Source organism: Anabaenopsis sp. FSS-46 (genome assembly GCF_029891665.1).
GTDB classification, from domain to species: domain Bacteria; phylum Cyanobacteriota; class Cyanobacteriia; order Cyanobacteriales; family Nostocaceae; genus Anabaenopsis; species Anabaenopsis arnoldii.
This window is the reverse complement of sequence record NZ_JANQDG010000148.1, coordinates 1-55677: the sequence shown is the minus strand read 5'-3', so window position 1 is coordinate 55677 and position 55677 is coordinate 1. Positions and strand designations below refer to the sequence as shown.

At 41.4% G+C, this 55677-nt stretch carries 51 protein-coding genes, 1 tRNA gene and 2 pseudogenes; 23 read left to right on the top strand and 31 right to left on the bottom strand.

The features are described from left to right. The 5 genes and pseudogenes from NWP21_RS17935 to NWP21_RS17915 all read right to left on the bottom strand — a co-directional run. Positions 1-231, bottom strand: a pseudogene (locus NWP21_RS17935) (RNA-guided endonuclease TnpB family protein); the annotation flags it as partial. Next, positions 218-793, bottom strand: coding sequence for an IS607 family transposase (locus tag NWP21_RS17930; RefSeq protein WP_280793721.1), 576 nt, complete (start codon positions 791-793; stop codon positions 218-220). The pseudogene NWP21_RS17935 and the gene NWP21_RS17930, both read right to left, overlap by 14 nt. Positions 794-952: 159 nt before the next feature. Next, positions 953-1477 carry a DMT family transporter gene (locus NWP21_RS17925; RefSeq protein ID WP_280793719.1) on the bottom strand — a complete coding sequence of 175 codons (525 nt, stop codon included), beginning with the start codon at positions 1475-1477 and terminating at the stop codon, positions 953-955. Between the two features lie 13 nt (positions 1478-1490). After that, positions 1491-3269: a group II intron reverse transcriptase/maturase gene (gene ltrA, locus NWP21_RS17920; RefSeq protein WP_280793718.1), complete on the bottom strand. Its 1779-nt coding sequence runs from the start codon at positions 3267-3269 to the stop codon at positions 1491-1493. Between the two features lie 520 nt (positions 3270-3789). Then, on the bottom strand, positions 3790-4254 hold the full coding sequence (locus NWP21_RS17915; protein ID WP_280793717.1) for a DMT family transporter: 465 nt from the start codon (positions 4252-4254) through the stop codon (positions 3790-3792). Between the two features lie 237 nt (positions 4255-4491). On the opposite strand from NWP21_RS17915, the gene NWP21_RS17910 reads away from it, so the two are divergent. Next, the gene (locus NWP21_RS17910) at positions 4492-4836 is read left to right on the top strand and encodes a hypothetical protein (RefSeq protein WP_271731447.1); all 345 of its coding nucleotides are present in this window, start codon (positions 4492-4494) and stop codon (positions 4834-4836) included. A gap of 87 nt (positions 4837-4923) precedes the next feature. Here NWP21_RS17910 and NWP21_RS17905 read toward each other — a convergent pair whose 3' ends face one another. Then, positions 4924-5763, bottom strand: coding sequence for a tetratricopeptide repeat protein (locus NWP21_RS17905; RefSeq protein ID WP_280793716.1), 840 nt, complete (start codon positions 5761-5763; stop codon positions 4924-4926). 922 nt (positions 5764-6685) lie between these two features. Between NWP21_RS17905 and NWP21_RS17900 the strand changes: the two genes are divergently transcribed. Both NWP21_RS17900 and NWP21_RS17895 read left to right on the top strand, forming a co-directional pair. Further along, positions 6686-7009 (top strand): hypothetical protein, encoded by a 324-nt coding sequence (locus tag NWP21_RS17900; RefSeq protein WP_271731445.1) that lies wholly within the window; start codon positions 6686-6688, stop codon positions 7007-7009. 102 nt (positions 7010-7111) lie between these two features. Next, positions 7112-7609 carry a DUF427 domain-containing protein gene (locus NWP21_RS17895; RefSeq protein ID WP_280793715.1) on the top strand — a complete coding sequence of 166 codons (498 nt, stop codon included), beginning with the start codon at positions 7112-7114 and terminating at the stop codon, positions 7607-7609. A 44-nt stretch (positions 7610-7653) separates the two neighbouring features. Here NWP21_RS17895 and NWP21_RS17890 read toward each other — a convergent pair whose 3' ends face one another. Further along, entirely contained in the window at positions 7654-8043 is a 390-nt protein-coding gene (locus NWP21_RS17890; RefSeq protein ID WP_271731442.1) for a hypothetical protein, read from the bottom strand. Positions 8044-8246: 203 nt separating this feature from the next. Between NWP21_RS17890 and NWP21_RS17885 the strand changes: the two genes are divergently transcribed. From NWP21_RS17885 to NWP21_RS17875, 3 genes are all read left to right on the top strand, one after another. Continuing rightward, on the top strand, positions 8247-10139 hold the full coding sequence (locus NWP21_RS17885) for a serine/threonine-protein kinase (protein ID WP_280793714.1): 1893 nt from the start codon (positions 8247-8249) through the stop codon (positions 10137-10139). 200 nt (positions 10140-10339) lie between these two features. Further along, positions 10340-10630, top strand: a complete 291-nt coding sequence (locus tag NWP21_RS17880; RefSeq protein ID WP_280793713.1) for a type II toxin-antitoxin system RelE/ParE family toxin — start codon at positions 10340-10342, stop codon at positions 10628-10630. A 12-nt stretch (positions 10631-10642) separates the two neighbouring features. Further along, positions 10643-10933, top strand: a complete 291-nt coding sequence (locus tag NWP21_RS17875; RefSeq protein WP_280793712.1) for an addiction module antidote protein — start codon at positions 10643-10645, stop codon at positions 10931-10933. A 283-nt stretch (positions 10934-11216) separates the two neighbouring features. Here the strand turns inward: NWP21_RS17875 and NWP21_RS17870 are convergent, their stop codons facing one another. The 4 genes from NWP21_RS17870 to NWP21_RS17855 form a co-directional block, all read right to left on the bottom strand. Continuing rightward, positions 11217-11522: a helix-turn-helix transcriptional regulator gene (locus tag NWP21_RS17870; RefSeq protein WP_280793711.1), complete on the bottom strand. Its 306-nt coding sequence runs from the start codon at positions 11520-11522 to the stop codon at positions 11217-11219. Between the two features lie 89 nt (positions 11523-11611). Then, entirely contained in the window at positions 11612-13717 is a 2106-nt protein-coding gene (locus NWP21_RS17865; protein WP_280793710.1) for a TonB-dependent receptor, read from the bottom strand. 106 nt (positions 13718-13823) lie between these two features. Beyond that, positions 13824-14228 (bottom strand): biopolymer transporter ExbD, encoded by a 405-nt coding sequence (locus NWP21_RS17860; protein WP_280793708.1) that lies wholly within the window; start codon positions 14226-14228, stop codon positions 13824-13826. Then, positions 14212-14865 (bottom strand): MotA/TolQ/ExbB proton channel family protein, encoded by a 654-nt coding sequence (locus tag NWP21_RS17855; RefSeq protein WP_271731476.1) that lies wholly within the window; start codon positions 14863-14865, stop codon positions 14212-14214. Before NWP21_RS17855 ends, NWP21_RS17860 begins: the two co-directional genes overlap by 17 nt. A 129-nt stretch (positions 14866-14994) precedes the next feature. Here NWP21_RS17855 and NWP21_RS19085 point away from each other — a divergent pair, with 129 nt between their 5' ends. Beyond that, a complete protein-coding gene (locus tag NWP21_RS19085; RefSeq protein ID WP_348519785.1) occupies positions 14995-15288 on the top strand; it encodes a hypothetical protein in 294 nt (97 codons plus the stop codon). Between the two features lie 98 nt (positions 15289-15386). On the opposite strand, the gene NWP21_RS17845 is transcribed toward NWP21_RS19085, so the two are convergent. The 10 genes from NWP21_RS17845 to NWP21_RS17800 form a co-directional block, all read right to left on the bottom strand. After that, the gene (locus NWP21_RS17845; RefSeq protein ID WP_280793707.1) at positions 15387-15551 is read right to left on the bottom strand and encodes a hypothetical protein; all 165 of its coding nucleotides are present in this window, start codon (positions 15549-15551) and stop codon (positions 15387-15389) included. 237 nt (positions 15552-15788) lie between these two features. Next, positions 15789-16799 (bottom strand): zinc ABC transporter substrate-binding protein, encoded by a 1011-nt coding sequence (locus NWP21_RS17840; protein WP_280793706.1) that lies wholly within the window; start codon positions 16797-16799, stop codon positions 15789-15791. A 91-nt stretch (positions 16800-16890) separates the two neighbouring features. After that, on the bottom strand, positions 16891-17160 hold the full coding sequence (locus NWP21_RS17835; protein ID WP_280793705.1) for a hypothetical protein: 270 nt from the start codon (positions 17158-17160) through the stop codon (positions 16891-16893). Between the two features lie 185 nt (positions 17161-17345). Next, a complete protein-coding gene (locus NWP21_RS17830) occupies positions 17346-18407 on the bottom strand; it encodes a WD40 repeat domain-containing protein (RefSeq protein WP_280793704.1) in 1062 nt (353 codons plus the stop codon). Positions 18408-18479: 72 nt separating this feature from the next. After that, positions 18480-19451 (bottom strand): GTP-binding protein, encoded by a 972-nt coding sequence (locus tag NWP21_RS17825; RefSeq protein ID WP_280793703.1) that lies wholly within the window; start codon positions 19449-19451, stop codon positions 18480-18482. 246 nt (positions 19452-19697) lie between these two features. Beyond that, positions 19698-20606 carry an alpha/beta hydrolase gene (locus NWP21_RS17820; RefSeq protein ID WP_280793702.1) on the bottom strand — a complete coding sequence of 303 codons (909 nt, stop codon included), beginning with the start codon at positions 20604-20606 and terminating at the stop codon, positions 19698-19700. A gap of 40 nt (positions 20607-20646) precedes the next feature. After that, complete coding sequence (locus NWP21_RS17815; RefSeq protein WP_280793701.1) at positions 20647-21075, bottom strand: SufE family protein; 429 nt, start codon at positions 21073-21075, stop codon at positions 20647-20649. A gap of 74 nt (positions 21076-21149) precedes the next feature. Then, entirely contained in the window at positions 21150-22049 is a 900-nt protein-coding gene (locus tag NWP21_RS17810) for an ABC transporter substrate-binding protein (protein WP_280793700.1), read from the bottom strand. Positions 22050-22281: 232 nt separating this feature from the next. Further along, positions 22282-24642 (bottom strand): TonB-dependent hemoglobin/transferrin/lactoferrin family receptor, encoded by a 2361-nt coding sequence (locus tag NWP21_RS17805; protein WP_280793699.1) that lies wholly within the window; start codon positions 24640-24642, stop codon positions 22282-22284. A 34-nt stretch (positions 24643-24676) separates the two neighbouring features. Beyond that, a complete protein-coding gene (locus tag NWP21_RS17800; protein ID WP_280793698.1) occupies positions 24677-25714 on the bottom strand; it encodes an iron ABC transporter permease in 1038 nt (345 codons plus the stop codon). Between the two features lie 481 nt (positions 25715-26195). On the opposite strand from NWP21_RS17800, the gene psaK reads away from it, so the two are divergent. Continuing rightward, positions 26196-26456: a photosystem I reaction center subunit PsaK gene (psaK, locus tag NWP21_RS17795; protein WP_271760088.1), complete on the top strand. Its 261-nt coding sequence runs from the start codon at positions 26196-26198 to the stop codon at positions 26454-26456. A 102-nt stretch (positions 26457-26558) separates the two neighbouring features. Next, a complete protein-coding gene (recQ, locus tag NWP21_RS17790; RefSeq protein WP_280793697.1) occupies positions 26559-28724 on the top strand; it encodes a DNA helicase RecQ in 2166 nt (721 codons plus the stop codon). Positions 28725-29128: 404 nt separating this feature from the next. On the opposite strand, the gene NWP21_RS17785 is transcribed toward recQ, so the two are convergent. Next, positions 29129-29359 carry a hypothetical protein gene (locus NWP21_RS17785; protein ID WP_280793696.1) on the bottom strand — a complete coding sequence of 77 codons (231 nt, stop codon included), beginning with the start codon at positions 29357-29359 and terminating at the stop codon, positions 29129-29131. Between the two features lie 287 nt (positions 29360-29646). On the opposite strand from NWP21_RS17785, the gene NWP21_RS17780 reads away from it, so the two are divergent. Both NWP21_RS17780 and NWP21_RS17775 read left to right on the top strand, forming a co-directional pair. Further along, entirely contained in the window at positions 29647-31593 is a 1947-nt protein-coding gene (locus NWP21_RS17780; protein WP_280793695.1) for a long-chain fatty acid--CoA ligase, read from the top strand. A 41-nt stretch (positions 31594-31634) separates the two neighbouring features. Continuing rightward, positions 31635-32084 (top strand): YlqD family protein, encoded by a 450-nt coding sequence (locus NWP21_RS17775; RefSeq protein ID WP_280793694.1) that lies wholly within the window; start codon positions 31635-31637, stop codon positions 32082-32084. Positions 32085-32141: 57 nt separating this feature from the next. Here NWP21_RS17775 and NWP21_RS17770 read toward each other — a convergent pair whose 3' ends face one another. Then, a complete protein-coding gene (locus NWP21_RS17770; protein ID WP_280793693.1) occupies positions 32142-32672 on the bottom strand; it encodes a hypothetical protein in 531 nt (176 codons plus the stop codon). Between the two features lie 344 nt (positions 32673-33016). Between NWP21_RS17770 and NWP21_RS17765 the strand changes: the two genes are divergently transcribed. After that, complete coding sequence (locus tag NWP21_RS17765) at positions 33017-34303, top strand: dihydrolipoamide acetyltransferase family protein (RefSeq protein ID WP_280793692.1); 1287 nt, start codon at positions 33017-33019, stop codon at positions 34301-34303. 29 nt (positions 34304-34332) lie between these two features. Here the strand turns inward: NWP21_RS17765 and NWP21_RS17760 are convergent, their stop codons facing one another. After that, positions 34333-35631, bottom strand: coding sequence for a transposase (locus tag NWP21_RS17760; protein ID WP_280793691.1), 1299 nt, complete (start codon positions 35629-35631; stop codon positions 34333-34335). Positions 35632-35686: 55 nt separating this feature from the next. Between NWP21_RS17760 and NWP21_RS17755 the strand changes: the two genes are divergently transcribed. Continuing rightward, positions 35687-35833, top strand: a complete 147-nt coding sequence (locus tag NWP21_RS17755; protein WP_271730913.1) for a hypothetical protein — start codon at positions 35687-35689, stop codon at positions 35831-35833. Positions 35834-35907: 74 nt separating this feature from the next. Here the strand turns inward: NWP21_RS17755 and NWP21_RS17750 are convergent, their stop codons facing one another. Beyond that, the gene (locus NWP21_RS17750) at positions 35908-36027 is read right to left on the bottom strand and encodes a helix-turn-helix domain-containing protein (RefSeq protein ID WP_271730911.1); all 120 of its coding nucleotides are present in this window, start codon (positions 36025-36027) and stop codon (positions 35908-35910) included. A gap of 203 nt (positions 36028-36230) precedes the next feature. Between NWP21_RS17750 and NWP21_RS17745 the strand changes: the two genes are divergently transcribed. The 6 genes from NWP21_RS17745 to NWP21_RS17720 all read left to right on the top strand — a co-directional run bounded on the left by NWP21_RS17745 (position 36231) and on the right by NWP21_RS17720 (position 43942). Next, positions 36231-36983: an HAD family phosphatase gene (locus NWP21_RS17745; RefSeq protein ID WP_280793690.1), complete on the top strand. Its 753-nt coding sequence runs from the start codon at positions 36231-36233 to the stop codon at positions 36981-36983. A 42-nt stretch (positions 36984-37025) separates the two neighbouring features. Beyond that, positions 37026-37098 (top strand) — tRNA-Ala (locus NWP21_RS17740). Positions 37099-37552: 454 nt separating this feature from the next. Then, the gene (locus NWP21_RS17735; RefSeq protein WP_280793688.1) at positions 37553-39109 is read left to right on the top strand and encodes an N-6 DNA methylase; all 1557 of its coding nucleotides are present in this window, start codon (positions 37553-37555) and stop codon (positions 39107-39109) included. A gap of 29 nt (positions 39110-39138) precedes the next feature. Then, positions 39139-40419 carry a restriction endonuclease subunit S gene (locus NWP21_RS17730; RefSeq protein WP_280793687.1) on the top strand — a complete coding sequence of 427 codons (1281 nt, stop codon included), beginning with the start codon at positions 39139-39141 and terminating at the stop codon, positions 40417-40419. Next, positions 40416-41462 (top strand): PDDEXK nuclease domain-containing protein, encoded by a 1047-nt coding sequence (locus NWP21_RS17725; RefSeq protein ID WP_280793686.1) that lies wholly within the window; start codon positions 40416-40418, stop codon positions 41460-41462. The genes NWP21_RS17730 and NWP21_RS17725 overlap by 4 nt, the downstream gene beginning before the upstream one ends. Then, complete coding sequence (locus tag NWP21_RS17720) at positions 41459-43942, top strand: type I restriction endonuclease subunit R (protein WP_280793685.1); 2484 nt, start codon at positions 41459-41461, stop codon at positions 43940-43942. The genes NWP21_RS17725 and NWP21_RS17720 overlap by 4 nt, the downstream gene beginning before the upstream one ends. Positions 43943-44108: 166 nt before the next feature. Here NWP21_RS17720 and NWP21_RS17715 read toward each other — a convergent pair whose 3' ends face one another. The 3 genes and pseudogenes from NWP21_RS17715 to NWP21_RS17705 all read right to left on the bottom strand — a co-directional run. Further along, a complete protein-coding gene (locus NWP21_RS17715) occupies positions 44109-44264 on the bottom strand; it encodes a hypothetical protein (RefSeq protein WP_280793684.1) in 156 nt (51 codons plus the stop codon). A gap of 842 nt (positions 44265-45106) precedes the next feature. After that, the gene (locus tag NWP21_RS17710) at positions 45107-45442 is read right to left on the bottom strand and encodes a XisI protein (RefSeq protein ID WP_271733403.1); all 336 of its coding nucleotides are present in this window, start codon (positions 45440-45442) and stop codon (positions 45107-45109) included. 24 nt (positions 45443-45466) lie between these two features. Further along, positions 45467-45607: pseudogene (locus NWP21_RS17705) on the bottom strand (N-6 DNA methylase); the annotation flags it as partial. A 237-nt stretch (positions 45608-45844) separates the two neighbouring features. Between NWP21_RS17705 and NWP21_RS17700 the strand changes: the two are divergent. Beyond that, positions 45845-46753 (top strand): peptidoglycan recognition family protein, encoded by a 909-nt coding sequence (locus NWP21_RS17700; protein WP_280793683.1) that lies wholly within the window; start codon positions 45845-45847, stop codon positions 46751-46753. Positions 46754-47030: 277 nt separating this feature from the next. Here NWP21_RS17700 and NWP21_RS17695 read toward each other — a convergent pair whose 3' ends face one another. After that, the gene (locus NWP21_RS17695; protein WP_280793682.1) at positions 47031-47798 is read right to left on the bottom strand and encodes a lipase family protein; all 768 of its coding nucleotides are present in this window, start codon (positions 47796-47798) and stop codon (positions 47031-47033) included. A gap of 691 nt (positions 47799-48489) precedes the next feature. On the opposite strand from NWP21_RS17695, the gene NWP21_RS17690 reads away from it, so the two are divergent. Next, the gene (locus NWP21_RS17690; protein ID WP_280793681.1) at positions 48490-50499 is read left to right on the top strand and encodes a DUF262 domain-containing protein; all 2010 of its coding nucleotides are present in this window, start codon (positions 48490-48492) and stop codon (positions 50497-50499) included. Between the two features lie 193 nt (positions 50500-50692). On the opposite strand, the gene ribBA is transcribed toward NWP21_RS17690, so the two are convergent. Then, complete coding sequence (gene ribBA / locus NWP21_RS17685) at positions 50693-52468, bottom strand: bifunctional 3,4-dihydroxy-2-butanone-4-phosphate synthase/GTP cyclohydrolase II (RefSeq protein ID WP_280793680.1); 1776 nt, start codon at positions 52466-52468, stop codon at positions 50693-50695. 351 nt (positions 52469-52819) lie between these two features. Between ribBA and argC the strand changes: the two genes are divergently transcribed. Continuing rightward, positions 52820-53878, top strand: coding sequence for an N-acetyl-gamma-glutamyl-phosphate reductase (gene argC, locus NWP21_RS17680; RefSeq protein ID WP_280793679.1), 1059 nt, complete (start codon positions 52820-52822; stop codon positions 53876-53878). A 32-nt stretch (positions 53879-53910) separates the two neighbouring features. On the opposite strand, the gene eno is transcribed toward argC, so the two are convergent. Beyond that, positions 53911-55200, bottom strand: coding sequence for a phosphopyruvate hydratase (eno, locus tag NWP21_RS17675; protein ID WP_280793678.1), 1290 nt, complete (start codon positions 55198-55200; stop codon positions 53911-53913). A 226-nt stretch (positions 55201-55426) separates the two neighbouring features. On the opposite strand from eno, the gene NWP21_RS17670 reads away from it, so the two are divergent. Continuing rightward, positions 55427-55672 (top strand): hypothetical protein, encoded by a 246-nt coding sequence (locus NWP21_RS17670; protein ID WP_280793677.1) that lies wholly within the window; start codon positions 55427-55429, stop codon positions 55670-55672. Positions 55673-55677: the final 5 nt, after the last annotated feature.

The window sequence follows — 55677 nt, the reverse complement described above, 5'->3', positions numbered from 1 at the left end:
TAATTTAATGATTTGACAACTTACCTTTGCTGGTAGAGCTTTATAATCAACAGATTCTTTGATTAGGTGATAGGCTCCCGCATAATTAATATGCTTGTTGTTATGAATGTATTCCTGTCTAACTATGAAGTTAACAGCATTATATAGGTTCTTCGATTTAAAGCAAAGTTCATCTATTTCTTTGTATGCTGGGTGACTTGGTTTAATAACATGACGCTCAATCAGATTCATTTTGTAACTCCTGGGTGATACGTTCTGTTTTTGTCTTTGCTCTTCTTAACCCATACATCCTTGCACTAAACGAGTATATTATCGATACTAAATCTTGCATTAGTTCATCTCTACCTTCCGTAGCTTGATTAACAATTTCCAACTCTTTACATAGTTTATTAAGAAGAATCTTTAAATAGTTCAAACCAAAGCTTGCTACTCTATCAGGGTGTTCGGCCAGAAGAATATTATACTTATCGTCTTTTAGAAGCTTTGACAACTGTTTGCGGTTGTCATTTAACCCACTGCCGATTTCTTTAACAACTTTATATATTGTGTACCCCCTAGCTGTAGCATATTGGGTTAACCTTTCAGCTTGTCTTTCTAAGTTGTCTTTTGAACCATTATCAGAAACACGGCAGTAGATAGCTACAACTTTGTTAGGGTTTTGGTTGGTTTCAGGTAGATTAATAATTATGGTTCCTGTAGGTTGTTGATAACCTGTGATTACGCCGGATTTGTACCAACGCCACGCAGTTCTATAACTTATCCCTACCTTTTTTGCATAATCAGATAGTTTCATTCATTTAATGATTGTACATTCATAGTTATATTATACTACAAATGTACATAAATGACTATAAATTCATTAAATTATTGTAGACCTTCTGGCGGAACGTCTGTACAAAGCTACGACCAAAAAGATGATTTAGAACGGTACACACCGTCCCAAGGTGGTCTGCTAGTCAAAAAATAACAATCCAATGCCAATGATGGCAATCATCACCCCCGCCATCCCTCGCCAACTCACTTTTTCTCCAATGCATATAGCAATAGGGATAACAAATAGGGGACTGGTCTGTAATAAGGTGGAAGCAATTCCCGCAGCTGTGAATTTAATCGCTGTTTGTTGTAGCCAAATACCTAAATAAGTACCACAAAAAGCCCCAAAGCACGCGGCGAAAATGACCCGCCAGGATGGTTTAGAGGAGGTATGGGGTAAGGCTTGCGCCTGGCCTTTGGGGAACCACAGCCAGCCAAAGAGAATCAATTGGGCTGCACTTAAGCGGAATAAAGCCGCCCACAAAGATGATATACTACCAGTAGTAAAGGCTACGCGAGCGATAACTGTAGCTATGGCATTGGTGATGGCGGCTAATAAGCCCAAACCGATCCCCCGCCATAGATGGGTGGGGGGATGATTGTTGCTACTGGGAAGCGGTTCTGTGATTACCCAAGCAACTATTAAACTAAGCCGGTCAGTCACCCAACCGACTCGTCTACAAAACCGTACGTGAAACTTTCGCTTCATACGGCTCCTCAATGATATGGTTCTTGTCATGAGTACCTACAAGACTTCCATCACTGGCTGTCTTCTTGTCGTGGCAATGTCTGTGTAATAGTTGTAGATTTTTGGATTCATCTTTTCCACCTTTGGAAAGGGGTAAGATATGGTCTACTTCCATTACATCACCGTCCCTAAAGTAATGTCCACATTCTGGACATTTACCCTTTTGCTTTTTAAGTAGAGTCGATACTCTTTTGTTAGCTTCAGGATGGTTTGTCATTCTTGAACTCCAATACACCCAATCACCATCAAATGGCGAGGCATTGCCTTTAACCTTGACATGACGTACTATAGGAGTATCTGGGTGTTTGTACAGTTTGATGAATTTATCATCCGTCTTAACTGCAAACTCCCAGTTATTGCCTCCGATTGTATGCCAGTATTTCTTGGCTATCCATTTATCAGATTTATTGGGGTGTCGGCGCTTTGCCCATCTGTATAGTCGTTGATAAACCTGACTAAAAATCTTAGAGAAGATTTCTTTACTTACTACTGATGAGTAGTAATTGCACCATCCCCTTATGATGGGGTTTAATTTACTTATCAATCCCGATTGTGGTGTTGGTAAGTTTTTCTTTATGGTGTTAGAAACCTGTTCATAGTGATTCTTAGCCGCTTTCTTAGATGGGGTGATAATAGTTTTAAAGCCTAGTATTTCTTTGTTAGTATTCAACCCTGAGTTGTATTTACCAACCAGGGATTGCCTTACGTTGAATCCCAGAAAATCAAATCCAGGTTTTTCTGATTGATGTTCATACAAGGTATGATCCAATCTGGTCTTGCTAGGCTTTAATTCCAATCCCATTTCATTCAGCCATTTAACTAAGATTTCCCTGCATTGTTCAATAACTGTTAGATTTTCATGCAATATGACAAAATCATCCGCATATCTAATGATTGATATTGCTTTAGCCTTTTTCTCTCTAGAACCTTTACCTGGTATATTTGAGACATATTCTTTGAGAATTTCCTCCATACCGTGTAAGGCTATATTTGCCAAGATAGGGGATATGACACCACCTTGTGGTGTACCTTCTTCTGTGGGATATAGGACTTTGCTATCAACCACACCTGCTTTCAACCATGCCTTAATTTGTCGGCGTAGTTTAGGGTAGGTGTTCAGTTTCTTTAACAATGCTTGATGGTTAATCTTGTCAAAACACTTAGCAATATCAGCATCTAATACAAATTTGGGTTTGTATCTGATGGACTTGAATATTGCTTGTATAGCATCATGACATGAGCGTCCTGGTCTAAATCCATATGAGTTGGGTTCAAACTTAGCTTCCCATTCTGGCTCTAATGCCAGTTTGACAAGCGCCTGTAATGCCCTATCATACATTGTAGGTATTCCTAGTGGTCTTTTCTCATCCTTTCCGGGTTTGTCTATCCAAACTCTTCTGGTTGGTTTGGGTTTAGACCCTAGTTTTAACTCTTCTACCAATTCTAGTCTTTCATTAGGTGATAAAGATTTCACCCCGTCAACTCCGGCAGTTTTCTTTCCTTGGTTATCTTGAGTTACCCTACGTGTTGCCAAAACTTTGGCAGACCAGGACTTCATCAGCACCTTTTGGAGTCCACGAACAACCTTGACATCACCACGGGCTGAGGCTTGATAAATTCGTTTTTGGATTTTGTAAACACGACGTTCTAACTGTTTCCAGTTAATCATGTTCCATTCTACCGTAGTCTTTACACTCGTTTTAGACATAATTCCTACTTGAGACTTTATCATCCATATCACCGTGAATCTGTCAGCATATCTTAGGCATTACCCTAAGCGTTCGCTTTTGACTCAATCTTTCCCACTTGCAGCATCCGGTTAGCACCTACTTCTAGACTCGACCTTCTAAAAGAGCTAACAAGGGGTTACTTCGTTCCATGTGTCCATTCTGTGTACCTTTAGAGTGATGCTATACGCCGGGTTTATCGGAAGTGCATAACGGTCTATTTAGAATTAGCCGTTTCCTTATCCTTTACCTTTTTGGTTCCAGCCTATCAGCCTGATTTGGCTGGTTTTACTTAACGGCGCTTCAAATACATCTTCAACTTTCGTTTTACTCATGGGTACTTTGCTTGACGTGTACCAGGTTAGGCTCCCAGTAAGAACGCCTTTTCCTCCTGCTTTACGGATTGATGGCTAGTCGCTACCGTAAGGAGGATGCTGTCACCCTTGCACCTAGGGGGTGGGATTCTCACCCACATGAACACACAGTTATAAGAGTCTGGTTTTACCCAGTCTTACCTTCCGTCCCTGAGCATAAATGCTCATTTAGGAAGAACGAATCGCACCCTAAAATAGTAATTATAATTCCACACCAAGCTCTAATATTTAAACTTTCACCCAGCCAAATCATAGACAGGATAGCCGTGATGGGAGGGGACAGGGTACCGATAAGTAACACACGACGTGGGCCCAAATAATTGAGCGCCCCCATAAAAGCAGTATCACCCCAGCTAATACCGATTACTCCGCTCAAGCACAGTAAAAAAATCGGCGTGGGGGTGGAGGTGGGTAAGGATTCCCCAGTTACTAAGATGGTGAAAATTAGCAGGGCGATCGCTACTATCCCCTTGAGTGAATTCAGTCTCAGGGGCGGAATATGATTTCCCACAAAGCCATACACCACCGAGGCGATCGCCCACAAAGCAGCAGCAGCTAAAGCCGCTAACTCTCCCGCAGCATTTGTTAACAAATTATTAAAAATACAGGTTACCTCTTAAATAATCCACAAATTCATTTAATAATACAATAAAGAACCAAAAACATAGTAGCACTCTCTGCTTTAGAGTGCTAATTTTCCCAGGTAATTCTTGTCATATTATGGGCGAAGAAAATATTTTTTCTAGATGGCTGTAGATGATTGTATGCAAGAATTAATTAGCAGCGTCAAGATTTTCTACACAACTAATTAAATATGGGGAGAGATGGAATGAAATACACCTTTGATATTGTAGGAGTGTCTCCTGTTTGGGAGTTTTTTAAACATCAACAACAGACCATAAACAAACCAATTAGTGGCGGTGTAGAATATCTCAGCACCCATAGATGTACTTTGGATGCCTTATTAGAATCTGTAGAACCATTACCGATAAAATGGGGTTGGAATACTGAACAGGTCAGAGAGACTGTGGTAAAGTTTTGGTTAAATAATGCGGAAAGTATTCGTTATTGGAAAGTCCGTTTAATAGATGCTGGTAATGAAAATATACTAGTTGCTAGGCTGGCAGAGATCAAATCTTTACAGGCGGAATTTGAATCTTTATTCAGTAAATAAATTTGGGAGCGCCATTTCCCCACTGTATCCCCTTGTGGGTATAGTTAGTCTCGAATCCCCAATTGAGGGGATTAATCACAATGATTGCTACCTAATCTCGCGAATATTGTTCATGACTTGTTGATATAATTGATTATTATTTTGTTGTTGAAAAATAGAGGCAGCTTGTTGTAGGTCTTGCAGCGCCCCTTCTCTGTCTCCCTCTGCAGCGCGGGCATTACCACGGTTATTGTAGGCGGGGGCAAAAGAAGAATTGAGGCGAATGGCTTGATTATAGTCCCCAATGGCACCTTGTCTGTCTCCCTGGGCTGCCCGAGCATTGCCTCGATTATTGTAAGCCATGACAGAGCGAGAATCTAGGCTAATGGCTTGGTTGAAGTCATCTATGGCCCCTGCATTGTCCCCCTGAGCGGCGCGGGCATTTCCCCGATTATTATAGGCTTCGGCATAGCGGGGGGAGACGCGAATGGCTTCGTTATAGTCTGCGATCGCCCGTTGGTAGTCTCCTAGGGACGCTAGGCCATTTCCCCGATAATTGTAGGCTTCGCCATCGTCAGGAGCCAGATTAATGGCCTGATTGTAATCTGCGATCGCCCTTTGCTTGTCTCCCAGGTCAAAGTAAGCCTGTCCCCGGCTTTTATAGACCTGAGCATAGTCTGGGTCTTGATCAATAACTTGGTCATAAATAGCGATCGCCCCTTGCAAATCACCTCTGAGGTGTTTATTTTTACCCTCAACATAGAGATTGCCCGCTGAGGATGTTTGCACTGTCCGGCTGTTAGGAGGACTAAGACCTATTTCTGTTATCAGTACATCTTTATCTTGACTACAAGATATAGTAGTAATTCCACTTAATATGCTCACCACAGCTATGGTCAGTCTTCTTTTAACCTTTAGGTGTTCTCGCTCAAATAACCGCAGTTTCATAAGTTAACTTAAACCCTCAACCGGAACGACAATTCAGACTAGATTTACTTCTTGTTTTTATTTACAATTGGTTCTCAGTTTTGAGAGTATCTGAAACCAGCAAAACCATAGCAAATATCTCAAATCTTGCGCACATCGCTAACCCCTGACTAAAAATATGTGCCTACAAGACTTTGTAACTAAACCTTATTAACTAATATTTTCCAGATTTAATTAATATTCACCTGTTACATCAGGCCTCAAGAATAGAAATATTTATCCGGAATAATTTACAGATTTTTTATATAAATCATATTCTAGACAAATAAATTTATTTTTTATGTTTTTCCGGATACTTTATCTAGAATTAACTGGTGAATTTTCCTGTCAAATTAATATTAATTAGATTAAGATAAATCGTTACAAAAGCTACAGTCAGCATGATGATAAATCTTGCGGGGTAGTCCTCGATACCGCCCTTTTATACCTAACTCAGATGAAGCGATCGCTCTATTCTAGCTGGGCGAATTATGCAGAGATTGACTTAAGAATACATTTCTAGATAGATCCAATTGTTGCGGTTGGTCAAGACAGGCGATCGCGCGGATATTTTGATATAATCATAAGATTGTCTGAATAATTCTACAAATCATATTATTCACATCTTCACCAACACTTAATAGTCAAGTTGTTGCATATGGGTTGCACTTGCATATTAATCAGTTTATTCTCTGTAGAGAAATAATATAAATCTCTATTATTTAGATAGCAAACTTGAGGTAGGACAGTCAAGAAAAATACAAATATATATTGACTAAATCACTTCAGGTTGTTCATAGCTATTCAACTCACCGTGTTACAGTGCAATTTAACCATAGAATACTTTGGTGCATAAATCCTTCCACATCATTGGACTAAGATGAAACCCTAAGAGCGTGCTGGGATGAAACTATCGAATCTAGATCCACTTATACCCCTCATGGAATTAAAAGCAAAATTCATGAAGTTACCAGAAAATTATTCCGTTGACGAGGGGGAATTAATCGAGTTTTTATCCCAGCGAAGATGGCCTGACAGAAATCGGCGCATTGATAGAACAACTTTTTGGCGGTGGCGCAATGACAACAAAATTGAGCATCAAAAATCCTTCGGTAAACTAGATATTTTAAAACTTTGCCAAATTTGCGATCACTACCGTTTAGATGGAACTCGCAATCAATACTTAACCATGGTTAATCATACTCCAGATTTGCCAGTTAAAAAATAAACTCTCGACTGCTTCGGCGTGCTTTACTATCCCTGTGTAAGTGTGAATCCTTGGCTTTTGGGTAGTTCGTTGTTTAAAATGGGGTTTTAATGTTTATTAATCATGGTGTCTCCTCAACCCATTAACCCCGGTCCCGGACAAGAATCAGTTTGGGACTACCCCCGTCCCCCTCGTCTAGAAGACACAAACAAACATATTCAAATCATTTTTAATGATGTCGTCATTGTAGACACCCACAGCGCCAAGCGGGTTTTAGAAACTAGTCATCCACCTACTTACTATATCCCGCCAGGGGATATCAAAATGGAATACTTAATACTGATGCCAAAATCTAGTTTTTGTGAGTGGAAAGGTATCGCTAGTTACTATACTATCCGCGTGGGTGATAAACAAGTACATAATGCGGCTTGGTTCTATCCGCACCCTACAGCTAATTTTGCCTCTATTAAGTATCATGTAGCATTCTATGCCCATCTCATGGATGCTTGCTATGTGGATGGGGAAAGAGTACAACCACAACCAGGTAATTTTTACGGTGGTTGGGTGACCCATGATATTGTCGGACCTTTTAAGGGTAGTCCGGGTACTTGGGGATGGTGAATCAACCTGACCCCAACCCTCTCCTTGTCAAGGGGAGGGGACTACTACAGTAAATATTGTTCTGCTTGTAATTTCAGTTTATCCCCCTCTAATAACACTTGGTCTATATAATCTTTCACCTCCATATAAGGTTGTCTTAAGTTGATTTTCTCTGACTGAATGGCTCTCCTGGTACTTTGTCGGACTTGACCAGCAAACTTACGTTGACCAAATAAATCTAGTCCCAATGAGATCATACTGTCTGGGAGTGCTTGGCTAGCTTGTTGGTTGATTTCTTTAATGGCTAAGTTTAGCTCTTTTTTAATTGCTCGTAGTTGTTTCTGGATAAAGTTAATATTCTTTACTTGTAACTTGACTGATGGGGGATTATCTAGGGTTAAGGTCATTTGTTGCTGCAATTGAGCAATTTGTAATTGGGTTTCTTGTAAGTTCATGGCTATTACCCCTCATCCCAAAATCTGCTGTTAGGTTATTCAATCATCCCACAAAAACCATTGTCATCTATCTAAGGGTAGATATTCTGTTTTTGGTTTTTTTAACGCAAAGGTTCGCAAAGGTGGCGCAAAGGTTCGCAAAGGGTTTTTAAAGATGGTTTATAAGTGTTACATTAATCACAGTTATTTGCTGCTACTAAATAATGAACTATCCAGACTTTACGCCACGGGGTTATGAAGTAATCAGGGAATTGGGACGCAACCGGGAAGGGGGGAGAATTGCTTGGTTAGCGTCACAGTTACAGACAGGTCAACAGGTAGTAATTAAACAGTTCTGTTTTGCTCAGACTGGTTCTAGTTGGTCAGCATATAAGGAACATGAGCGGGAAATTCAAGTATTAAGGGGACTGAAACACCCCGGTATTCCCGAATATTTGGGCGCATTTGCAACAGATGACGGCTTTTGTTTAGTTCAAGAGTATAAAAACGCCCAGAGTTTAGCAGTCCAGCGCAGTTTTGACCCGGAGGAAATTAAACACATAGCAGTTAAAGTTTTAGAAATATTAGTATATTTACAAAATCGCATACCTCCGGTAATTCATCGAGATGTGAAACCGGAAAATATCTTAGTAGATGACCAATTGAATGTGTATCTGATTGACTTTGGCATGAGTCGCATTGGTAGTCAAGAGGTGGCTGCTAGTAGTGTGTTCCAAGGTACGCCGGGTTTTATCCCCCCGGAGCAATTACGTAAACCCACGGAGGGTTCTGATTTATATGGGTTAGGTGCTACGTTGATTTGTTTACTCACAGGGAAAAAGTCAACGCAGATACAAGAGTTGACAGATGAAGATGACCCCTATGTAATTCATTTCCGTGATTTATTACCCCGGTTAAGTGTGCGGTTTCTGGGGTGGTTGGAGTTGATGGTTAAACCACGGCTGAAAGAACGGTTTGCAGATGCTCAAACGGCTTTACAGGCGTTGACACCCTTGGATGTGGTGCGTGTACCAGAAGTGAAGTTGAGTACATTGGTGTTGGAGTTTAGAGCTACTCGCATCGGGGAAAGGTTAAAACAACCGATACAAGTGGTTAACACTATGTCGGAGACGTTGTTAGAGGGTAAGTGGGAAGTTGCACCCCATACCCAAGACCCGCCCCATACTCCCGACTCTCACAGTTGGATTGTGGTATCACCGAGGGAGTTTAAGGGTAATGAGATTAACTGTGATATCTGGGTAGATACTAGCAAGTTAATGGCGGACAAGTTCTATGAGCGTCGGTTGTGGTTACGGAGTAATGCTGATGTGGAGGTTCACAGTTTAACTGTGCGGGTAAAAACAGCGCCTTTACCTATTGAACGGCGATCGGTTCCTTATCGGGAGTTGGTGGGTTCGTTGTTAAGTTTTGCTGGGTTAGGTTATGCAGGTTATGTATTTGTTCCTCTCATTTGGGCTGGGTTTTGGGTTGAGATTCTGACTGGGTTTTGGGCTGCGATTCTGACTCTGATTGGGATTGCGACTGGGGCTGGGATTGGGATTGGGTTTGGGATTGGGATTGGGATTGGGTTTGGGATTGGGGGTGCGATTGGGTTTGGGATTGGGATTGGGATTGGGGGTGCGATTGGGTTTGGGATTGGGTTTGGGATTGGGGGTGCGATTGTGGCTGGGATTGTGGCTGGGATTGTGGCTGGGAATGAGGCTGGGATTGGGATTGGGATTGGGATTGGGACTTGGATTGCGGCTGGGATTGGGATTGTGATTGGGATTGTGATTGAGCCTGTGATTGGGGCTGGGATTGGGGCTGGGATTGGGGCTGTGATTGGGACTTGGGTTGCGGCTGGGATTGGGATTGTGATTGAGCCTATGATTAAGCCGGTGATTAAATTTGGCGGTAAGAAGTTGGGACTATTCACCGCCGGATTAGGAATCAGTAGCGGTATTGCGGTAGCAGTGGGAATGCTTCACCCCTACATTTTATTAGCCCTATTAGCTACGGGTTTACCCTTTGTAACTATGCTGCTGTATCCACCCATTCAACGCCGCCGGTTAATTGCTCAATATCGCCGGTCTGAGGAGCATTTGATTGCACCCTAGGTTTTTGAGGTGGGTTTTTTTAACGCCAAGGTTCGCAAAGGTGGCGCAAAGGTTCGCAAAGGGTTGTTTGATAAGTTTTCAGCCGTAATTTTTATCACATCTTTACCCGATTTAATTCCTGAAATCAAATCCCCTCCTCTTATAAGGGGAGGGTTAGGGTGGGGTCAAACAATATTTGATACACTAATCATGAATAAGGTATGTTTGAAATTCGCCAAACTGAAATTTATTTTGAGTGGTTTAGTGCTTTGCGCGATCGCCAAGCAAAAGCACGTATAAACATTCGTATCCGTCGCCTGTCTATGGGGAATCCAGGTGATGTTAAACCAGTGGGGCAAGGAGTGTCAGAATTGCGGATTAATTATGGTCCGGGGTATCGGGTGTATTTCATACAACGAGGTGAGACTTTGATTATCCTATTAGCAGGGGGAGATAAAAAGACTCAGGAACGGGACATCAAAACAGCGCTAGATTTAGCTGAGAACTTATAGGAAGGAGGTTTTATGTCTACTATCCAAACCTATGCTTGGGATGCCGCAGAGCATCTGGAAACAAAGGAAGATATCACTGCATATCTTGAAGCAGCCCTTGAAGATGGAGATGCCAACTTAGTGGTAGCAGCCTTGGGGGATGTTGCTCGTTCTGAGGGTATGAACCATATTGCCCTGGAAACAGGGCTAGGGCGCGAAAGTCTCCATCAGGCTTTGTCGATGGAAGGCAACCCAGATTTTTCTACAGTTCTTAAGGTTTTACAGGCACTTGGGTTACGCTTCCAGGTTATACCCATTGCCTAACATTAGCTTGGTGCTCGTGGTGACAACTAGAGAATTGAACTGCTGCTGCTGATTGATACATCGGTTTGGATCAGCGTCTTTCGCGATCGCACTGCTCAGTACAGCAGCGCTTCGCTATCGCCATGAGGCTCGACAATCGGGAGCCGGGGGTTAGAAACCCCCGTCTAAAAGCGGAAGTCGGATGAATCCGACTGAATGAGTGTTAAATGTAACGAGAGTAAGATCCCTGACTTCAGTTATGGGGATAAGCTGCTAATGCGATCGCACCCCATCAGTGGGAAGTTCAAAGAATTGTTTTCAGAGGGACAAGTTCAATCATCACTCGTTGATTGAGAGCGTGAGCGATTTTTTCCAGCATTGAAAGGGTGTGTCCTTGGTAATCAGCATCTTCCAGACTAGCAATTACAGCCTGTTTTGTACCAACAAGTTCTGCGAGTTCTTTGTGTGTTAACCCCGCTTTGGTTCTAGCAGAGTAAATCAACTGTGCCACTTGTGCATTGATCAAGGCTTCTTCCACTAATGTCTCAGCTTCAGGGTCGCTGCTAGTAATTTTGTCAATGATTTTTATGGCGTCGCTAGTCTTAGCCATCCTTTTGTTCCTCTAGATAGGTGTGAACCTCTGGGTTTTGTTCAAATAAAAGCTTTCGTGAGATTGCTCGTTGAATATCAATTGGATTTCTAAAGGTTTGCAGTTACCCCCACTCGCACGGTAAACCCTGGGCTATAAATACGGTTGACTTTTTCGTATTGCTCACCCAGGAGGTTTTCTAAATATATGGTCATGGCTGTATTATTGGTGAGGGGAATTTTGCTACTCAGGTCTAAGTTGAGGAAGGATGGGCTAAAGTCTGTCGGTGTTTGTCCCGCTGCCGTATTGGTAAATAAGGCTCGTCGCATTCCACTATTATAGGTAAGATACAAGTTCCCTTCCCAGCCGGAATTGCGGTAGCTAATACCACTTTGGGCGACGGAGTAAGGTATCAGACCTAATTGTAATCCTGCTTGTGTTCCGGTTTTGATTTGGGCATCTGTATAGGTATAGTTAACAAAACTCGACCACTGGGGAGAAATTTGTAATCTCAGGGCGGCTTCTAATCCGTTGGTGTCTACTAACCCTACATTCTCCCATTTGCCGGCGACAATTGCTAAACGATTGTCTAAACTACTGCCAAAATAGGTAAATTGTCCTACTAAGTTATCTGTGAGTCTCACATCTGTTCCCATGGTCCAAGATGAGCCGGTTTCTGGTTTTAAGTCAGCGTTGGACTCCCACCCATGGACTGTATCATATAGATATAGTTGATCTAATCCTGGGTTACGCTGTCCCCCGGCCCAACTCCCTCGCAGGGTGACTGCGGGTGTGAGGTTATAACGTAAGCCACCACTAGGGTTTAAGTAACTGCCAAATTCTCCATCAAAGCTCTGTCTTAGTCCTAAGTCTACCTGAAAATCTTCACTAACATTGAGGGTATTTACGGCAAATAAGGCTGTATTTAAGACGCTTCTATTTTCAACTTCGTTGAATCTCACTCTGTCAGGTCTGGTACTGAAGGTTTCGCCGTTTAATTGAGAGTTTCGTAAGTCTAATCCCCAGCGGAGTTTGTTATTGGCTGTTAATTGCCAATCATGATCTACTCTGGCGGTAATTTTTTGGCTATCTAACACCCCCAGGCGGTTATATACTGTGCCGGTAAAGAATGTGGGGCCATAGGTGCTAAAATAATCTTGATTATATCCTATGGTGGTGGTTAGGTTGGAGCTTTCGCCTTTACCTAGGCGGGTTTGCCAAGATAAGCCTAGATTTAAACCATCATGGTCTAATCTATCTCTTTGCAGCAGGGGGGGAAACCCAAAGTAAACTAAGCCTCGGCGACTGCTGAGTTTTTTAATGTCTAAGTTTAAGGAGTTTTGAGGATCTAAGTCTAAAGCAATGCTACCAAAGTAGGTACTGGTGGCTGTGTCTGCATTGGAGAGTAACCCTTGAGCGTCACGGTTAGCAGCACCTGCGGGGACTGAGTAACGGTTGTCGATGAAAAATCTTTCAAAGCTGAAGTTATATCTCACATCATCTACCCCATCGCTGTAGGTAACCTGTTGATTATTCAGGTTTAAGGAGCCAAATTGTATACTACTATTTAGTTTGGGAGTACTAAAGCCTTCTTTGGTAATAATATTCACTACTCCCCCAAAGGCTGAGGAACCATATAAAGCTGAGGTGACACCGCTGGATAGTTCTACCCGCTCGATGGCTTCTACGGGAATACTATTTAGGTCTGTTCCACCATGATAGGTGCTAATATCATTATTAATTGGTCTGCCATTGATGAGAAATACAGACTGGTTAATTGATGCTCCTCGGTAGTATGTGCCTGTGTGAATGTCAGCACCATGACCAACGTCATTGATGGCAAAACCAGGCATTCTTTTTAAAACATCGGCGACGCTGGTCGCATTTTGTCTTTTAATTTCTTCCTGGTCTATGACATACACGGGTGTGGAACCGGAAAAATTATCTGGTTGTCCTAATACTTCTAGCAGAATGTCTACATCTTGGTTATTTTCGTCTGTGGTAGCTTCTTCTGGCTCGGTTTCTAAGGTAAATTCAATGGGTGGGGACTGTTGAGTTAATAATTCAACTGGGGTAACTGGTAACTCAAGATTTAAATAAGAGTTTTTATCAAGAACTAACTCTGTTTGTTGACTTGGGTTAGCAACACTAGGGAAGCTGATACATAAGCTCTGGACTACAACAGATAACACCACACAATATCTATATCTATTCACTTGGTTTTGGGAACATTTCATTAAAATACTATGTGGTATTGTCTTTGCTGTAGTTAAATGATGTCAAAAGACAGTCTGTCGTAGTTTAAAACTTAGGGGTACTAAATTAGGGTTTCTGGGTGGCGATCGCTAATTTTACTCCTTTTACCTGGCGCACCTGATCCATAATTGCAATTACTTGACCATGTTCTACCTTTTGATCAGCATTAATAATTACCATAGGTTCTGATTTCCCCTCTACCAAAGTACCGATCCGTTCCCCCAGGGAATTGAGGGGAACTGGTTGACGGTCTAAGCTCACCACTCCTTGATTATCAATGCTGATGGTAATTGTCAGGGGGGCTGATTGTTGATTAGCTGTGGCTGCCTGTGGTAAGTTGACTGGTAGGCTTTGTGATCTAGTTAAAAACAGGGTTGACATAATAAAGAATGTCAAAATAGCAAAGATGACATCAATCATGGGGACGATGTTAATCTGTGCGGGTAAATCTGGTTCATCTTGTAGGCGCATAGTCTTTTTCTCCTGGTTGATGGCGACGGCGATACAGTAGTTCTAGTTGTCCGCCATATTCCTGGAATAGGGCTATTTGACGCTGATAAAGTCCGCGGAAGGTGTTGGCGAAAAACAGGGTAAAGATGGCAACTATTAACCCTGTAGCGGTAGATACCAAGGCTTCACTAATACCGGAGGTAACCCCTATGGTTTGTGTGCCGCCGACATTACCAATATTCAAGGAAGCAAAGGAAGTAATTAAACCCAAGACAGTACCCAGGAGTCCTAGGAGGGGGGCGAGGTTGATAATGGTGTCAAAAATGTTCTGAAAGCGTTTGAGTCCAGGTATTTCTGCTTGGGCTTCACTTTCCAAGGCCAAGCGAAATTCTTCTGGTGTGGCTTCCTCTAATTCTAAAGCTGCTAGGAAAATCCGGGATAGGGGTAAATTGGCATTGTTTCTGAGTATACCTATGGCAGTAACTAGGTTATCTCTGCGATAGAGTTGTAATACTTCTTGAATGATCCGGTTTTGTCTTCGGTTGATTTGCAGCCAAAACTTAATCCGTTCAATAATTAGCGCCACCGCTAATACAGAAAAGCCCAATAGTGGCCACATGACGATACCACCGGCGCTAAACAGATTATTGATTGCCATGGAACTCATTGTTAAACAACAAACACATAAACTAGAAGTATCCTGATATAATTGCAAGTTATTGTCAAGATAATTAGTAAACCTAAGATAGAATGATAATTATTATCACTAAGTCCTATCTATTTATTAATGGTCAATCCTCCATCACCTCCTCTTGACTTAGCTGTTATTGGTGCTGGTCCTCATGCTTTAACATTGGTAACCCATCTACTGCAAAAACGCCAAACTATGGGCGATCGCTTTTTGGTATTTGACCCATGGCGACAACAGTTCGCCGTTTTAGATATACCATACCTGCGATCGCGCAGCGCTGCTGCCAGCCGCCGGCGGTACATCAACCTTTCGCCTTGGGGAATTGTGCGGAGTCCTGCTCCCATGCGCTATTCTTTCATGGCGGGGGATTTTGGTTACTGGCGGTGCTAAAATTCAGATACCTAATATTGACTTGCGTCGGACTGTCTATTATGCTATTCTTAAAGGAGATAAATATTGATAAGTTTATCAAGCCAAAAAAATAAAGGCTAATTGGTTAATGTCATCGCATCATGGCAGTGGTTACGATTGTGACTACTAAAAGATCCAAACCTGCCATCTCCTTTAACCAGAGAGCCGAAATATTTACGAGTTTTCCATTCAATTAATATATCCCGGACTTCTTGGCGAAGTCCGGGATTTTTTTTGTCCAATTGAGCAACCTGTAACGATAGGGGTGTAGTGCTGCTACTTGATATATAATAAGGTGATATCAAGTATTGAATTGAGACTATTGCCGACGCGAAAACCAAGCAATGATGGTGGTAGTATTTTTCAGAAACTTAATTGGAACACAATCGCGTCTGGCTAAGGCGTGAAAGTCTACACCAGGGATAACTGCTCCCATGCTCTCGTTGAAGTAGAAAGTAAAGTCTAGTTTTATCTAGGTTTTATATAGCAGGAAATCTTGGGGGAAAAATTAAGTAAGTCCCCCCTAAACCTTCTACAATAGTGCGTGTATTGGCAACCATTAATTTTTGATAAGTATCGGCTTCGCCACCTGGTTCACCCAGTCCATAAGTATATAATTGCCTTTGAGATACTCTGACATTAGCTGGGGTAGGTACAGATGTGATCAACTGCTGGTTAATGGTAGTATGGGTAAAAATTGTTGGTACTTGGGCTTGTTGAATAGTTGTCGCCCAAGTTTTTACTTGTGCATCGGTGGGATTTACTATACTACTAATATTCTCTAAACCCTTTACCAAAGGGATTTTATAGGCTGTAGTGTAATAATTCATTACATTACTAGTAGCGATTAACTTCCGCTTGTCATTGGGGATAGTATCTATCCTGGACTTAATCCAAGTATCGAGTTGAGTAAGTTCATTTTGAATTAATCTGGCGTTATCACTGTAAAATGTGGTATAATCGGGGTTAAGAATTTTGAGATTGTGGCTAATTATCTCCACCATCTTGATGGTGTTCTTAACATCGTGCCAAACATGAGGATTAGCTAATCTCTCACCAGAGGCGAGAAATTGCTGGGGTTGGGAAACTGCTAGTTGATTTACAGCTACTTTGGGGGTAGAAGTTTTACCTTCTGCAAGTGTTTTGAGCAGTTCTGATTTAAAGTTGTAACCACTGTGGAAAACTAAGTCAGCTTGGGCGATCGCTTCCTGGTGTCCCGGTCTGGGTTGATAGAAATAAGAGTCGTTATCAGGGGAACCCAAGCAGGTGAGGTTAATTGTATTTTGCGCCACCTGTCTAGTTAAATCACAAAGTATGGTAGTAGTAGCGACAACCCGGGGAAGATTTTCTTGTATTTTAGTGCTTGGCTGAGTAAATGAGGTGGTTACTGTTTGATTTCTACATCCCAGAAAGCCGATTGTTAAAACTACTAAGATACCAGTTAATAAATTATTTGATAAATGATTTGATAGTAGTTTTTTAACCATCATCGATTCCCCAGTGGATGTGTAAAAACTATAAAAAGCGGACTAATAGCCCACCCCATAACATTGATAACATGAATTAGTAATTTAAATGTGCTCAAAAATCCACAGATGGTAATCTTCCTTGGAGTATTTCCAATTTAGACTGAACACAAGTGGCGCAGTTACAACCGAGTTGATCCATAATGGGATTAGATGTTTTACTGACATGAAGGGTTGAGAATCCCCCCCATGGCTGAGACTGTACGGAGTTCATCTGTGTAGTAAATGCAGGTTGGATGCTAGATGCTTGGGCTGGCTTTCCTAGCAGGAGTAGAGATGCTAGAAATACTGGAGATGCTAGTAAAATCATTTTGGCTATATTCATGATTGATACCTAAATAATATTTCTCATCCAGAATAACCAATAAATTAGCTAGCTTCAACCTGAATGATTATAAAGGGAACAGGGAATGGGGAACTGGGAACGGGGAACACATATTAGAGGATGTTTTAAAAGTTCTGATTAATGTATCAGATATTGTTTGACCCCACCTTCCTCTTTAACTACCTTTAACTAGCGCCGAATCCCTGACCCCGTGACACCTTAGACCAAATTAGTAACTCCCCTTGATCTCCACCTGCTGCTAAAAACTTACCATGGGGATGCCAAGCTAGAGTAGAAAACCCTCGAGCAACACCGGTGAGTACTTGGGTAACCTGTTTGGCTTTTTTCCACAAACACAACCAACCATCACTAGCAGCGGAAGCTAGGAGGAAACTTTGAGGCGCAAAGGCGATCGCTGTGATCATGTCCACATGATTGGTTAAAATCCGTGCTTCCCAGCCCAAATTTTCATCCTCTAGCTTTTCCCAAACTACGATACCCTCTACACTGGAAGATGCCAAAATTGGCGCACCCAGTTTAGTAGTGGCTTGTGACCATGCCAGGTTTCTAATTTTACCAGGAAATCCCCGCATAATCCAGGGGTCGGGATTACCCCACTCTAAAACAGTGATACTGCGATCCATATTCCCAGAGGCTAGGAATTTACCATCGGGTGACCAAGCCATGGCTATACTGACAGTGGATATATCTAAAATATATGGTTCCTGCTCCCAGTTTTGGCTATCCCAAATCTTTACACCTTTATACCCAGAAATTGCCAGGTATTCCCCATCACTACGCCAATCAATGCCCAATACTGAGGAGTTATCAAAATTCAGGGTAACAACTACCTCCCTAGTGTCCGCATCCCAGACTTGGACACAACGCCCTAAACTAAAGGCTAGTTGGTTACCGGAGGGACTCCACCCCAGTTTATCTACCCAGGCGGGGGCATTTTCTAAGGTAGTAATTAATTCCGTACCTTGCCAAATTTTTACCTGTCCATTTTGTCCCCCCACAGCTAAAAACTGACCATCTGGAGAAAAAGCTACACAGTCTATTGATGTACTTCCCCCCGTTTGTAAGGTGGTGAGCTGGTTATCATTCACTAGGACAACTTCACCAGCTGCGGAGGTAGCAACTAGGACTTTACCATGGGGAGACCAGGCGATCGCAGTCACATAGTCGGAAAGAGTCGCGGAATAGTGTTCTTCAAATTCCTTAGATTTACTAGCTGTAGGGTTCATAACTCAAAGGGGAATGGGGAAATAGGGAATAAGAAATCATCCTACTCCCTTGTAGCTTAGTCTGTACCTAGTCTAAACAAAACAAGCCAGAAAATCCTGCTTTAGTTTGGCTCCATCAAGATTACGACCAATGAAAACCAACTCATTTTTCCGGGTTTCATTTGGTTTCCAAGGGCGATCGGGTCTACCATCTAAGATCATATGCACACCTTGGAACACATAGCGATTATCTTCCCCTGCAATATTTAAAATCCCTTTCATGCGGAAAATATCCTGTCCTTGGGTACGCAATAACTCAGACAACCAAGCGTTTAGTTTTTCTCCATCTAACTCTCCTGCTTCCACCAATGCTACAGAATAAACTTGGTCATCATGTTGGTGAGCATCTTCACCCAAGAAATCCGGGTCAATTTCCAACGCCCTCTCTAAATCAAAAGCCTTCACACCCAATAAAGCGTTCATCTCTAGTTGGGCGTTTTGGGTACGGTAGATTTTTGCCATTGCATTCATCCCCCGAATGCGCTGTTCTAATTCATCTAACTGTTCTGGGGTGACTAAATCAGTTTTATTCAGGAGAATCACATCAGCAAAAGCAATCTGTTCTTGGGCTTCGTCAGCATCCCAATGTTGCCAAATATGCTTCCCATCCACAACAGTTACTACTGCATCTAATGACAGTAAGCTTTGCATATCTTCATCGACAAAAAATGTTTGAATTACTGGCGCTGGGTCGGCTAAACCGGTGGTTTCAATCACTAAATGGTCGAATTTATCGCGCCGCTTCATTAAGTTACCGATAATCCGAATTAAGTCCCCACGCACTGTACAGCAAATACAGCCATTATTCATCTCGAAAATTTCTTCATCTGCATCAATAATCAGTTGATTATCAATACCTACTTCCCCAAATTCATTGACAATTACAGCTACTTTTTTTCCGTGTTCGTAGGTGAGGATATGGTTGAGAAGAGTGGTTTTTCCCGAACCTAGATAACCTGTGAGTACAGTTACAGGTACGGTATTCGTAATTTCTTCAGTTAACATTGTCTAAATGCCTTTTTGTCATAGGTGAGATAATCATTACCACTTATGATAATTCTTTTAATATTTTTGTGGTGAATTTACTGTAATTGTCTGTTTAAAGTTTATATGATGATACGTCAACTATGATTTTTTTTACTAACCCATCAGTCCTAGGACATATATAGATGTTAATCCTGATGCACTCTACAATACTGTTGGTGTGGATCAGGAAAGATGAGAAAATCAGTTATCTGACAGTCAGCAATTTTATGGGGTTAGTAAGAAGTCTTGTGTGGCGGTGAAAACAATGTCTGGGTGTTCTTCATGTAATCCCAGAGAACCGGGAATAACTACGCTTGTTACTCCTGGTAGTGCTGCTACGGCGTTCATTTCTTGTCGGGACTTGGGGGGACTAGACTCACCAATTACCACCATCAGGGGTATGGACAAGTTGCGTACAAGTGTGAGATAATCGGCTTGGTTGTTGATAGCATCGAGATTGCCGGTGACAAAAGCCGCAGACGCAAATCTGGCTCCTGGTTTTTGGGTAGTTAGCCACTTCTTATTAATAAAACTGGGTGTAAGTTTACTGTCATCAGTGAAAACATGACGGCGGTACATCCAAGTTAAAAAGGAGGGTGTGGTATTTAGTTTATATAGCCCTTGCCCAACTATAGGCGATCGCACTAAACCTTTTACTGCATTCGCTATCTGGGGACTAGCTCCCATAGTGGGTAAAGGACCGCGCCAAGTGGGTGCTAAGAGTAAGATCCGCAAGAACAGATGGGGTTGTTTCGCCGCCAATTGCAAAACGTAACTAGAAGCGTGACCCGCTGCGACTACGGTAATCGGCGGACTAAAAACGCTGTGAATAAAATCTTCTAGAAATTGCTGATATATTTCCGGTCTGTAGTTCAAACTTGGGCGTGAGGATTCTCCAAAACCAGGCCAGTCTACTACTGTAACTTGAAAATGGGGCGCGAGTAAATTGGCTAGTTCTCCCATTTCCCCCCGCATGGAAACGCTGCTAAAAGCTGGTAATAGCAACAGGGGTGAACCTGTACCAATAGTTTCATAAATCACCCGTAATGGTTGGTTATCCCAAGTCCAGGTATATTCTTGAACTACTCCACCGAATCCTAGGGGGTCATAGGTAGATACTAGGTTAGTTGACATTGGCTGACCTGCTTTTAGTGTAAAAAAGGGAAGCTAGGAACTATAACTTACATTCAAGAGCCTTTTTTTGCATTGTCTTAAATATATTATAAAATCCATTAGCTCGAGAAGGTGTGAGACTGACATTTAAGCCGGTTTCTTGAATAAAGTCTGGGGTGAGTTGCACAATTTCTGTGGGAGTAAGTCCATTTAAACCCTCCACTAACAACCCTACTAATCCCTTAGTTAACTGGGAATCTGAATCACCTTGGTATACAACTTTACCATCATCTAAGGCAGCGGTAATATAAACCTGAGATACACAGCCAGGAACCTTGTTTTCTGGTACTTTACCAGTTTCTGGAAAGTCTGTTAACTTCTGAGCATACCAGATTAATTGCTCGTAACGCCGCTTCGGGTCACTCGCACGTTGAAAGCGTTGGACGATTTTAGCAAGAGCAGGTGGCAAAGAATCGATAATTGAGGACATAATACAGGCTGGAAATAATCAGTCTTACCTTGAGTGTAGATGATTTTGTTGGCGATCGCCCCAACGGTAAGAGGTCAATCTGCTAAAACTTGCGCCAGTTGCTGAGTGGCTTTTTCGATAGCATCTATACTACCTGCATTCACCAATCCATAATAGTCAAACACATAAACTTGGTTATTTTTAGCAGCTGACAATTTTTGCCAAAAGCTTTCCTGTTTAAAAGCATCTAAAAGAGCGGTTTGTGACCCTCCTTGGGGAGGACTAATTAAAATGATCACTTCGGGATTAGCTGCTAAAATTTTCTCAGCAGACAGAGTAATATAACCACCTATAGGGCTTGTCCCTTGTAGGTCTGCGGCTAAATTGTTAACCCCAAACTGGCGTAATAGATCTCCCGCCCAACTATTTTTGTTAGGTGTTAAAATTGGCTGACGACTGACCAGCACTAGAGTAGAATTACTGTTATTTTTCCCTTTGGGTAAAAACCCCTCGTAACGATTTAATAACGGAGTCGGGTCTGCACCCACAAAACCAGCTAGAGTTTTAGTTAGTTCCTGGAGAGATTCCCAGCTATTAACCCTAGTAGAGAAAGTCTTAATTCCCAGTTTTTCCAGCTGTTGGAGCGTCTGGTCAGAAAAACCTTGAGCACCGATGACTAAATCTGGTTTGAGGGCGAGGATTTTCTCTAAGTCAGCAGGAGTTTGACCCTGAGCGACTCTTTGTAAACCCTGAAACCGGGAGTCTTTATTGAGTAAACTACCACCTGTAATCCCCACTAGTTTTGTAGAGTCCAGTTGATAAATAATATCAGCAGTTAAAGACGTGAGGGCGACGATTCTTTGTGCTGATTTTTGGGGTGTTTGGTTGACATTTACAGGTGTTGTTGGTGGTTGCGGGGGGATGGGTTGATTACAAGCTGTTAGTAATATACTCAACAGGATAGCCCAAGTTATTACAAATTTTTTTTGATCCATGATTTTGATTAGTTTACCGAAAAGTCCTTTAATTTTAAGAGGATGCCTGAAAAGTTATGATTAGTGTATCAACTATTGTTTAACCCCTCCCTAACCCTCCCCTTGTAAGGGGAGGGGACTGGATTTGATTGTTTCGGTTCCCCATTCCCCATTCCCCATTCCCTGTTCCCTGTTCCCTGTTCCGGTGTTCCCTCAGATAAAAATTACCTGTTGAAAACTTATCAAACAACCTCTAAAAACGTACGCTCAAAGTCGCAGCAAAGTTAATTCCGGGTCGGGTATATAAATCTAGTAGACGGTCATCGCTATTTACACCCCGCACGTCAGACCATTCTATATATCTTTGGTTCAATAAGTTGAAAATTCCCAGATTGAGAATGGTATTAGGGTTGAACTGGTAGAAACCGCGCACATCTACAGTAGTGTAACCTTCGGGTTTAAAAAAGTCTTCATTACTTACCCTATCTTGAGCCGCGACTAAGGTGGTAGTTAGTTCTGCGCCCCAAATCTCTTCGGGTGAACGATAACGAAATCCTATAATCCCCTTCAATGGATCTATGGAATCTAGGGGTTGGTCTGTTTCTAAGTTATCCCCCACAGCATAAGCTAAGGTTCCGAACACACTTAAACCACCCGGAGACCTTGTAAAGCGATATTCTCCTCTAGCTTCTAAACCGGAAATTTTCGCCCCTTTAATATTTTGGGATTGGAATTGACGCAGAGGTCTACCACTAATCACAAGAGGATCACTAAGTTCGACATTAGCATCAATAAAGTTATTGTAGCGATTATAGAAACCAGTCAAACCAAAGCTACTTTGAGGATAATTAGCTCTAATACCGAGTTCATAACTATCAACTGTTTCCGGTTTTAAATCAGCATTTGGTAAAATAGTATAACCAAAAGCAAAGTTAGTAAAGGCAATGTTTGCATTATCGTAAGGTGGACTTCTAAAACCACGGGCATATTGCCCATATAATGATATTTCTGGGGTGATTTTGGCAATTAGACCTAATTTTGGTGAGATTGCGGAAGCTGAAAAGCCCTTGACTTCGTAATTTTGCGTATTAATATTACTAAAAGCAACATCATCAGTCTGAGGCCTGAGTTGATAATAGTCGTAACGCACCCCTGGAATTAAGGTAATCCGACCATCAGCAAATTCGATTTCATTTTGAATGTAAATCCCACCTCTCAAGGTGTCAGTATCAGGAAAAGTCTTGTTAGGGAAAAGTTCGCTGCTAACAGTTTTCGTACTCGTTCCCAGTGTTTCATTAAATAATGTTGAATCTCTAGGGCGACTAGTGGAAGTGTTGAACAAATCAAAACCGTAAACTAGGCGATGACTAACATCCCCGGTCAAAAATTTGCTGGTAAATTGAACATCACCACCAATTATATCTTGGTTAAAACCAGTTTCTAAGATGCGGCGCAAATTCTGATTAGCACGGTTAACAGTACGGGTTTCTACATCTTCTGTGGTTTTCGCAGTTTGGTAATACATCTGCGATCGCGCTGACTGCAAAAATGAGCCTAAGTCAGGATTAGTATACTCATGACTTAAACTGATGCGTCCCCGACTGGTGAAATCCTCAGCTACTTGACTGACAGTGGTAGTACGAGTAAAACTGCTAAATCCTTCAGCAGTCTTGACTTGGGTATTCAGCCTACTTTCAAACCATTCTCCTGTCAACCGGAAAATATTATGATCGTTAGCTTGTAGAACTACCTTACTGAACAGGTTCTGACTATCAACATTTTGAGGATTGGGAGCTAATCCGTCGTAGTTTTGAGTTTCGTTACCATCCCTACGGGTATATTGCAATAAACCTGATAGGTTTTCCTCTTTACCTGCTAAGGTCACCGAGGGCGCAAAACTAGAGTCGGTGCTGTCATAACTGGTTTTACCACCCACATAAAGTGGACGACCAAAAACACTCAGATAATCTTCTGGGTCTTTGGTAATGAAAGAGACTACACCCCCTAAAGCATCGCTACCATATAGGGTAGAAGCAGGACCGCGAATAATTTCCACCCTTTGAATTGAGTCAAAATCGACTAAATCACGGCCGGTATTAGCATAAATATCGGGGACTCTCACCCCATCAACCTGAATTAAAACTCGGTTCCCCTCAATTCCCCGAATATTAATACTGGAATTACCACTCCCCGCAGGACCAGTACGCACGGGGCGATTACGTACAGATATTCCCGGCTCGTAGCGGACTAAATCTTTGATATCCTCGATAAAATCCCTCTGGATTTTTTGCTCATCAATGATGCTAATTGTTCCCGGTGAATCTACAACTGCTCTGGGTGTGCGGGTTCCGGTGACGGTAATTTCTATCTCGGAATCACCGCTTTGAGTTTCCTCAACGCAATCTTTAAATTCTGGGTCTTTGGGATCAAAATCAGGGGGACAGGTTTCTTCTTCCTCTGGTTGAGCATCGGAGGGAGTTAAAATAGGTTCTTGAGTCAGTAAATAAGTTTTTGTTTCACCAGAAATGCTAGTATTATGAGTTTCTGCTAATGCTGTGGGCATGACAAACAGATTCAGCATAATTATGCTGAACAGCAAGGGATGTTGTTTCACTGTTATGACACCTCTGACAACTTGAAAGTTTTAATTACACATTGCGCCGATACAGGAGATAGATAAATAAGGGAGAACCCAGCAAAGCTGTGACTGCTCCCACGGGAATTTCTACAGCACCTAACCGAGACAGTAAGTCTGCAAAGCTGAGAACTAAAGCCCCACCTATTGCGCTTAGTGGTAAAACAGCACGGTAATCTGTACCTACGATCAGGCGGATTCCGTGGGGAACAATTAAACCCACGAACCCAATTAAACCCCCTATACTTACCGCTCCCGCTGCTAACAGTGTGGCGGTAGCACCAATTAAAATCCGCGATCGCCATACAGAAACACCTAGTCCTGTGGCTAACTCGTCACCCAGGTTCAACAAGTTAACCGCGCGCGCTAGTAAGCATCCCCCTAAGAGGGCGACGCTAATATAGGACCCGGAAATAGTTACCTCACTCCAACCGCGCCCATTCAAACTACCAATTAACCAATTTAAGGCCGCTTGTATTTGACCATCTTCGGCTATGAGTAACAACACAGACTGAATTGCACCAAACAAGGAACTGACAGCAACTCCCCCTAAAATCAATCTTTCTACGGAAATTCCATCACGACGGTAAGCTAGGAAATAAACAAGAATAGTTGTTAATAAGCCCCCCATCCAAGCCCCTAAAGGTATCCAGGTCTGCAATACACCTAAACTGAGCATAGCTACCGCCGCTAAACCAGCACCCGCAGAAATTCCCAGTAAAAACGGACTCGCCAGCCCGTTTTTCAGCATTCCCTGCAGTAATGACCCGGACATTCCCAGAGCAGCACCCACCAGCAGGGCGGCTAGGGTACGCGGTAGGCGCAGATCCCAGAGAATTGTTTGATAGAGTTCATCACCCCGGCGTATTAATGCTAGCCACAGTTGATTGGGGGTCATGGCTACTGCGCCCAATGACAGGGAAATTCCGGTAACTAGCACCAGTCCTACTAGTAGCAATACAGTTACTACTAATAGGCGATCGCCCCTCCCTAATTCCCCTGTGACATTTTGGTGCGATCGCCTTGGCAACCACAACTTGAATATTTCCATTTTAATGAATATATTTTGCAATAGCTCCCTAAACATATTCCATCATTAATACAAACTCTTGTCAATAACTTTAGAGGGAATATGAAGATTTGCACATATTTAGGAGGATGTTGGTCAAGTGATGATTAGTGTATCGAATATTATTTGACCCCTCTCTAACCCTCCCCTTGTCAGGGGAGGGGACTGGATTTTATTGTTTTTTGTGCGGTCGGTGAGCGAAGTCGATAGCGATAGCGTGGCGTTAGCCATACCGTGTTCCCCTGTTCCCTGTGTTCCCTGTGTTCCCTGTTCCCTGTTCCCTGTTCCCTGTTCCCTCTTCCCTAAAATAAAAATTACCTGTTGAAAACTTATCAAACAACCTCTAAGATTAAGGATTAAGAATAACTGTTAAGTATTGATGCAAAAGCCGTTTTTTTGTTGAAATTCCCAGGGAAATATTTCAATTATATTTCTAGCCATTAGAATTTTAGGAGCTAATCCGGTGTTACCTTCCACTATCATCGCTGCTGTAACTACACCCCTAGAATGGAGTCCCACCGTTGCAGGTATTATGATTGTAGCCAACATTATCGCCGTTGCCTTGGGAAAACTTACCATCAAGTACCCCAGCGTTGGGCCATCTCTCCCCGCAGCCAATTTATTTGGCGGTTTTGGTTTACCCGCGGTACTAGCAACTACAGCCTTTGGTCATCTTTTGGGAGTAGGTATAATTTTAGGACTGCATAACATCGGCAGAATTTAGCTAAAACCCACAGAGGTGAAGCTAAGGCTTCACTTCTCTAACTTTTTGCTTACCGGGGATTTAAGTTAAAATTTTCAAGTCTTAGCACGTAAATCCATCGTTATGCTTCAGTACCCCCACCTCGAACAAGCGTTAAAATACCATTTTGGTTACGATAATTTTCGCCCCGGACAACGACAAATTATTGAAGATGCGCTGCAAAATCAGGATTTATTAGTGGTAATGCCGACAGGTGGGGGTAAATCATTGTGCTTTCAGTTACCAGCCTTGATGAAAAAAGGCTTAACGGTAGTGGTTTCGCCGTTAATCGCTCTGATGCAAGACCAAGTAGAAGCACTGAGAAATAATAATATTTCTGCTACATTTCTCAATAGTAGCCTCAATCCCTACAAAGTGCGATCGCGTGAGGAAGCCATCCGTAACGGCAAAGTTAAACTACTCTATGTAGCCCCAGAACGTTTATTAAGCTCAAGATTTCTGCCATTTTTAGACTTAGTACATCACCAAATTGGTATTTCTACCTTCGCCATTGACGAAGCTCATTGTGTATCCGAATGGGGACACGACTTTCGCCCAGAATATCGCCAGTTAAAATCCCTACGTCACCGCTATCCAGATGTTCCCACCATCGCCCTCACCGCTACAGCCACAGACCGCGTCCGTAGTGATATAATTAAACAATTAGGGTTAAAGCAACCTAGTATTCACTTAGCTAGCTTTAACCGGCAAAATCTTTATTACGAAGTTCGGCCTAAATCTAAAACTGTATACGCCGAAATCTTAGAAATGATTCGGGAAACTGACGGTTCAGTGATTATTTATTGTCTGACCCGGAAAAAAGTTGATGAACTCACATTTAAACTGCAACATGATCAAATTACCGCTTTACCCTATCATGCTGGTTTAAATGATGAGGAACGCAGTAAGAATCAAACTCGATTTATTCGCGATGATGTGCGTGTCATTGTTGCTACTATCGCCTTTGGGATGGGAATTAATAAACCTGATGTGCGGTTAGTCATTCACTCTGATTTACCACGTAATTTAGAAAGTTATTATCAAGAATCTGGGCGAGCGGGTAGAGATGGTGAACCCTCACGTTGTACCATGTTCTTTAGTTTTGGTGATCTTAAAACCATTGAGTGGAGTATTGAGCAAAAAACTGACCCTCAAGAACAATTAATTGCCAAACAACAGCTACGCCAGGTAATTGATTATGCTGAAGGTACAGACTGTCGGCGGACAATTCAACTAGGTTATTTTGGTGAACGTTTTCCCGGTAATTGTGGTAACTGTGATAACTGTCGTTATCCCAAACCTGTACAAGACTGGACAATTGCAGCCATGAAGTTTTTATCTTGTGTGGCCCGTTGTCAAGAAAGATTTGGAATGCTACACATTATTGATGTGTTGCGGGGAAGTAAAAGTAAAAAAATTAGCCAAAATCAACACGACAAACTCTCTACCTACGGGATTGGGAAGGATAAAACTGTAGATGAATGGCGCATTTTAGGGCGTTCTCTGTTACATCAAGGGTTGTTACAACAAACCAACGATGGTTACTCGGTTTTAAAGCTGAATGCTTTGAGTTGGGAGGTGATGAAGCGACAGCGCCAAGTTTTGATTGCTGTTCCTGTGGCGCAAAAAATCTCCCCCGTCTCAGAGGGTGACAAAACAGCCCAAACAGAACTATTATTACTACGGTTGCGATCGCTGCGCAAGCAACTAGCTGATGAACAGTCTGTACCGCCCTATGTTGTCTTTCAAGATTCTACCCTCCGGTTAATGGCCCAGGTACAACCCCAATCCTTAACAGAATTTGGTAAACTTTCTGGGGTAGGTAGTCACAAACTCGCCCAGTATGGTGAAAAATTCCTCGCAGAAATCACCGCCTACCGTCGAGAAAAAGGTATATCACCCACAAAACATGATTCTCCAGGTACTCTAGCTCTTAAGAACTTACCTAATGATACCGAGTTAACCACATTAAGACTACACCAACAAGGTTTGAGTGTAGCGGAAATTGCTCGCCAACGCAATCTTAACCCCTCGACAATTTTTACCCACCTTTCTCAGTTAATGGCTAAAAATCAGCCTGTAGATTTAAATCAGTTAGTACCCCTAGAACATCAACAAAAAATTTGGCAAGTTTTAGAGATTTTGGGTGATGTTTCTCTCACCCCGATTAAACAACAATTAGGAGAAAACTATACTTTTGATGAAATTCGCTTAGTCAGGGAAAAATGGCGAAGACAAAATCCTCAGTAATGCTTGGGGTTTTGTTGATTTCAGTCGTATATAGCATTTCCCATGCTCGTGAGGTACATTTTTTTTTAGTTTAAGGGAACACCGGAATAGGGAATAGGGAATTGGTGTGTACTTCATGAGCCTGAAAAAGGCTATATTATCCGCGCATCAAAAATTTGTTTTTACTATCTATTATTTTCACCTAAAAGCCAGCGCATCGGGTGAACATAATCAAATACATGATCTTCGGTGTCACGCAGATTCCCGACTTCTGGACAAATCATATGAGATTATCTTTAATTATCTGAGAAGTCGGGTATCTTACCCCCCTCCACAGATCCTCGATAGCACTTACGCGATCGCTATCTACCAACATCTTCATGTGAAAAAATGAGCAAGATTTATGCAGAGATTGGTCGGGGAGATCAGTATTGGGAACACTTGGCGCAGAATTGAGGTCTAAACTTGCAGAATTCTTTACCCGTTAACACGTAACTGGTACAGTAGGGGAAACTAGTGATTTCAATTCTGGCTTGAGATGATGTTGACCCTTTGGCTAGTGTTTGAGTATCTTTTTTGCCTAGAATTTTCGATGCTAATTTAGGTAATACTAAACAAGCAGCAGCATTGAGGAGAGTTAGCAATAAAACATCCATGAAATTTATGGGTACTCACCCCCATCAAAAAAAAATAGGTTTTTGGGCTTTTGGCAGTCAAGATAACTAAAGCAATAGATTATCCAGTCTATCCATTGTCTTTAGCTTATATATATTTACTGTAACATAGATTTTTATCAATACAACCGTTGAAATGCTGAAATACCTCAGACAGTAGGCTATGCATTACGGCCAATCACTGAAGAGTAAAGCTATTTAGTAATATAGGCTCAGGTCAGAACAATCAATAAATCAACCGTTTACTAAAACAATAGAGGATATGAATTGTGAATAACAGTACAGATACACCAGCTTATTTATCAAAGATTACGAAGCGAGAAAGCCAAGAATTACAGCGTTTAGTCGATTACAGTCATGTGGTTTCACTACCAGAAGTTTGGTCATTAGCAGGGCAACGATTTGGTGATATAGTCGCCCTGCACAATCCCCACAGTAAACCAGAAGTAGTAATTACCTATAGCCAGTTAGGGGAGCAAATTCAAAAATTTGCCGCTGGGTTACAAAAATTAGGAGTCAAAGTAGGCGATCGCATTTCCTTAATAGCCGATAATAGTCCGCGGTGGTTTATTGCCGATCAAGGGATAATGACCGCCGGCGCAGTAAATGCAGTCCGTAGTTCCCAAGCCGAACGCTCAGAACTACTATTTATTATTGCCAACAGTGGTAGCACCGCCCTAGTAGTACAGGATTTAAACACACTCAATAAACTTGGCGACGAACTGAATGACCTACCCATTCAACTGATAATTGTAATCTCAGAGGAAACACCACCAGAAGACAGCGATAAAGTCTTGAAATTCTCCCAGGTCTTAGAAATTGGTGCTAACCATCCCCTGACACCAGTTCAGGTCACAGGAGATACCCTAGCGACTTTGATTTATACCTCCGGGACTACCGGTAAACCCAAAGGTGTGATGCTCTCTCATAGCAACTTGTTACACCAAGTCAAAACCCTGGGTACAATAGTACAACCACAGCCGGGAGACATCGCCTTGAGTATCCTTCCCTCTTGGCACAGTTACGAGCGCAGTGGGGAGTATTTCTTACTATCTCAAGGTTGTACACAAATTTATACTAACTTGCGTTTTGTCAAACAGGACTTGAAGGACTTTAAACCTCATTACATGATTGCAGTCCCCCGTCTGTGGGAATCGATTTATGAGGGAGTGCAAAAACAGTTCCGGGAACAACCAGCCAAAAAGCAACGCCTGATTAAGTTTTTACTAGCAGCCAGTGAAACCTATATCGAAAAACAACGCATTACCCAAGGACTAAGTTTAAATCATCTTCATGCCTCAAGCTTAGAGAAAATCACCTCTAAGATACTAGCATTGGCTTTGTTGCCCCTTCATACCCTCGGAGAACGCCTAGTTTATGCCAAAGTCCGCCAAGCCACAGGGGGACGCATCAAGCAAGTAATTAGCGGCGGTGGGGCGCTACCCAAGCATATAGATAACTTTTTTGAAATTATTGGCGTGGAGATTTTGCAGGGTTACGGTTTAACAGAAACCTCTCCTGTGACTAACGCCCGCCGTCCTTGGCATAATGTCCGCGGTTCATCTGGACAGCCCATCGCTGGTACAGAAGTCAAAATTGTTGACCCGGAAAGCAAAGACTTGTTACCCCCTGGAAAAAAAGGTTTGGTACTATTGAAAGGTCCCCAAGTTATGCAGGGCTATTACCAAAACCCCGAAGCCACAGCCAAAGTTATTGATGGTCAAGGATGGTTTAATAGCGGTGACTTGGGTTGGGTGACAGGAGATAATGATTTAGTCCTCACCGGGAGGGCTAAAGATACGATTGTTTTGACCAATGGGGAAAATATCGAACCACAACCTATTGAAGATGCTTGTTTGCGATCGCCCTACATTGATCAAATTATGCTGGTGGGACAAGATCAGCGCAGCATCGGCGCTTTAATTGTCCCCAATACCGAAGCCCTTGAAAAATGGGCACAAACTCAAAATCTGGAACAGATGAGGACATCTATTGATCTGGAGAGTAAAATAATCCAGGACTTGTTTCGACAAGAATTGAATCGGGAAGTACAAAACCGTCCTGGTTATCGTCCTGATGACCGCATTGGCCCCTTCAGGTTGATTGTCGAACCTTTTTCTCTGGAAAATGGCTTGATGACACAAACCCTGAAAATCCGCAGACACATAGTCACGGAACGGTATCAGGAGATTATTGACCGGATGTATACCCGATGAGTATTCTGTCTGCTAACTTATAGAGTGAACGTGAAAGATTTATGGATGTCTCCAACCCCAATTTGTTACTCAAGCGCGTTGTCAATGTCAAAGCCATTGTTACCCCCCTATGGAAGGAGGAAGTACAACAGCAACTACAACAACAGATTAATCAAAGTGACCAGCAACTGCAACAGATTGATCTAGAAGGACAAAGAGCCCTTGTGTCCATTCAAAAGCAGGCTATACAGCCCCCTAGTCCCCAAACCCTTCAACAAATCGATAATATTCACAGCCAAGTCAATCAAAAGAAAACTGAACTCCTGGAGCAGAAAAATCAACTGCTACAAAACCTCCAGCAATTACAATTTCTGGAGTTGGAGCAAGAAGTGAATCAATTCCAAATGGAAGGCTTTTTCCGTGTTGAACAGGGTGATAACTTAATTCGTAAAATGCAGGTAGAAATCCTGCTGCGCGATGGCGTTATCCAAGAGATTCGCGGCGACATTTAACAGTCCCGCTGGTAATTCCCCACTTATCTTATGTTAGGTGGGGTTGACAGTCCCCGGTCAAAATTCACAACTTTGAGCTAACTTTTGTTTATTGCTACTTTCAGGGCTGCATTCTATTTTTGACCCCGCCCAGACAACTTGCCAAATCGGGGGAGAGCTGCTTAACAGCGATCGCCCAAAGGTGGTCATTTCCACTCGATAATTAATCCTGTCAGTCGTATAATTATTTGAATCTATGTGCGTAATTTCCACTAAGGCTTGTCTGGGTTGGGGATAAAAGACTGCTACTTCCTGCTTACCTCTAGCTAATGATTTACCCTCTAAAACATTTAAGGCTAAACTCACAGGATCACTACCTTGAAGAATGGCATTCACATTTTCTAGTGGTATGCTTTGATATTGATAACGCCCTGGATATAATGAGACATCCTCAGTATGTTGCACATTGGCAACTTCCTGTTGTATAACGGGTCTATTGTCTCCCAATGTTGGCGATTGTGGTTCCTCGGTCATATCCATCCCGGCGCAAGCAGTAGCCAAGATATTTACTAACAAAACTAAAACAACATTCCACTTGTTAAACAACATAAAAGTAAACAAGAAATTGAACTTAACCACTTACATTGAAGAGGTCAGAGTGAGTGAGAATGTTAAATTATAACATTCATCATCAAAGTATTCACGTATAGAAGACTTGGGCTGATGATTGAAACATGGGCAAAAATTTATAGTTGTTACATACCATAGACTCTAATCTGATCATCAGGTTCCTGGATGAATTGGTAAATAAGTACCACAATGAGGAAACTAGCCCACCTATCTCTTACCAGGGAAAAGAAAAAATCTCCACGGTAAAACTCAACCAGCCAAGATACAATTTAATCTGGCAAAAGCTGCTAAAGTCCATAAACCATCGATTCTGATACCACCATATGAGCATTCACGAAGTATTCATGCCAGCCCTGAGTTCCACCATGACTGAAGGTAAAATCGTTTCCTGGGTGAAATCGCCGGGGGATAAGGTGGAAAAAGGGGAAACCGTGGTGGTGGTCGAGTCAGATAAGGCAGATATGGATGTGGAAACATTCTATGAAGGATACCTAGCCCACATCATCGTACCAGCTGGTGAAAGCGCACCGGTAGGATCTGCGATCGCCTACATAGCAGAAACAGAAGCCGAAATCGCCACCGCCAAAACCTTGGCTAACTCAGGCTCAGTTACCGCTACCCCCACACCAGAACCAGTTGCGACTACAGCCCCTGTTGGTATATCTTCTGCCCTAGCTACTCAAAATGGCTCTAACCACCGCGAAGGAAGAGTCGTAGTTTCACCCCGCGCCCGTAAATTAGCTAAAGAACTTAAGGTTGATTTGACTACCCTCAAAGGTAGCGGTCCCTACGGTCGCATCGTCGCCGAGGATGTACAATCATCTGTCAATCAAGGTAAACCACCAGCGCCCACACCCACCCCAGCACCTACCTTCACCCCGTCACCAGCGCCTACCTTCACCCCGTCACCAGGCCCGTCCCCGGCCCCCATGGTTCCTGGTCAAACAGTACCTTTAACTACCTTCCAAAATGCTGTAGTTAGGAACATGGTAGCCAGTGTGACTGTACCAGTTTTCCGTGTGGGTTACACCATTACCACCGATGGCTTAGATCAACTTTACAAACAAATTAAATCCAAGGGCGTTACCATGACAGCCCTACTGGCTAAAGCGGTAGCGGTAACATTACAAAAACATCCCTTATTAAATGCCAGCTATTCAGACCAAGGAATTGTTTATCATTCTGGTATTAACATTTCTGTAGCCGTGGCTATGGATGATGGAGGATTAATCACACCAGTTTTGCAAAATGCAGACATGGTAGATATTTATTCCCTTTCCCGCTCCTGGAAATCTTTAGTAGAACGTGCGAGAGCTAAACAACTACAACCCGAAGAATACAACAGTGGGACATTTACCCTCTCTAACTTAGGGATGTTTGGGGTAGACACTTTTGATGCGATCTTACCACCCGGACAAGGTTCTATCTTAGCCATTGGTGCATCCCGTCCCCAAATGGTAGCTTTAGGGGATGGTTCCTTTGCTGTGCGTCAACAAATGCAAGTTAATATTACCTGTGACCACCGGATTATTTACGGTGCTCATGCTGCGGCCTTTTTACAGGATTTGGCTAAATTAATTTCCACTAATCCCCAGTCTCTGACTATTTGACCTCTCCCCGCCATAAATGGACGGGGATTCTAAACTGTTGCTACGGGAAGGGCTAAAGCCGCTTCCCTCCGCTTTTTAGTTTTGGTTTCCCAGATGCGATATCTGGTAGCGAGGGTCAAAACTCGCCTACAGACCTTGACCAGATTTAAATCTAGTTGTGTCTCTACTTTGCGAAGAATATTCGCAGCACCATTCAAATCAGCGTTGATTAATTTACCTGCACCAGTGCAGTAGATTCCACGTTTTACTCGTTTTCCACTTGGTATCCACCCTTCAGGTTTTGCGCCGAAAATAGGTAGAAAGTCACCATCTAAAAAACTAGCTTTACTGGTGTAGGACTCTTCAGTTTCAACAAATTTGATGCTGTAGTATTCGCACAGTTGTTTAACTCGTTCCTTCAATTTAGCTGTTGGTATTTGTACAAAAGATTGAGTTGTTTTACCCAACTTTGCTTCTTGTCTCTGTCCTTGATTCCACCCAAAAACAACTGTACCAATTTTGTATTTAATGCAGTAGTCAACAACTAATCTAGCTGCTTTATTTACAGCATCTCTCACTTGTCGGTTACGCTTTTCTGTGATGTGGGCTAGTTGTTCATCCCAGTATCCTTGTGGTTTACCTTCTTTTAAGAACGCAACACGCTTGTTGTACAATTGGTTAAGAGATTTAATTTTGCGTCCATCAACAATAAAACTAGTTCCAACATTAGAAACACAGCTTAACCAGTTGTTAATGCCAGGGTCAATTGCTAGAGCATACTGAGGATTAAAATTAATTTTTGGTGATGACTTTTGCTCATAGACAAATTCGGCATAAAAGCATCGGTTTCTTGGTAGTATTCTTAATTCCTTAATATCTGTAAACTTTAGGTTTGAAGGCATTGGCAGCAAGAAACTATCAAGTTTAAACCAACATTTAACAGTATTACCCAGCGGTATTTTTATATGATCACCAACAAGTTTTAATGCTTGCTTTGGGTAGGTCACAAGTGAATACCCTGCACCCTTACGATATTTCGGTAGCTTGGGCTTAAAATGCAATTCACCTTTGCTGTACTTCTTATCTAATTCCTTAAAAGACTTGAATGATTCTGCTACAGACCTCAAAATTTGTTGTGCTGCTTGAGAGTGCAAAACTTGATAATGTTTATTCGTCTTATATTCTTTCTCTAAATCGTACTTACCAATCAACTTCCTAGTTTTGAAATATAACTGACGAGCGTAGTAGATACCACAATTTGTCAGTTTATGGGACTCTGAGCAAATAAACTCAAGGACTGCTCTAAGTTCATTATCTGGGTTAACTAAGTTTTGCTGACATCCATACATTGTTTTCACCTCCTTGATATTTACTAACATTAAATACTAACAATGTATGTCAATTATGAAGAGAAAAACATTAACAATACGTCTATCTGAGCGGAGAAGAAATAAACTTTATTTATATGCTGCTCAAAAGGATAAAACTATCACTGCTTTAATTGAAGATTGGATTGATAGCCTAAAACTCGAAGGGGACACAGCAGGCTGAAGCCTACCAAGTCGCGTTTCATCCCCTGTCTAAAGCACGAAGTACGCAACTGCGTTGCTGCTTCTCAGGGGCTTTCACGCTCCCGCCAAGTTCCGGTAAACCCGTCGATGGGTTTCTAACCATTCTTCAAATATTGCTATTTGTTGTTGAGTTGGTTTGAGCTTAAATTCGTAAGTCAGATTAAACACTTGCATCACCTCGTAGTAAAATTATACATTAAAGCTAATATTTTTACAGACGATTTTTAGGAATGCGACCCAAGTCCCTAGCGCACTACACCCCCATAGTTAGAAACCAGGGGCACTGTGCGCGTTTTTTGGTATGGCTACCAAAAAACGCGCACAATAGATAATAATAATTGGCAGGACTTTGCATCTCCAGGGCTTGGCATAACAAGATGAGTTTAAAGGCAGTTTTATTTGATTTTAAGAGTGTGATTATTAATCATGAGCAGATTCACTCACAATTAATAGATGAAATTCTCATCCAAGAAAATCTCCAACCCCAGAAGCTGGGTGAATACCAGGCTTTATACCGCAGGAGCGATCGCACTTATTTACAAGAGTTGCTCAGTTCTCGTGGTAGGGTGGTTAGTGAGGAGTATCTCAACAAACTTCTACACCAGAAAGCCCAAGCCTATGTCCAGCAACTGGAAAACATCCCCGAACTGCCTTTATATCCAGGTGTGCTAGATTTTATTAACCAGGTGCGATCGCTCAATATTTCCCCTGATGATTGCCAAACTGTCAAGCTCGCCTTAATCAGTGGTGCAGTTCGCCAGGAAATAGAACTAGTATTAGAACGCGCTTTGCTGTCGGAGTATTTCTCTGTCATGATCGCCGATGATGACCTGAGCGCCACCCAGTCTCAACCCGATGCTTATCTGCTGGCTGTGGAACGTCTCAATCAATTATACCCTGATTTCCATCTCCAACCCGCTGAATGTCTAGCAGTTGAAGGTACCCCGGTGGGTGTCGCAGCGGCTAAACAAGCCCACATACAAGTACTTGGGGTGGCTCACAGCTACCCATTCCATATGCTCCAGCGTCGCTGTAACTGGACTGTGGATTATTTGTATGACTTAGAATTAGAACGAGTCCAGGAAGTTTTTTTACAAAAAGATATCAAACTTACCGCCCCTGGGTGCTAAAATATGATATATATGTGAGGGTTTTTTACTCTCCACTCCCTTGGGGAATTAGCTCAGTTGGTAGAGTGCTGCGATCGCACCGCAGAGGTCAGGGGTTCGAGTCTCCTATTCTCCATTAATGTACATTCTCAAATTAAATGTCGCTTTTCGCTTAATGTCGCGGTGTTTTTTTTCAGAGTCAATTTAATTATTCTCAGTTTTCGCTTAATGTCCCATGAACTTAAGATTGACTATGGATCTAATTTTGTCATCTACCTTTAGATAGATATTTTTTGAAGAAATAAACCACTGTGCCACTTGTGTAAATCTTGTGGGGGTAATAGTTGCTCTTTGTACTCTTTAAATGTATGATAGAATACAAGATTTTTGAATGTTAAAAAAGAGGTGATAAAAAATAGCCCACTTGATCCTAAATATGTGAGTGCTTATAAGTGCTTATAAGAATTGTGGTGTTGCTCGTGATAACCAGCAGAGGTGGGAACTAGCACTGATTGATGATAGCAAGGGCCTGATCAAGACTGAAAATTAATGAGATATTTGTAAAATATAAATCCTATTGCAAAACCTAAATGTTTGAGCAAACTTTTAAAAATATTGATGATGTTCTCTGGAAAGAGGCCGGGTGTACTACAGAGTTAGATTACACCGAACAAACTTCATGGTTATTGTTTTTGAAGTATTTGGATGATTTAGAACAGGAACGATTTGACAAAGCGGAATTAAGTGGCGAATCCTATACATTTATTATTGATCAACAATATCGTTGGTCAGTTTGGGCTGCACCAAAAGATGAAAAGGGTAAATTAGACCAAGACCACACCTTAACTGGGGATGATTTGATTGATTATGTCAATCGTGAATTATTTCCCTATCTGCAAAGTTTTAAAGAACGGGCTACCAGTGCGGATACAATTGAATATAAGATCGGGGAAATTTTTGGCGAGATAAAAAATAAGTTTCAGAGTGGTTATGGTTTGCGGGATGCGTTGGAATATATTGATGAATTAAGATTTAGATCCCAGCAGGAAAAACACGAGTTATCCCATCTCTATGAAGCGAAAATCAAGAATATGGGGAATGCGGGGCGGAATGGTGGAGAATATTATACACCACGTCCTTTAATTCGGGCAATGATTCAGGTGACAAAGCCAAAAATCGGGGAAAAAATTTATGATGGTGCTTGTGGTTCTGCGGGTTTTTTATGTGAAAGTTATGATTATTTAAGACAGGATAACTTAACAACTAAACAACTGGAAATACTGCAAAAAAATACTTTTACAGGGAAAGAAAAGAAAAGTTTAGCTTATGTTATTGGCATCATGAATATGATTTTACATGGGATTGATGCCCCGAATATTATTCATACTAATACTTTGACAGAAAATCTCAGCGATGTTCAAGATAAAGATCGTTTTGATGTGATTTTAGCTAATCCTCCTTTTGGGGGGAAAGAACGGAAGGAAGTACAGAATAATTTTAATATTAAAACTACAGAAACGGCGTTTTTATTTTTGCAGCATTTTATCAAAATGTTGAAGGTTGGTGGTAGGGCGGCGGTAGTGATTAAAAATACCTTTCTTTCTAATTCTGATAATGCTTCCCGTGCTTTGCGTCAAGAGCTTTTGAGTAGTTGTAATTTACATACTATTTTAGATTGTCCTGGGGGGACTTTTATCGGTGCAGGGGTGAAAACTGTAGTTTTATTTTTTGAGAAGGTTCCCTTCGACTTCGCTCAGGGAACGCCTTTAGACGCGATTCAGACTACACCAATTTTTAATCAAGGTAAGTCTATAAATGAACAAATGGCGACTAAAAAGATTTGGTATTATCAATTAGATCCGGGGCGAAATTTGGGGAAAACAAATCCTTTAAATGATGATGATTTACGGGAGTTTGTGGAGTTACAAGCTAGTTTTGCAGAGTCGGAAAGGTCTTGGTTAGTGGATGTTGCTGATATTGATCAGGAGACGTTTGATTTATCGGTGAAGAATCCGACGAAGGGGGAGGAAGTGAGGTTAAGAGAACCGCAGGATATTTTAGAGGAAATTGCAGTTTTGGATCAGGAAAGTGCGGAGATTTTAGAGGTTATTGGGGGGATCGTGGTTTCGACTTCGCTCAATCAGTAATATAGAAAGTATTAAAAGATAAGGTGATTATGGAAAATAGGCAATTACCAGAAGGATGGGAAATGAAAAAACTTTATGAATTATGTGAAATATATCGTGGTGGTTCACCAAGGCCAATTAAGGATTTTTTAACTAATGAACCAAATGGAATAAATTGGATTAAAATAAGTGATGCTTCGGTTAGTTCTAAATATATTTATGAGACTAAAGAGAAAATTAAACAAGATGGCGTAAAATACTCAAGATTAGTAAATGAAGGAGATTTTATTCTCTCAAATTCTATGAGTTTTGGTCGTCCATATATTATGCGTACATCAGGTTGTATTCATGACGGATGGCTGGTATTGAAAGATAAATCTGGACTCTTTGATCAGAATTATCTTTACTATTTTCTTGGCTCAAATACAACTTATCAACAGTTTGATAAACTTGCAGCAGGATCTACAGTTCGCAACTTGAATATTGACCTTGTTAAAAGTGTGAAAGTTCTTCTTCCCCCACTTCCAGAACAAAAGAGAATTGTAGCAATATTGGATGAGGCGTTTGAGGGGATTGATAGAGTAATAAGCAACACTGAAAAAAACCTCAGCAATGCACGGGAGCTATTTGAAAGTTATCTAAACTATAAACTATTTGGAGTAGCTTCCAATAAACCAACGCAAACCTTATCATGTATTACCAACCTGATTATTGACTGTGAGCATAAAACTGCACCGACTAAAGAAACAGGAATACCCTCGATCCGCACTCCAAATATAGGTAAGGGTTATCTGATTTTTGATAATGTTAATCGTGTTTCAGAAGAAATTTATGAACTTTGGACAAGACGTGGTAAACCAGAACCAGGAGATTTAATTTTGGCAAGAGAAGCACCCGCAGGAAATGTTGGTGTTATTCCTGAAGGATACAAAGTTTGCTTAGGACAAAGAACTGTACTAATACGACCAAATAAAAAGATTGTAGATTCTGAATACTTAGCTTTCTTATTACTGCATCCACTAATACAGAAACGTCTTTTGGCTAAATCTACAGGTGCAACAGTTCAGCACGTAAATATGAAAGATATTCGTGAACTTGCAATAAGTGAGTTACCACCAATTCAGACACAAAGAGACTGTATACAAGATTTAAAACAGTTAGAGTCACAATCTAATCGCCTTGAAAATATTTACCGTCAAAAAATCGCTGCATTAAAAGAACTCAAACAAAGCATCTTGCAAAAAGCATTTACAGGGGAATTAACGGTTCGACTTCGCTCACCGACCACAGCAGATAATGGGGAAAATGAAAAGGAGGAAATTGCAGCATGAGTGATGATTTAACGCAACCAAACGATCTGTTATTTCAAGAAATCCGGCAACTGATTGACACAGCCAAACAACGCGCCGCCGTTGCCATCAATGCAGAAATAACCCTGTTATATTGGCAAGTTGGTAAACGCATACACACCGAAGTTTTACAAGGTCAACGGGCTGAATATGGCAAACAAATCATTATTTCTTTATCTCAGCAGCTAACTCAAACCTATGGTAAAGGTTGGAGCGAAAAACAATTGCGGCATTGTCTACATTTTGCGGAAACTTTTCCAGATGATCAGATTGTCTCCACACTGCGGAGAGAATTAAGTTGGACACATATCAAAACTTTAATGTATATTGATGATCCCCTAAAACGAGAATTTTATATTGAAATTGCCCAGCTTGAAAGATGGAGCGTCCGCCAACTGCAAGAACGTATTAACTCCATGCTATTCGAGCGCACCGCCCTATCCCGCAAACCTGAAGAAACCATCCGCCATGATTTAGAGCAACTGCGCCAAACTCAACAGATATCACCGGATATTGTACTAAAAGACCCTTATATTTTAGATTTTTTGAATTTACGCGATCGCTATCTAGAAAAAGATTTAGAAGATGCCATACTCAGAGAAATTGAGCAATTTTTACTAGAACTTGGTGTAGGATTTACCTTTGTTGCTCGTCAAAAACGCCTACAAATAGACAACGATGATTTTTATATAGACTTGCTATTTTATAACCGTAAACTTAAACGCCTTGTAGCCATTGACTTGAAACTAGGTAACTTCCAACCTGAATATAAAGGACAAATGGAACTTTATCTGCGCTGGTTGGCTAAATATGATCAAGAACCCGACGAACGGCCACCACTAGGAATTATTTTATGTGCAGGTAAAAAACAAGAGCAAATCGAATTACTAGAACTAGATAAAAGCGGTATTCATGTTGCCGAATATGTCACAGTATTACCACCAAAAGAGTTGTTACAAGCTAAACTACAACAAGCGATCGCTAGTGCCCGTCGCAGATTGCCATATTCTCAAGATTATCCATGATGAACGAAGCCGAAACCCGCGCCGAATTAATTGACCCCGCCCTTACTGCTGCTGGTTGGGGAGTAGTGGAACATAGCCGCATCCGTCGAGAAGTCATCGCCCCTGGTCGCTTAATTGGTAACGGTAAACGGGCTAAAGCAGACATCGCTGATTATGTATTAGTTTATTGTGGTGAAAAACTCGCTGTTATTGAAGCTAAAAAACGCGATTTACCGGATACGGAAGGTTTAGCACAGGCGAAAAAATACGCCGAAAAATTAAAAACGCGCTTTGCATACTCTACCAATGGTGTTGGTATTTACCAAGTAGATATGCACACGGGGAAAGAAGGTTATATCAACAAATATCCCACACCCGATGAACTATGGGAAGCTACTTGGCGGTTGAGCGAAGTCGAAACCAGCGGAGTCGAAACCAGCGAAGTCGAAACCAGCGAAGTCGAAACCAGCGGAGTCGAAACCAGCGGAGTCGAAACCGGCGATTTCCCTTCGACTCCGCTCAGGGAACAAGAACAAGAATGGCGTGATTCTCTTTCAGCGATACTTCGTGAACGCTTTGCAGCTATTCCTTTTGAAGATAAAAGCGGTACATGGGAAGCCCGATACTATCAACATAATGCTATCAAATATGTTTTAGAGGCGATCGCCCAAGGACAAAAGCGAATTTTATTAACAATGGCCACAGGTACAGGTAAAACCTTTATTGCTTTTCAACTGGCCTGGAAACTCTTCCAAAGCCGATGGAACTTGAGCCTTGAACCCAAACGCCGCCCCAGAATACTATTTTTAGCAGATCGTAATATTCTCGCAGACCAAGCCTTTAACTCCTTTTCTGCCTTTCCTGATGATGCTTTAGTTCGCATAGATCCTAAAACCATTAAAAAACGGGAGAGAGTTCCCAAAAATGGGAACATCTTTTTTACAATTTTCCAAACTTTCATGACAGGAAAGGATGAAGAAGGTAAACCCACCCCCAAATTTAATGACTATCCTCCCAACTTTTTCGACTTTATTATTATTGATGAATGTCACCGAGGAGGAGCAAGTGACGAAAGCACCTGGCGAGGAATTTTAGAATACTTTTCCCCTGCGGTACAACTAGGACTAACTGCTACACCCAAACGTCAAAACAATGCTGATACCTACGCTTATTTTGGTGAACCAGTTTATACTTATGCCTTGAAAGATGGTATTAATGATGGGTTTTTAACTCCCTTTAAAGTCAGGGAAATAGAAACTACCTTAGATGAATATATTTACAGTCCTGATGATGATGTCATAGAAGGGGCGATAGATGATGAAAAAACCTATACAGAAAAAGACTTTAATCGCATTATTGAAATTGAAGAACGGGAACGCTACCGAGTGCAAGTGTTCATGGCAGAAATAGATCAAAATCAAAAAACTCTAGTATTTTGTGCTAATCAAGATCATGCCTTAGCAGTAAGAAATTTAATCAATCAAATGAAGATTAGTCATAATCCTAATTATTGCCACCGAGTTACAGCTAATGATGGCAAATTAGGAGAACAACACCTGAAGAATTTTCAAGATAATGAAAAAAATATTCCTACTATTTTAACCACCTCTCAAAAACTTTCCACCGGGGTTGATGCTCGCAATGTGCGGAATATAGTTTTAATGCGTCCTATTAATTCCATGATTGAATTTAAACAAATTATTGGTCGTGGTACTCGGTTATATGATGGTAAGGATTATTTTACTATTTATGATTTTGTCAAAGCTTATGAACATTTTAACGATCCTCAATGGGATGGTGAACCCCAAGAAACTGTAAAAGTTACCAACACAAAAGCACGGGAATTATCACCAAATACAGATAATAATAGCCCAGAACAGAGAACCGAAAAAATAGAAGATACCACACGCAAAATAATTAAAGTTAAATTAGGAGATGGTAAAGAAAGAACTATTCAACATCAAATATCTACCAGCTTTTGGAGTGTAGACGGTAAACCCATAACCGCTGCAGAATTTATAGAAAGGCTATTTGGTGAAATTCCCGAATTGTTTAAAAATGAAAATGAATTAAGAACTATTTGGAGTCGTCCAGATACTAGAAAAGCTCTATTAAAAGAATTATCAGAAAAGGGTTATGATGCAGAACAATTAACAGAAATTAGCAGTTTAATTAATGCTGAAAAAAGTGACTTATATGATGTATTAGCTTATATTGCTTATGCTGCTGTACCTATTAGCCGTCGGGAAAGGGTTCTAGCTCATAAATCCTTAATTTTCTCTAAATATGTGGGTAAACAACAGGAATTTCTTGATTTTGTTTTAGATCAATATATTAAAGATGGGGTAGAAGAACTGGATCGATCTAAGTTACCCCAATTATTAGAGTTAAAATATCATACTATTCATGATGCCACTAAAGAACTAGGTAGCGTTGCTAATATCAAGGCAATATTTATTGAGTTTCAGCAGTATTTGTATTCACAGGATATAGCAGCTTAATTGGGGAAATTGTTAATAATATCTATGAAGCTTTGCGAAGGATCTTGTCAGCTGAGTACCTTGTTAACTTTTCAGTGACCCCACCCTTACCAGGGAAGAGAAAGGTAGGCTTAGGAGGATGTTTGATAAGTCATGATTAGTGTATCAACTATTGTTTGACCCCACCCTAACCCTCCCCTTGTAAGGGGAGGGAATAGGAATAGACAACTTTAACAACATTAGGACTTACACAACTGGCACAGGCGATCGCGCGATCTGCTTGCAGCGGCGCTTGGTTATCGCATCCCGTCAAGATAATCAGATATATGATCTTCGGTGTCACACAGATTCCCGACTTCTGGACTTATATTAGATTAGTCCAATTATGTAAGAAGTCGGGGATCTTACTTATGCAGCTGCGATCGCCTAAGTGCTGTGTCAATGCACTAGTTAATCATGACCGAAGTTCAATCAAAATCCCTGGAATAGTTATTCTGATGTTTTGAACCTCGGTAGCTTGCTGTATAGGGTTTTGAGAGTGTTTGTCAGCCAAAGTCCATAAACAATGATTGTTAACTCTAGTACTGCGAGAATTAACACTCAGTCGGATTTATCCGACTTCAGCTTTTAGACAGGGGTTTCTAACCCCTGGCTCCCTCCCTGCGGTTCTTAACCCCTGGCTCCCGCGTCCGACCCATCAACCATCAACCATCAACAAAACAGCGATGCACTGAGCAGATCCCACCGGTGCTAATGAAAGTACCTGTGGACTTCTTATAGGGGAAGTGTGTAAAATAGGAGGGTCTCCACTCTGCCCTGAATTATGTAGCTCTCGCATGGACTAGATTAGGACGCAAGGATAGGGATGATATTCAGCGCGAATTTGATCCAGCATCAGGAAAGCATAAATTACAACATAGATTTACTGTATCGTGAAAATGTCTAGGTCTTCTAAAAGTAAACTTAATGGATGGCGATCGCTCTCCAGATCCTAAATTGGTTTCTGACTCTTCACCATCTCCCTAAAAGGTGTAAAACACCGATGACACCAACCATCAACCCACAAAGCCGGAACCTCAAACCTAGCCCCACAATTAGGACACTCAGCCAACAAACTTAAACGATATTTGATACACTAATCATGACTTGACAAACATCCTCTCAGAGAAGTCGGGGATCTTAAATTTACCCTACTGCATAATCTGTAAATTGGCGTTTAAATGGGGAATGAAAACCGATAACTATATCTTGTTTGGGAATACCTAATTTTACTAAATCTTCTCCTATTTCGTTTTCTGTACCGTTGTGTTGTACCCAAATTTTACCATCTTTGATATCGAGATGTACAATACAGCCATAAACACGACGTTGATTTTTCCAACCAACATGGACAAGTTGATAATGATGATTTTGGGTATCAGAAATTAGTTGAGTTTCTATTTCTTGATCTTGGCTAGAATAGGCTGCATATTCTTGTAGAAGTTGTTGAATTATTTGTTTATATTTGGTTAGTTTATCCATTCGATTTGATGTCTTATATTTTTATTAGGTACAAGTATTGGAACTGCGATCAGGTTCAATAATATTTACAATCAGCCGCACTAGAGAAGGTGGTGTAAAAAATTCTCCCCCTTCCTGCGCTCTTGTCATGGCGAATTTGTTGAGAAAATATTCATAAATTCGCCCTAAGTTGGTCTGCTGCTTCCCATAAAGAAGATTCTAGTGAACTGATGTTAAGCATAAATGGTGAGTAACCGAGACATCCTCTGAGACTTCTATCTATATTGCCATGATTCTGATCATACTCAGAGGACTGGCTTGATTATTGACTAACTTTGACTTTTAAAACCTCCTCCAAATATGAAATCTACTGTACATTAAGAGATGAAAGATTAAATTGAGTTTTTCATCAATACAATCACAATGAGGTTTAGAGACTGGGCTACGCGAGTATTACTGATTTTCCTGATATTCACTACACTAACTATAGTGTTATCCCTAGGGAGAATTACACAATCAAACAGCAACAAAATCAACTCTAACCCACCCATAGCCGATGTAACTACAGACTGGGGCGAATATCCACAAGCACAATTACAATCCTCAAACACCTTAGCGGAAGAATCACAGGAAAAATTACAGGAAAAATCAACCGTAGATTTACCCCCACCTACTGTCACCAAAAACCAAAATTCTAGTAGATACAGAACTACAGCAGCTTTTACCCAATATAGACCCAACTATGAAATCGCCCCAGTAGACCCCAGCAACTATGGCGATCGCTATTCTCATGATGTTAATGGCGTACCTGTGAACAATCAAGCGCTGATTGTCTTACATGAAACCGGTAATTCTGCTTCTAGTGCGGTTAACTTCTTTCAAAACCCCCATACAGATGAGAATCTACAAGCTAGTTACCACGCTCTAATTAAACGGGATGGGACAATTATTTATTTAGTTCCCCCAAATAAACGAGCTTTTGGCGCGGGTAATTCGGTTTTTGAGAGTCCCAATGGTGCAGAAACCGTAACCACTAACCCTAATTTAGCATCCTCCGTGAATAATTTTGCTTATCATGTTTCTTTAGAAACCCCCCCGGAAGCTTGGGGTAAAAATTCTCTGCGGTCTCATAGTGGTTACACAGAGTTACAATATAATTCTCTGGCCTGGTTAATTGCTCAAAGTCAGGTTCCAGAGTACCGCATCACTACCCATGCTTATGTAGACCGTTCTGGAGAGAGAAGCGACCCTATTAGTTTTGATGGTAATCAATTTTTCCGGTTACTTCATAGCTATCGGGAACTAATTCCCACCTATCAAGCTCAAAATTAAATTTTTGATTGATCATTGAATAAAAAAGGCTATAAAGCCTTGGGTGTGTCTCTAACTAAATTACACACTAATTCGCCCCCTGTTCCCTGAGAGGATGTTTGTCAAGTCATGATTAGTGTATCGAATATTATTTGACCCCACCCTCACCTTTCCCTTTATAAGGGAAAGGTGACTGGATCTGATTGTTTCGGTGTGTTGGGTGTGTTCCCCGTTCCCTGTTCCCTGTTCCCTGTTCCCTTAGATAAAAATTACCTGTTGAAACGTTATCAAACATCGTCTAAAGTAACTTTTCCAACCAGTGAATATAGCTACTAATAGAATGGTCTTTAATCCGAGCAGATAAGAAGTTTAATTTCCATCGAGAACTTAATCTTATTCTTTGCGGAGCATAAAAATAACCTTGCCACCAACGAGGTAGAGAAGGTACGATATCAAGACCGTAGATAAAGTGATGGGTTTGAGGGACACGTTTATCATAGGACTGATAGAACTTCTTATTACCTACTTTCGGTGCGCCAAAGGTATAGACTTCAATACCAGAGAGTATGGAATTAAAATTATATTGCAGATCAAGAGCGCAGATCGTAGCTAAAGCACCGCCTAAACTATGACCAGTGACAGTCAGACGGGAAACCTGATTAGTTTGAATATAGTTATGAAGTTGATATCTTACAGACAAATAAGCATTAGCAAAGCCCCGATGAATTAAAGCCCCAGAGTTTTTACTTGCAGAGTAGGGATAGATTTGTTGATATTCAGCAATAATTCCTTTCTCAATAACCCCTTGAAAAAACTCTTTTCTCTGCTTGCAGAAATTTAAATTGGTTTTCCAATCTAAGCGGGATTCACTGCCACGAAAGACTATAGTAGTCTCATGGGTATCACTTAAAATCGCCACTTGAGTATCAGTCGCCTCTATATTAATGAGATGTGGAGGTGAAGACCAGTTAGTAAAAAAACCCGAATTAGAAATCACCTCGAACTTGTGATAAATTTCTTGAGAAGCGAGTGCCATTTTCATGGCTTTAGAATTATTAATTTCCATAGGTGAGTAGTTACTTGAGCAAAGTTTTCCGCAAGTGTTTAATATCTATTGACCACTTGACTTAATTGGCGTTAGAATATCAACTCTCAAACCCTGATTATGTCAAGTTTTTGTCATCTTATCACCTATTTAGCCCAGAAAATGCCACGTAACAAAATAATTCTCTGGGTTTAGATGGTTGACAAATTACTCATATTATGTATTTAATATATAATATTAAAAATTACTCCCACCATGCGATCGCACAGATCCTACAGGGGAACCAGAATATATAGATAGCGATCGCACAATATACCGGAATAATACCAGCCGCCATAAGTACTAGGGAAATATGGGTATTAATTTATCTCATATATTTTTAGGCTAAATGTAACCAAATAGTGATACTATATGTTTCACATCGTGTATATAGCAATCCTAAATGATTCATGAACAATTTCTGTTCCCTGTTCCCTGTTCGGTGTGTTCCCTTTCCTCACTGATAATTTCTCAACTCAAATAGGATGACTATAGTTACCCAAAATACAGCACTTTTCAAGTAAATAAAGTACACACCTTAATATCATAAATCTTGTGGGGTGGGCATCGGTGCCCGCCCTTCTATACCTTACTCAGATAAAATGCGCTGTATCATCAAATAATTATACATTCTTGTATGCGATTATACCTTATTAGCCAATAATTATCATCAATGCAAGCCTCAGAAACTAAGTTACAACATATCATTGAAGGTACAATACAGTATGTAGTTCCCTTATTTCAACGAGCTTACAGTTGGAAAAAATCTGAATGGCAGGTGTTATGGGATGACATTGCAGAACTCTGCTCATTAGATCATCCTAGACCTCACTTTATGGGTTCTATTGTTACCATGCAAACCGCTTCAGGTCCTGAAGAAGGAGTAAATAAATTTTTACTAATTGATGGACAACAACGCCTAACTACAAGCTTTATTCTCCTCTGTGCTTTGCGAGATAAAGCAAAGCAATCTAGAAATAAGCAACTAGGTGAAGAAATCCATCAAACCATTCTGGTTAATCACTACAAAAAGGGTTCAGATTATTATAAATTAATGCCTACACAACTAGACCGTACAGCATTTTATCGCATCATTAATAATGAATCACCAATTGAAAATAATGTAATTTCGGAATGTTATTTATTTTTTGAAAGAAAAATTAGAAACAGCAAGTTGGAGGTTGAAAAAATCAAAAGAGTTATATGTAACAACCTCTCTGTTGTCAGTGTTAAACTTAGCAATGAAGATGATCCATATTTAGTCTTTGAAAATCTTAATGCTAAGGGAAGACCTCTTACCGAAGCTGACTTAATACGTAATTATTTCTTTATGCGGATTGATGTGGAGACGCAAGAGGAAGTTTATAAAAAATACTGGTCTCCTATGGAAGATATTTTAGGCGAAAATTTGACAGAATTTGTCCGTCATTATCTGACAAAAATTGGTAAGGAAATTAAGCAAAATCAAATTTATTTTGAAATTAAAGACCTTATTAGCAAAGGAGAAGGAGATGCAATTTCACACCTGAAAGACTTATATATTTTTGCTAACTACTATGCAAAACTTTTAAACCCTGAAAGAGAAGAAAACGAAAGTATACGCAAATATCTACATCGTATTAATCGCTTAAAAACACTTACAGTGTACCCTTTCCTGTTAAATTGTTATGATGAGCTATCCCAAGATAGAATTTCGGAAGAAGATTTTGTTGCGATTTTAAAAATAATCGAAAATTTCATATTACGTAGATTTATTTGTAATGTTCCAACTAGAGGTTTAAATAGAGTTTTTGCCTTACTATATTCACAGGTGAGCAAAAATTCTAATTTAGCCGCAGATAGTTTTTTAGTCCGGTTAAAATCAGATTTACAAAGCCATGATTATCCAAAAGATGAGGAATTTAAATCACGACTAATGGATGTGAATTTATATGGTGGTGAAAATCGCTCTGAAAAAGCCAAACTAATTCTTGAATCTGTGGAAGAATATTTTCAACATAAAGAGCAGGTATCTTTTGATAAGCTTTCAATTGAGCACATTATGCCACAAACTTTAAATGATTGGTGGAAAAAACATTTGGGTGAAGATTGGGAGTCAACCCATCAATTACTTATTCATTCTCTAGGAAACTTAACACTTACAGCTTATAATGGTGAGCTTTCTAACGAGGATTTTCCTAATAAGCAAACTCACTTCCAAAAGAGTCATTTAGAATTAAACAAGTATTTTCATAATAAAAAATCTTGGTGCAGAAAAGATATTGAAGCAAGAGGAGAATACCTAGCTGAAATTGCTTTGCAGATATGGAGTTACTTTGGTGATGAGTCAAAACCATCGCCTCAATCTCGGAGTAGTCGTAAATCTCGGAGTAGTCGTACCACTCCTAAGCTGCTTCATATATTTGAACAAGAATATCCTGTAAAAAGTTGGCGGGATGTTTTGGAAATTACATTGAATAAAATTATTGATAGAGAACCTGATAGATTTAGAGATATTATAGAACAATTTCCCCGCTTTGTAGGATGGGATGAAAAAAAATTTCGCGGTTACCGAAAACTTGACAACGGGGCATTTTGTGAGGTTAATTTATCAGCAAACGACATCCGTGCTTTTTGTCAGAAAGCAATAGAAACAGCAGAAATTTCCGAGGAATGGTATTTTTATACAGTCGATGATAAGTAATGTAATATAGCATTTCCCATGCTCGTGAGGTACAAAGTTGTTTGGTTTCAGGGAACAGGGAACAGGGAACAGGGAATAGGGAACAGGGAATAGGGAATAGGGAACAGGGAACAGGTAAGAAGAATTGCCGTGTGTACTGAGTCTTGTTCAAAAATCAAATAGGAGTCCTATACTACTGAAATATTACCGACTTTTAACCATCCCCCCTAGTAAAACTGTAAATTTGCTGAGTTTCTAGGCGATCGCATATTGCCGAAGGTAGGGTATTAAAAGAGAAATTCTGACGGTCTAGCTTAACTTGCAAGTTACTTAAGGGGTCACTACCAGCAGAAATCAAAAATTCTAACTTATTCACGTAGGGTAAAGTAACTAAATTATCCAGGATTTGGAAAATTGCTTGTAAGTAAGGATGGCCATTTTGCCGATACCAATTACTATCAGCCACATTTGCTTGGTCAAAGCCCAAATGTACTGTTAAAGACGACTGAGCAAACAGCGCCAACCCCAGAGGGCGCGCTTCTTCCTGTAATAATAGATGATTTTGTTTAGCTAACAGTCGCAGTTGTTCTAAACGTTCATAGCGTTGAGTGAATAATTGTTGGTCATCTTCCCAACTAATTGCGACTGTGGCCAAGTAAGTCTGTAACAGCATATGACCCAGCTTTTGGGCTTTAGTAGCTAGGTAATAGGAATTATAATCATTAGCCTCAATCAATAACGGTAAGCGGTCAACCACTTGTAACCCATAACCCTTGAGTCCCGCAATTTTCCGGGGATTATTAGTAATCAGGCGAATTTTCTTAATCCCCAAATCCATGAGCATTTGCGCCCCCATTCCATAATCCCGCAAGTCAGCGGGAAAACCCAGACGCTCGTTAGCTTCTACCGTATCCAGACCCATATCCTGTAAAGAATAGGCTTTGAGCTTATTAATTAAACCAATTCCCCGCCCTTCTTGTCGCAGGTAAACTACAACACCTTGACCAGCGGATTCAATCATTTTGAGTGCTGCTTTGAGCTGCATCCGACAGTCACAGCGTAAAGAACCCAAAGCATCACCGGTTAAACATTCCGAGTGCATCCGCACCATCACTGTTGCATCTGGGAAATTAGCCGGGTTACCCTTGACAATGGCCACGTGTTCTGTATTATCCAGAGTATGGCGATAGGCGTAAATATCAAACTGACCGAATTGGCTAGGCAGTTTAGTCACCACCTCACGGTATATTAGGCGATCGTGTTGGAGGCGATAACTAATTAAATCCGCAATACTAATAATTTTGAGATTATGCTTTTGGGCATAATCAATTAACTCCGGTAACCGCGCCATGGAACCGTCAGGGTTTTGAATTTCACAAATTACCCCAGCCGGATATAACCCCGCTAATCGAGATAAATCTACAGCTGCTTCGGTATGTCCCGCCCGTTTGAGTACACCCCCCATTTTGGCACGAATGGGGAAAATATGACCAGGGCGGCGTAAATCTGTAGGTTTTGTGGCTGGGTTGAGGGCCACTTGGATCGTGCGGGCGCGGTCTTCGGCGGAAATTCCGGTAGTAACACCTAGTTCAGGACCCGCATCAATACTAACTGTAAAAGCTGTTTGGTTAGTATCTGTGATGTTGGTTACCATTAAGGGTAAGTCTAATTCGTCCAAGCGATCGCCTGTCATGGCTAGACAAATCAGCCCCCTAGCTTGCACCGCCATAAAATTAATCATATCTGGGGTAGCAAATTGGGCTGCACCAATTAAGTCGCCTTCATTTTCGCGATTTTCGTCATCTACTACCACAATGACACGACCTGCTTTTAAGTCTGCCAAAGCAGCATCAATGGAATCAAATTTAAAGGCTGGAGTTGAAGAGACAGTACTATCAATGTTGTCCCCGGTGGTCGGTACAACCGTGGGGGAGTCGTTCCCATTCAGGGGAGTAGAATCAGTCTTTCGTATAGGCTTAGGCTTTGACACAGAAAATTCCAGCTACCAAAAGTAAATTTTTCTTACAATTTCTTCTTTATAGATTGTAGCTTGTTTATTTGGATTACAACTAAATTGCCAGACTGATCAGCTATTTTAGACTTTTCCGGTAACACTTGGGAAGCGGAATACCGGGTAACTCTACTTAAATAAATATTGATCTGTGGTCTATACAAACTGCCGATCTTTGGAGATAAATGTTGATTTTGTCTAGTAAAAGTGTAAAATCTTGCCACAACCCAGCATTGAGGGTAATTGGTGTATTGTTGTATGCCGTGCATTTTCTAGCTGATATTTCAGAATTAACCACCTTAACTAAAAACCGATGAGGATTTCATAATTATGGGTAATTTTAGACGCGTACCTGTGGGAATTGTTGGCGCGTCAGGTTATGGGGGAGTGCAACTAGTCAGATTACTGATGGAACATCCAGAAGTTGAACTAGTTTATTTAGGGGGTGAAAGTAGTGCTGGTCGGTCTTTTGCAGACCTCTACCCCCATCTGGCTCATCTGGTTAACTTACCAATCGAACCAGTGGAACCAGATGTGATTGCTCACCGGTGTGAGGTAGTATTTCTATCTCTACCCAATGGCCTGGCTTACCAAATTGCACCCCAATTGTGTGCTAAAGGATGTAAGGTACTGGATCTGAGTGCCGATTATCGATTTAGCGATTTAAGAACTTATACTAATTGGTATGGGGGACAGAGAACCGATGACACCATCGCCGCCACCGCAGTATATGGATTACCAGAACTTTACCGCGATCGCATTGCAGAAGCCCAGCTGGTCGGTTGTCCTGGTTGTTACCCCACCGCGAGCCTTTTAGCCCTCTCCCCACTACTTAAACAAGGTCTCATCGTCCCCGAAAGCGCCATTATTGATGCTAAATCTGGCACATCAGGGGGAGGTAGACAGGGGAAAATTAACCTATTATTGGCTGAGGCTGATAACTCCCTGGGGGCTTATGGCGTTGTTAATCACCGCCACACCCCAGAAATTGAGCAGATTTGTAGTGATTTAGCCGGTCACGATGTCAAAGTTCAATTTACCCCCCACCTCATCCCCATGGTGCGGGGAATTTTAGCCACAGTATACGCCACACTCCGGGACCCTGGATTAGTGCGGGATGACCTGATTACCATCTATAAAGCCTTCTATCGTCACGCCCCCTGGGTGAAAGTCTGCGATAATGGTACTTATCCCCAAACTAAATGGGCTTGTGGTAGCAATCTTTGCTATATCGGCGTAGAAGTTGACCCGCGCACTCGCCGAGTGATTGTCATGTCAGCCATTGACAACCTGATTAAAGGACAGGCGGGTCAAGCTATACAGTGTTTAAACTTAATGATGGGTTGGGATGAAACCTTGGGACTGCCCCAATTAGGATTTTATCCCTAATGTGGGACATGGGGAATTTATTTCCCCTCTCCCTACTTCGGCCCTAAACCTACAGTACCCGCATACACAGCGCGATCGCCCAATTCATCCTCAATCCGCAGCAAGCGATTATATTTCGCCACCCGTTCACTGCGACAGAGGGAACCAGTCTTAATTTGACCCGCACGGGTAGCCACAGCTAAATCCGCGATGGTAGTATCTTCAGTTTCCCCAGACCTATGGCTAATTACCGAGCGGAAACCGTTCCGAGTAGCTAAATCAATAGTTTCCAAAGTTTCCGTCAGGGAGCCAATTTGATTGAGTTTAATCAAAATAGAATTACCAGCTGTTAGCTCAATCCCCTTTTGTAAGCGGGTAGCATTGGTAACAAACAAATCATCACCCACCAACTGCACCTGAGAGCCTAACTTTTGGGTGAGTAATTGCCAATTCTGCCAGTCTTCCTCATGTAACCCATCTTCAATGGACACAATAGGATATTCTGCCACTAATTGACCCAGGTAGTCAATAAACTCAGCGGGAGCGTGGGGTTTACCATCATAAACATACTGTCCATTTTTGTAAAACTCACTGGCCGCTACATCCAGGGCCAAAGCTACCTCCTCCCCTGGTTTGTAACCAGCTTGTTTAATCGCCGCTACCAATAATTCTAAAGCCACCTGATTTGACTCTAGGTTAGGAGCAAAACCCCCTTCATCTCCCACACCAGTCAGTAAACCTTTGTCATCTAACACCTTGCTGAGAGTAGCAAACACCTCCGCACCCCAGCGCAAAGCTTCCCGGAAAGAAGACGCACCAATGGGGACAATCATAAACTCTTGAAAATCCACATTATTTGCAGCGTGTGCGCCCCCGTTAATCACATTCATTAAGGGTACAGGTAACAAATTCGCCAACGGTCCGCCTAAGTAGCGATAGAGGGGAATCCCCAAGGCCTCCGCCCCGGCTTTGGCTCCTGCCAAGGAAATGGCTAAAATTGCATTAGCTCCTAAATTGGCTTTGTTAGGGGAACCATCTGTAGCGAGCATCGTCCGATCTAACAGTTCTTGGTTTAGCACATCCAAGCCTAGTAATTTGGGTGCTAATACCTGATTGGCATTTTCTACCGCTTTGAGTACCCCCTTACCACCATAGCGGCTTTTGTCCCCATCCCGCAACTCGTGGGCTTCAAATGTCCCGGTGGAAGCACCACTGGGAACCTGAGCTACCCCCACAGCACCACCAGCTAAATGTACTTCCGCTTCCACTGTCGGCCTCCCCCGGGAATCGAGAATTTCCCGGGCTACAATGGCTTCAATTGCAGTATCAATAAATTTACTCATTCGTGCTTCATCCTTTTTGCTCAGTCTGTGGTCAGGGTTGAACTATTACAGTTTATTCATAACCCAATGGTTAGCATAAGGGGTACTGGGGCAAATTCCACCCAGATTAAACAAGATTTCCAATGTGGGGACTAGGTGGGGCGATCGCTTTGCCCCCATTGTCTGATATGTTACTAAATAGTATCAAGGATATCCTGGAATTTGCCCCTTTCTTATTTTTTCGACTATGCAAGTCAAAAAACAACCTATTTATCAGTTCCTAGAAGGCAGAAATAAAAGTTTTGTCATCCCTGTATATCAAAGAGATTATGCCTGGAAACAGAGCAATTTATATAATATAGCAACCGCCAAGGTAATTAGGACATTCACTATTCCCTATCCCCTATCCCCTATTCCCTATTCCCTACTCACTATTCCCTACTCACTATTCCCTGTTCCCTGTTCCCTGTTCCCTGTTCCCTTAAAACCATAATGATG

Excerpts from the sequence above, each read along its gene's own strand:
- NWP21_RS17930 (WP_280793721.1), bottom strand. The coding sequence starts at position 793 with ATGAAACTATCTGATTATGCAAAAAAGGTAGGGATAAGTTATAGAACT.
- ltrA (WP_280793718.1), bottom strand. The coding sequence starts at position 3,269 with ATGTCTAAAACGAGTGTAAAGACTACGGTAGAATGGAACATGATTAAC.
- NWP21_RS17910 (WP_271731447.1), top strand. The coding sequence starts at position 4,492 with ATGAAATACACCTTTGATATTGTAGGAGTGTCTCCTGTTTGGGAGTTT.
- NWP21_RS17905 (WP_280793716.1), bottom strand. The coding sequence starts at position 5,763 with ATGAAACTGCGGTTATTTGAGCGAGAACACCTAAAGGTTAAAAGAAGA.
- NWP21_RS17900 (WP_271731445.1), top strand. The coding sequence starts at position 6,686 with ATGAAACTATCGAATCTAGATCCACTTATACCCCTCATGGAATTAAAA.
- NWP21_RS17895 (WP_280793715.1), top strand. The coding sequence starts at position 7,112 with ATGGTGTCTCCTCAACCCATTAACCCCGGTCCCGGACAAGAATCAGTT.
- NWP21_RS17890 (WP_271731442.1), bottom strand. The coding sequence starts at position 8,043 with ATGAACTTACAAGAAACCCAATTACAAATTGCTCAATTGCAGCAACAA.
- NWP21_RS17885 (WP_280793714.1), top strand. The coding sequence starts at position 8,247 with ATGAACTATCCAGACTTTACGCCACGGGGTTATGAAGTAATCAGGGAA.
- NWP21_RS17880 (WP_280793713.1), top strand. The coding sequence starts at position 10,340 with ATGTTTGAAATTCGCCAAACTGAAATTTATTTTGAGTGGTTTAGTGCT.
- NWP21_RS17875 (WP_280793712.1), top strand. The coding sequence starts at position 10,643 with ATGTCTACTATCCAAACCTATGCTTGGGATGCCGCAGAGCATCTGGAA.
- NWP21_RS17870 (WP_280793711.1), bottom strand. The coding sequence starts at position 11,522 with ATGGCTAAGACTAGCGACGCCATAAAAATCATTGACAAAATTACTAGC.
- NWP21_RS17860 (WP_280793708.1), bottom strand. The coding sequence starts at position 14,228 with ATGCGCCTACAAGATGAACCAGATTTACCCGCACAGATTAACATCGTC.
- NWP21_RS17855 (WP_271731476.1), bottom strand. The coding sequence starts at position 14,865 with ATGGCAATCAATAATCTGTTTAGCGCCGGTGGTATCGTCATGTGGCCA.
- NWP21_RS19085 (WP_348519785.1), top strand. The coding sequence starts at position 14,995 with ATGGTCAATCCTCCATCACCTCCTCTTGACTTAGCTGTTATTGGTGCT.
- NWP21_RS17840 (WP_280793706.1), bottom strand. The coding sequence starts at position 16,799 with ATGATGGTTAAAAAACTACTATCAAATCATTTATCAAATAATTTATTA.
- NWP21_RS17835 (WP_280793705.1), bottom strand. The coding sequence starts at position 17,160 with ATGAATATAGCCAAAATGATTTTACTAGCATCTCCAGTATTTCTAGCA.
- NWP21_RS17830 (WP_280793704.1), bottom strand. The coding sequence starts at position 18,407 with ATGAACCCTACAGCTAGTAAATCTAAGGAATTTGAAGAACACTATTCC.
- NWP21_RS17825 (WP_280793703.1), bottom strand. The coding sequence starts at position 19,451 with ATGTTAACTGAAGAAATTACGAATACCGTACCTGTAACTGTACTCACA.
- NWP21_RS17820 (WP_280793702.1), bottom strand. The coding sequence starts at position 20,606 with ATGTCAACTAACCTAGTATCTACCTATGACCCCCTAGGATTCGGTGGA.
- NWP21_RS17815 (WP_280793701.1), bottom strand. The coding sequence starts at position 21,075 with ATGTCCTCAATTATCGATTCTTTGCCACCTGCTCTTGCTAAAATCGTC.
- NWP21_RS17810 (WP_280793700.1), bottom strand. The coding sequence starts at position 22,049 with ATGGATCAAAAAAAATTTGTAATAACTTGGGCTATCCTGTTGAGTATA.
- NWP21_RS17800 (WP_280793698.1), bottom strand. The coding sequence starts at position 25,714 with ATGGAAATATTCAAGTTGTGGTTGCCAAGGCGATCGCACCAAAATGTC.
- recQ (WP_280793697.1), top strand. The coding sequence starts at position 26,559 with ATGCTTCAGTACCCCCACCTCGAACAAGCGTTAAAATACCATTTTGGT.
- NWP21_RS17785 (WP_280793696.1), bottom strand. The coding sequence starts at position 29,359 with ATGGATGTTTTATTGCTAACTCTCCTCAATGCTGCTGCTTGTTTAGTA.
- NWP21_RS17775 (WP_280793694.1), top strand. The coding sequence starts at position 31,635 with ATGGATGTCTCCAACCCCAATTTGTTACTCAAGCGCGTTGTCAATGTC.
- NWP21_RS17770 (WP_280793693.1), bottom strand. The coding sequence starts at position 32,672 with ATGTTGTTTAACAAGTGGAATGTTGTTTTAGTTTTGTTAGTAAATATC.
- NWP21_RS17765 (WP_280793692.1), top strand. The coding sequence starts at position 33,017 with ATGAGCATTCACGAAGTATTCATGCCAGCCCTGAGTTCCACCATGACT.
- NWP21_RS17760 (WP_280793691.1), bottom strand. The coding sequence starts at position 35,631 with ATGTATGGATGTCAGCAAAACTTAGTTAACCCAGATAATGAACTTAGA.
- NWP21_RS17755 (WP_271730913.1), top strand. The coding sequence starts at position 35,687 with ATGAAGAGAAAAACATTAACAATACGTCTATCTGAGCGGAGAAGAAAT.
- NWP21_RS17750 (WP_271730911.1), bottom strand. The coding sequence starts at position 36,027 with ATGCAAGTGTTTAATCTGACTTACGAATTTAAGCTCAAACCAACTCAA.
- NWP21_RS17745 (WP_280793690.1), top strand. The coding sequence starts at position 36,231 with ATGAGTTTAAAGGCAGTTTTATTTGATTTTAAGAGTGTGATTATTAAT.
- NWP21_RS17735 (WP_280793688.1), top strand. The coding sequence starts at position 37,553 with ATGTTTGAGCAAACTTTTAAAAATATTGATGATGTTCTCTGGAAAGAG.
- NWP21_RS17730 (WP_280793687.1), top strand. The coding sequence starts at position 39,139 with ATGGAAAATAGGCAATTACCAGAAGGATGGGAAATGAAAAAACTTTAT.
- NWP21_RS17725 (WP_280793686.1), top strand. The coding sequence starts at position 40,416 with ATGAGTGATGATTTAACGCAACCAAACGATCTGTTATTTCAAGAAATC.
- NWP21_RS17720 (WP_280793685.1), top strand. The coding sequence starts at position 41,459 with ATGATGAACGAAGCCGAAACCCGCGCCGAATTAATTGACCCCGCCCTT.
- NWP21_RS17710 (WP_271733403.1), bottom strand. The coding sequence starts at position 45,442 with ATGGATAAACTAACCAAATATAAACAAATAATTCAACAACTTCTACAA.
- NWP21_RS17700 (WP_280793683.1), top strand. The coding sequence starts at position 45,845 with ATGAGGTTTAGAGACTGGGCTACGCGAGTATTACTGATTTTCCTGATA.
- NWP21_RS17695 (WP_280793682.1), bottom strand. The coding sequence starts at position 47,798 with ATGGAAATTAATAATTCTAAAGCCATGAAAATGGCACTCGCTTCTCAA.
- NWP21_RS17690 (WP_280793681.1), top strand. The coding sequence starts at position 48,490 with ATGCAAGCCTCAGAAACTAAGTTACAACATATCATTGAAGGTACAATA.
- argC (WP_280793679.1), top strand. The coding sequence starts at position 52,820 with ATGGGTAATTTTAGACGCGTACCTGTGGGAATTGTTGGCGCGTCAGGT.
- eno (WP_280793678.1), bottom strand. The coding sequence starts at position 55,200 with ATGAGTAAATTTATTGATACTGCAATTGAAGCCATTGTAGCCCGGGAA.
- NWP21_RS17670 (WP_280793677.1), top strand. The coding sequence starts at position 55,427 with ATGCAAGTCAAAAAACAACCTATTTATCAGTTCCTAGAAGGCAGAAAT.